At 55.6% G+C, this 57,671-nt stretch carries 32 protein-coding genes (1 of these 32 running past the window's edge); 8 read left to right on the forward strand and 24 right to left on the reverse strand.

The features are described 5' to 3' along the window. The 3 genes from B1748_RS17055 to B1748_RS17065 form a co-directional block, all read right to left on the reverse strand. A partial coding sequence (locus tag B1748_RS17055; protein WP_143810316.1) for a hypothetical protein occupies positions 1-663 on the reverse strand: 663 nt, incomplete at its 3' end. 289 nt (positions 664-952) lie between these two features. Further along, positions 953-1,945: a Gfo/Idh/MocA family protein gene (locus B1748_RS17060; RefSeq protein ID WP_087569145.1), complete on the reverse strand. Its 993-nt coding sequence runs from the start codon at positions 1,943-1,945 to the stop codon at positions 953-955. A 346-nt stretch (positions 1,946-2,291) separates the two neighbouring features. Then, positions 2,292-6,122 (reverse strand): TIM-barrel domain-containing protein, encoded by a 3,831-nt coding sequence (locus B1748_RS17065; RefSeq protein WP_256975730.1) that lies wholly within the window; start codon positions 6,120-6,122, stop codon positions 2,292-2,294. A 269-nt stretch (positions 6,123-6,391) separates the two neighbouring features. Here B1748_RS17065 and B1748_RS17070 point away from each other — a divergent pair, with 269 nt between their 5' ends. The 3 genes from B1748_RS17070 to B1748_RS17080 all read left to right on the forward strand — a co-directional run bounded on the left by B1748_RS17070 (position 6,392) and on the right by B1748_RS17080 (position 9,322). Then, positions 6,392-7,309, forward strand: coding sequence for a helix-turn-helix transcriptional regulator (locus B1748_RS17070; protein WP_179215635.1), 918 nt, complete (start codon positions 6,392-6,394; stop codon positions 7,307-7,309). Between the two features lie 88 nt (positions 7,310-7,397). Next, entirely contained in the window at positions 7,398-8,459 is a 1,062-nt protein-coding gene (locus B1748_RS17075; RefSeq protein ID WP_087569147.1) for a Gfo/Idh/MocA family protein, read from the forward strand. Continuing rightward, positions 8,456-9,322, forward strand: coding sequence for a Gfo/Idh/MocA family oxidoreductase (locus B1748_RS17080; RefSeq protein WP_087569148.1), 867 nt, complete (start codon positions 8,456-8,458; stop codon positions 9,320-9,322). Before B1748_RS17075 ends, B1748_RS17080 begins: the two co-directional genes overlap by 4 nt. 54 nt (positions 9,323-9,376) lie before the next feature. On the opposite strand, the gene B1748_RS17085 is transcribed toward B1748_RS17080, so the two are convergent. The 7 genes from B1748_RS17085 to B1748_RS36865 form a co-directional block, all read right to left on the reverse strand. Then, positions 9,377-10,711, reverse strand: a complete 1,335-nt coding sequence (locus B1748_RS17085) for an extracellular solute-binding protein (RefSeq protein ID WP_087569149.1) — start codon at positions 10,709-10,711, stop codon at positions 9,377-9,379. Next, positions 10,704-12,332, reverse strand: a complete 1,629-nt coding sequence (locus B1748_RS17090; RefSeq protein WP_087569150.1) for a response regulator — start codon at positions 12,330-12,332, stop codon at positions 10,704-10,706. The genes B1748_RS17085 and B1748_RS17090 overlap by 8 nt, the downstream gene beginning before the upstream one ends. Next, positions 12,322-14,151: a cache domain-containing sensor histidine kinase gene (locus B1748_RS17095; RefSeq protein ID WP_087569151.1), complete on the reverse strand. Its 1,830-nt coding sequence runs from the start codon at positions 14,149-14,151 to the stop codon at positions 12,322-12,324. Before B1748_RS17095 ends, B1748_RS17090 begins: the two co-directional genes overlap by 11 nt. 752 nt (positions 14,152-14,903) lie before the next feature. Next, positions 14,904-15,302, reverse strand: a complete 399-nt coding sequence (locus B1748_RS17100; RefSeq protein ID WP_087569152.1) for a RidA family protein — start codon at positions 15,300-15,302, stop codon at positions 14,904-14,906. Positions 15,303-15,890: 588 nt separating this feature from the next. Next, a complete protein-coding gene (locus B1748_RS17105) occupies positions 15,891-18,284 on the reverse strand; it encodes a glycosyl hydrolase family 95 catalytic domain-containing protein (protein WP_087569153.1) in 2,394 nt (797 codons plus the stop codon). Positions 18,285-18,614: 330 nt separating this feature from the next. Further along, positions 18,615-19,649, reverse strand: a complete 1,035-nt coding sequence (locus B1748_RS17110) for a Cfr family 23S rRNA (adenine(2503)-C(8))-methyltransferase (protein WP_087569154.1) — start codon at positions 19,647-19,649, stop codon at positions 18,615-18,617. Between the two features lie 119 nt (positions 19,650-19,768). Then, positions 19,769-19,930, reverse strand: coding sequence for a hypothetical protein (locus B1748_RS36865; protein WP_179215636.1), 162 nt, complete (start codon positions 19,928-19,930; stop codon positions 19,769-19,771). A gap of 191 nt (positions 19,931-20,121) precedes the next feature. On the opposite strand from B1748_RS36865, the gene B1748_RS17115 reads away from it, so the two are divergent. Further along, on the forward strand, positions 20,122-20,715 hold the full coding sequence (locus B1748_RS17115) for a YdeI/OmpD-associated family protein (RefSeq protein ID WP_087569155.1): 594 nt from the start codon (positions 20,122-20,124) through the stop codon (positions 20,713-20,715). A gap of 171 nt (positions 20,716-20,886) precedes the next feature. Here B1748_RS17115 and B1748_RS17120 read toward each other — a convergent pair whose 3' ends face one another. The 7 genes from B1748_RS17120 to B1748_RS17150 form a co-directional block, all read right to left on the reverse strand. Next, positions 20,887-22,497: an extracellular solute-binding protein gene (locus B1748_RS17120; protein ID WP_087569194.1), complete on the reverse strand. Its 1,611-nt coding sequence runs from the start codon at positions 22,495-22,497 to the stop codon at positions 20,887-20,889. A gap of 57 nt (positions 22,498-22,554) precedes the next feature. Next, positions 22,555-24,864 carry a helix-turn-helix domain-containing protein gene (locus tag B1748_RS17125; RefSeq protein WP_087569156.1) on the reverse strand — a complete coding sequence of 770 codons (2,310 nt, stop codon included), beginning with the start codon at positions 24,862-24,864 and terminating at the stop codon, positions 22,555-22,557. A 192-nt stretch (positions 24,865-25,056) separates the two neighbouring features. After that, positions 25,057-27,393, reverse strand: a complete 2,337-nt coding sequence (locus tag B1748_RS17130) for a glycoside hydrolase family 95 protein (protein ID WP_087569157.1) — start codon at positions 27,391-27,393, stop codon at positions 25,057-25,059. Positions 27,394-27,579: 186 nt separating this feature from the next. Beyond that, positions 27,580-28,704 carry an alpha/beta hydrolase family protein gene (locus B1748_RS17135; RefSeq protein WP_087569158.1) on the reverse strand — a complete coding sequence of 375 codons (1,125 nt, stop codon included), beginning with the start codon at positions 28,702-28,704 and terminating at the stop codon, positions 27,580-27,582. Positions 28,705-28,870: 166 nt separating this feature from the next. After that, a complete protein-coding gene (locus B1748_RS17140; RefSeq protein ID WP_087569159.1) occupies positions 28,871-29,875 on the reverse strand; it encodes an iron-hydroxamate ABC transporter substrate-binding protein in 1,005 nt (334 codons plus the stop codon). A gap of 200 nt (positions 29,876-30,075) precedes the next feature. Next, positions 30,076-31,689 (reverse strand): glycosyl hydrolase family 18 protein, encoded by a 1,614-nt coding sequence (locus B1748_RS17145; RefSeq protein ID WP_087569160.1) that lies wholly within the window; start codon positions 31,687-31,689, stop codon positions 30,076-30,078. 98 nt (positions 31,690-31,787) lie between these two features. After that, positions 31,788-33,377: a sensor histidine kinase gene (locus B1748_RS17150; protein WP_179215637.1), complete on the reverse strand. Its 1,590-nt coding sequence runs from the start codon at positions 33,375-33,377 to the stop codon at positions 31,788-31,790. 260 nt (positions 33,378-33,637) lie between these two features. Between B1748_RS17150 and B1748_RS17155 the strand changes: the two genes are divergently transcribed. From B1748_RS17155 to B1748_RS17165, 3 genes are read left to right on the forward strand one after another with little or no spacing between them, the layout of a single operon-like run. Continuing rightward, positions 33,638-34,690, forward strand: coding sequence for an HD domain-containing phosphohydrolase (locus B1748_RS17155; protein WP_087569162.1), 1,053 nt, complete (start codon positions 33,638-33,640; stop codon positions 34,688-34,690). A 4-nt stretch (positions 34,691-34,694) separates the two neighbouring features. After that, complete coding sequence (locus B1748_RS17160) at positions 34,695-36,530, forward strand: hybrid sensor histidine kinase/response regulator (RefSeq protein WP_087569163.1); 1,836 nt, start codon at positions 34,695-34,697, stop codon at positions 36,528-36,530. Beyond that, the gene (locus B1748_RS17165) at positions 36,523-36,897 is read left to right on the forward strand and encodes a response regulator (protein ID WP_087569164.1); all 375 of its coding nucleotides are present in this window, start codon (positions 36,523-36,525) and stop codon (positions 36,895-36,897) included. The genes B1748_RS17160 and B1748_RS17165 overlap by 8 nt, the downstream gene beginning before the upstream one ends. An 803-nt stretch (positions 36,898-37,700) precedes the next feature. Here B1748_RS17165 and B1748_RS17170 read toward each other — a convergent pair. From B1748_RS17170 to B1748_RS17180, 3 genes are all read right to left on the reverse strand, one after another. Beyond that, complete coding sequence (locus B1748_RS17170) at positions 37,701-42,488, reverse strand: FecR domain-containing protein (protein WP_087569165.1); 4,788 nt, start codon at positions 42,486-42,488, stop codon at positions 37,701-37,703. Between the two features lie 3 nt (positions 42,489-42,491). Then, the gene (locus tag B1748_RS17175) at positions 42,492-44,165 is read right to left on the reverse strand and encodes an NHL domain-containing protein (protein ID WP_087569166.1); all 1,674 of its coding nucleotides are present in this window, start codon (positions 44,163-44,165) and stop codon (positions 42,492-42,494) included. A gap of 237 nt (positions 44,166-44,402) precedes the next feature. Further along, complete coding sequence (locus B1748_RS17180) at positions 44,403-46,196, reverse strand: adenylate/guanylate cyclase domain-containing protein (RefSeq protein ID WP_087569167.1); 1,794 nt, start codon at positions 46,194-46,196, stop codon at positions 44,403-44,405. A 248-nt stretch (positions 46,197-46,444) separates the two neighbouring features. On the opposite strand from B1748_RS17180, the gene B1748_RS17185 reads away from it, so the two are divergent. Then, on the forward strand, positions 46,445-47,584 hold the full coding sequence (locus B1748_RS17185) for an HD domain-containing phosphohydrolase (RefSeq protein WP_179215638.1): 1,140 nt from the start codon (positions 46,445-46,447) through the stop codon (positions 47,582-47,584). A gap of 112 nt (positions 47,585-47,696) precedes the next feature. On the opposite strand, the gene B1748_RS17190 is transcribed toward B1748_RS17185, so the two are convergent. The 4 genes from B1748_RS17190 to B1748_RS17205 all read right to left on the reverse strand — a co-directional run. Continuing rightward, on the reverse strand, positions 47,697-53,228 hold the full coding sequence (locus B1748_RS17190; protein WP_087569168.1) for a X2-like carbohydrate binding domain-containing protein: 5,532 nt from the start codon (positions 53,226-53,228) through the stop codon (positions 47,697-47,699). 83 nt (positions 53,229-53,311) lie between these two features. Further along, on the reverse strand, positions 53,312-54,991 hold the full coding sequence (locus B1748_RS17195) for an alpha-1,3-galactosidase-related protein (RefSeq protein WP_087569169.1): 1,680 nt from the start codon (positions 54,989-54,991) through the stop codon (positions 53,312-53,314). 73 nt (positions 54,992-55,064) lie between these two features. Next, positions 55,065-56,738: an extracellular solute-binding protein gene (locus tag B1748_RS17200; RefSeq protein WP_087569170.1), complete on the reverse strand. Its 1,674-nt coding sequence runs from the start codon at positions 56,736-56,738 to the stop codon at positions 55,065-55,067. 131 nt (positions 56,739-56,869) lie between these two features. Continuing rightward, positions 56,870-57,671: the 3' portion of a carbohydrate ABC transporter permease gene (locus tag B1748_RS17205; RefSeq protein WP_087569171.1), read on the reverse strand. 107 nt of this gene lie beyond the right edge of the window; the window shows 802 of its 909 coding nt (coding positions 108-909); its start codon lies off the right edge, out of view; the stop codon is at positions 56,870-56,872.

Genomic DNA, 57,671 nt, shown 5'->3' on the forward strand with positions numbered 1-57,671 from the left:
CGGGGGCGGGCAGATGTGTTTGAAAAAGCGAGTACAATAGGACGCGGACGGGTGGGGGCGGGCAGATGTGTATGAAAAAGCGAGTACAATGGGACGTGAACGGGTGGGGGCGAGCAAATGTGTTTGAAAAAGCGAGTACAATGGGGCGTGAACGGGTGGGGGCGAGCAGATGTGTTTGAAAAAGCGAGTACAATAGGACGCGGACGGGTGCAACCGCCGGCCACCAACAGCATTATAGCGGATTTCTCCGCTATAATTCCCGCTAACCGCCGACTTCGGCACATTAAAGCGGATTTCTCCGCCATATTTCCCGCCAACCGCCGACTTCGGCACATTATAGCGGATTTCTCCGCCATATTTCCCGCCAACCGCCGACTTCGGCACATTATAGCGGATTTCTCCGCTATAATTCCCGCTAACCGCCGACTTCGGCACATTAAAGCGGATTTCTCCGCCATATTTCCCGCCAACCGCCGACTTCGGCACATTATAGCGGATTTCTCCGCCATATTTCCCGCCAACCGCCGACTTCGGCACATTATAGCGGATTTCTCCGCTATAATTCCCGCTAACCGCCGACTTCGGCACATTAAAGCGGATTTCTCCGCCATATTTCCCGCCAACCGCCGACTTCGGCACATTATAGCGGATTTCTCCGCCCATATTTCCCGCCTACCTCCCACTTCGCAACTTTATAGCGGATTTCTCCGCTATATTTCCCGTCGACCACCAACTTCGCAACTTTATAGCGGATTTCTCCGCTATAATTCCCGCTAACCGCCGACTTCGGCACATTATAGCGGATTTCTCCGCTATAATCTTTGCCGACCGCTCTGCCCCTGGCAACAACTAAAAAAGCCGCGTCTCAAGCGGCAAGTTGTCTCCGCTTGAAACGTGGCTTGGGGCCCCGGACATACAGAGGCGCAAGCATGGTTTGTTTTTCTATTAAAAGTTACTGGTTATCCGCAGGGTACGTGAGTCCCCATTGCTTGCGCATCCGGTCCATCGTGCCCATGATGGAGACCGTCTCGTCAAGCGGCATGACTTCGCTCTCCGTCCGGCCGGAGCGCAAAGCTTCCATGGCGGCTTCGGCTTCATGCTTGTAGCCGTTGTACGTGCGATCGTCCTGGAAATGCACGGGTTCCTCTCCGCGGACGTGAAGGCTTGCCGACTTGCCGAAGAGAAAGCTTGGGATGTGGATGTAACCCTTCGTTCCGTAGAGGCACGCTTCGTTCGTCAGTTGCAGACGTACCGCGCCGTTCAGCACGGCCGTACGGCCTCCTTCGTATTCGAACAACGCCGAAAACTTCTCGTCTACGCCCGTCTCGCCGATCACCGCGCTGCTATGGATCGCGCTCGGCTGCTCGCCGAATACAAAAGAAGCAAAGGAAACGGGATAGATGCCTGCATCCAGCAGCGCGCCGCCGCCGATCTCCTTGTTCAGCAGCCTGCCCCCCGGATTCCACCCCGCGTCGAAGCCGAAGTCTGCTTTCAGCAGTTGGACCTCGCCGATCAGCCCTTGCTGCAGCCACTCGCGCACTTGCACGATCGGAGGCAGGAAGCGCGTCCACATCGCTTCCATGACGAATAGACCTTTGTCGCGTCCCGCGCGTACGATTTCTTCCGCTTCCGCGGCATTCATCGTGAACGGCTTTTCGCACAGCACCGCTTTGCCTGCTTCCAGGCAAGCCAGTACCTGCTCCTTGTGCAGCGGGTGAATCGTGCCGACGTAAACAATCTCGACGTCCGCGTCGTTAAAAAACTCCTCGTAGCTGCCGTAGGCGCGCTCGAAGCCGTGTTTCTCGGCAAACGCTTGCGCCTTGTCAAGCGACCTCGCGGCTACCGCCGTCAACTCGGCTCCCTCCGCCAGCTTTAAGTCGTTCGCAAACTTCGACGAGATCCCGCCGCAGCCCAGAATGCCCCATTTGACCGGTTTCGTGCTCATATGTTGTTGCTCCTCTCTCATCGCTATGGGATTGGTACTGCTTTCCATTCTACCATTGTTGGCTCCGGGATGGAAAAGCTAGTTTTGCAGAGCGCCGGGTTAGCTGAACCAAGCAGCTCTTCATAGCGGCATCAGAATACGATTTCCGCAGCGCTAGCCGCACTGACGCCCCAAACTCAAACTCCCACGAACCAATCGTCCAGGCGCCCCAACTGTCCCGACCGAATCAAATGCCCCTGGTCAACCCTCCCCACAGCCGCTCCTCGCGCGCCAAAAAGCCAGCGCCCGGCAGGCGCTGGCTTTAACGGAATTGCCTCGATTTCGGAGAAATGACCCGTCTCTCCTTCTATTGTTTCGTCAACCGCACGTCGTCCACATGGAGCACCGTGCCTCCCGGCGAGTTGATATAGAAGCCGACGTCCACCACGCCGCTCGTAACGGGGATATTATCGATGCTGATATATTCCCACTCGCCCGTATTCGGAATGTTAACGTAGATCGCCGATCCGCCATGGCTCGTAATCTCCGCTCTCGCCGTCGTAGGGGTCGCATATTGCATGCGAACCCAAGCCTCCAGCTTGTAGTTCGCGTTGTTTACCGGCACGTTCACCACTTGGTGAATGCTCTGCTGATACGCGCTTGCGGAGTAGAAGTACGCCCTCGCGTCCCTGTGCCAAGCCGATGTCGGAGGATGCGTGCCCGATCCGCTGTCGACGCCGAAGGCCAGCGCCTGTCCGCTCGGATGCCATTCTGTCCAGGCCGAGCTATATCCGACCCGTTCGAAGCTGCCGTTATCGAGCAGATTCAGCTCCGACTGCGGCGTTCCCGGCGAGCTCGGGGATAGCAGAATCCGATCGAGATTAACGTTGCCGCTGTCAGCCGCGTCATACTTGAAGGCGATCGTATTCTCTCCCGCGTTCAAGGTCAGCGACTGCGAAACATCCTGCCATGCGCTCCAACTCGCGCCCGGGCTTGGCAGACTGGCCTGCGCTACGTCGACGCCGTTGACGTAAGTGCTGAGCGTCTTCGTGCTGCCCGTGCCGTTCGCATAACGGAGCGCCACTTGGTAGCTGCCGGCGGATGGGACATTAACTTTAAACGTTGCCGTCGCCCCCACTGCCGTCATACTATCCACGAAAGACGTGCCGCTATGGAACCCATGGTTTTTGTTGGTCGCCGCTCCGCCGGACAGGGCGGCTCCCTCCGCTTCGTACTTGCCGACGGACGGGTAGAACGGCACCGAGATATAGTCCAGATTGACGTATCCGGTGTCTCCTGCATCCGCATAATAGCGGTACGTAATGGCGTTGCGTCCCGCCGCCAGCGGAACGGTTTCCGTCGCCGTCCCCCAAGTGCTCCAGCTCGCCAGGTTCGCGAGGCTTGTCCCCTTCACGCGCTTGCCGTTGACAAAGATGCTCAGCGATTTCGCCGAACCATTGCCGTTGGCATAACGGAGATCGACCGCGTAGTCGCCTGCCGCTTTGACGTCGGCGTAAAACGTAACGGACGCGCCGTCGTTCTCGATTTTGTCCACGAAGCCTGTGCCGGAATAGCCGGCGTGATTGTTGTTGACGGCAGCCTGCGCAGCCGGCGTGGCGCCCGACAACGAAGCTTGCTCCGCTTCCAGCTTCATGGCCGTAGCGGCCGGCGTGCCCGTGCCCGAGACGACGATGTTTTTGGCGGAGCCGCTTCCGGCCGCGACCTTGACGTACGTCACTTCGCCGTAGATATCGCGCCCCGTCGTCCAGCCTTCGCCGGATGCCGCGCGCAGCGCCGCCAGATCGCCGTAAGAGGTCATCGCTGACCCGCCAAGCGTTACGCCCGTGCCGGCTTTGCCATGGATCTTTACGATGTAGTTTTGCAGAGCCGGCGTAAACGTGCCCGTTTTGGCGCCTACCGAGAAGCTGACCCCGCTGCCGCCGTTATCCTGCGCCGCCAACGTCTGCTTAAAGATTTCTCCGCTTTCGTAATCGTAGCTGCCGCCGTCGTCATCATAATACGTGAAGCTGGTTGCGGCCGTATCCGGGAAAACATCGACATCGACGGTCGTAACCGCGCTTTGGCCGATATAATCTTGGGGCTCCTGCGTCGGAATAATGGCGCCTTTTTTGATGAAGAGCGGGATATCCGACCAGTCGTCCGCGTTCAGCGCGTACTGAATCGTTTGACCGCCCGCATACGTTTTGCCCGTAAAATAATCCGTCCACGTGCCCGCCGGCAGATAGATCGGCTTGACCGTCTGGCCCTTGTCCACGACCGGAGCAGCCAGCAGCCAGTCGCCGAACATCCAGCCGTCGACGTAGTTGCTGACCGCCGGATCGTTTGGATAATCGAACAGCAGCGGGCGAACCAGACCGTTGCCCGTCTCGTAAGCTTCCCGCTCATAGGCGTACATGTACGGGATCAACGAATAACGCAGCTTGATCGCCGCCTTCGACGCTTCCTCCGCCGTAGGGCCATAAAACCATGGCTGCCGCTGATGGTACAGATTGCCGTGAACGCGGAACACCGGCGTAAGCGCCGCGAACTGCATCCATCTCGCATAGAGCTCGGGGCTCGGATTGCTGTCGTTCGGGTTAAAGCCTCCCGTATCCATGCCCCACTTCGGCTGTCCCATGTTTACCGACGAGAGCATGACCGTGCGCTGCTCCTTCATGCCGGATGCCCAGCCGACCTTCTCGCCCATCTCGAACTGTCCTCCGATGTCGCCGGACCACAGCGTCGTCGCGTACCGCTGGGCGCCGGGATAGAACGTCCGCGCCGTCTGCCAGACGCGGGCCTGGTCGTTGGTGTAAGCGCGCTGCCCCTCGTACATCGCTTGGGACAGATGGGTCGTCGAGAAGTTGCCGAACCACCATTGGGCCGAGCCCGAGGCGATCTTGTCCGTCTCGTCGTTCCACCAGCCCACGATCCCCTTGTCGTAGGCGTCCTCGGAGTGATCCCAGTACCAGGCGCGCATGCCCGCGTTGTAAGGATCGATGCTTCGCACCTTCACGGGGATAAAATAATCGTTGTATTCGCCATGTCCCGGATACCAATATCCCGCCGCGTTGGCGTCGTTGTATTGCGTCGTCCGGTTGCCGCCGCTGTCCTCCGTCACGATTCTCGGCTTCGTAATGCCGATCAGCTTGATCCCCTTGGCATCCATCGCCGTCTTTAGCGCCGTCGTGCCGGCGCTCGGGAAGTTGGCGGTATTCCAGGCAAACTCGCCGTAATTGCTTGCGCCGTATTGTTTCCAGTCGTAGTCGAGTCCGTAAGCGTCGAGCGGAATGTCCTTCGCGCGGTACGTATCGATCATCGAGGTCATCTCCGTCTGGTTGGTATCCCATTCGAAGTTCATAAAGCCAAGCGACCACTTGGGCAGCATGGGAGACTTGCCCGTAATTTCGCCGACGCTGGCCATAATCTCCTCCGGGGAGCCAACCATGGCGTAATATTCGACGTCGGTCTTGAAGTAGCGGCGTCCTTCGTCCGGCGTGCCGCCGTAATAAAATTCCAGCTTGCCCGTCGTGTCGGAGTATGGATAACCGCCGTCGCTGTCGACGAGCAGGCCGTATCCGGCCGTCGACCACATGAGCGGACCGCCGGAATCCCCTTGGTTGCCGGCGTGCGCCGGATGGGTGCTGGAGTTGCGAAGCAGATCAGGAGCCGATTCGTTGGCGTTGTAGCTGCGAATGCCATAGATGTTGTCGCCGGAGTTCCGCATAAACCGGACGCCGTCGTAGAAGACGCCTCCGCCCGATGGCTCCCACAGCAGCGTCGTGCCGTCGGCCTTCTTGATCGTGACGCGCGCCGGCGTCTTTGCGATTTCGACCCGAATCTCGGAGGTCACGATCGTAATGGGGTTGCCCGACGTATTAATCGTCGCCCCGACCGCGCTCCAGGTTTTGCCCGGATCGATCATAGGCGTATCGGGGCTTGGCGATACATCGTTCGGCCGGTACGACACCTTTACGATGTCGTTCTTGAGCACGTCGATAATGAGCTTGTCGTCGTTCGGTTCCGCGCCGTTGTCGATCGTCAACGTAACCGTGTCTCCCGATACGGAGGCTCCCGTTACATTCCCTAGCGCCCCTACGTAAGCAAGCGTCGTGCCCGGACGAGCGATACCCATCAGCGAAAAGACCATCGAGAGCAAAACGACGTAAGCAATTGTACGAGACTCTACCCTTAACACATGACATGCCACCTTCCACAATGGATTTAGACCCATGCCCATGTTCGGCTGCCGCACGAATCTATCTCTAGCATAATGGAAGCGCTATCCTATTAAAATTCCATATTATTCCGATTCGGTATCTTTTGTTATGCTCATTGCCTCTATCTGCCGGGGCCCGATCAACGTTCCTCTGGGCACTGTTTCGACAGATTTGCCGAAACTATGATACGATGACCAACATAGAGAATATTTGCAACGCCACTGAAGTTATTTCGGAGGACGCCATGATGAACGACAAGCGAAAGCTGCCGAATTCGGCCCCGGACAAGCAGATCAAATTTCATTTTGACAACCAATACATTCATGACCCCAAGCATTACGGACCCATTACCCTGTATCAAATCGGCGATCTGAGCTGCGCGTCAGGCTATGAAGTCGGCGAGCATCGTCAATATTGCTATGAGATCAGCTATATCGTCTCCGGCAAAGGCGTATTTACGACCGACGACACCAGCTATCCCGTTCAGGAGGGCGACTTGATCGTACATGTGCCCGGCCAGCGGCATAACGTTATAGCGGATCGGGAGGATCCATTCCGCTATTATTACGCGGGCTTCGAGTTTCGTCAGGAGCAGACCGACGGCGAGTTTCTTCATATCTCGCGTCTGTTTCAGCAGGTCAAACATCCTGTTGTCGCCGGAAGCCGGGCTGCGGCCCCCGTGTTCACCGGGCTGCTCCAGGAAGTTCTGAACTTGTCGGACTTCTCGCCCCTCATGATCGAAACGTACCTGAAGCAGCTGATCGTGCTGGCTTACCGGGGCTTCTACGAGGACCTGGCTTCCCATTACGCGCCGACCGCCAGTTCGGACGCCGTGCGGGACCTCGTCTACAGAGTCATCCATTACATCGATCTGCATCTGCTGGAGCTGACGGAGCTGTCCTCGCTCGCGAACGAGCTTTGTTACAGCTATGCGCATATTTCCCATATTTTCTCCAAAGAGACGGGACTTAGCGTCAAACAATATTACGATCAAAAGCGCTTCGAGCAAGCGACTGTCTGGCTCAGGCAAAGCCGTTATTCGATAACCGAGATTGCCGCCAATCTGCACTACCAGTCCATCCACTCATTCAGCAAAGCGTTCCGCCGCCACTTTGGCATGTCCCCCACGGAATACCAGGCAATTGCCTCCCACCTAAAAAAATGACCAATCATTCCGACAAATGAAAGCAAATCCAACTCCTCGCGTCCTTGCTATGATAGGGACGAATAAACATATAGGAGCTGATGCGCCAATGAAACCCATGAAAGTCGCCGTAATCGGCAGCGGTCAAATCGCAACCTCAAGACATATTCCCGCTTATACGCGAAGCAAGCAGGCTGAAATCAAATACATCGTTGACCCGATTCTCGAGCGGGCACAAGCTGCCGCAGAGCAATTCGGCATCCCGATAGCGACGGCCAGTCTGGACGATGTGCTAAGCGATCCGGAGGTGACGGCCGTTTCCGTTTGCACGCCAAACCATACTCATGCCCCCGTCTCCATCGCCGCCCTTGAGGCTGGCAAGCACGTCCTCTGCGAGAAGCCGGCCGCGCTTTCGTACGCCGAAGCTTTGCGCATGAAGGAGGCTGCGGACCGGACCGGCAATATCCTGAACATCGGAGTCGTCAACCGCTTTAACAGCGCCGTCAACCACGTCAAACAGCTCATTGACGCAGGGGAGCTCGGCAAGCTGTACCATGTGTATTGCTCCTTCAGGGCGCATCGCTCCATCCCCGGACTCGGCGGACCGTTTACGACCAAAAGCATGTCCGGCGGAGGCGTGCTGATCGACTGGGGCATCCATTTTCTCGATCTCATCTTCTATTGTCTCGGCGAAGACACCAAAGCGCTAAGCGTCTCGGGCGCGGTACACGGCGAACTCGGCAGGCAGATGGAGAATTACGCCTTCACTTCAATGTGGGCCGGACCGCCAAATTACGAAGGAACCTACGATGTCGAGGACTTTGCGGCCGGCATGATCCGCACAAGCGGTCCCAGCTTGACTTTCAACGGGGCTTGGGCGCAAAACATTGCCGAATCGGCGATGTACGTGGAATTTCTCGGGGACAAGGGCGGTATCAAGCTGGAGTACGGCGGCGATTTCACCTTGTATACGTCGCGAGGCGGCATGCTGCTGGAGACGGCTGCGACCTTCAGCAAGGTCGATGCGTTCGACGAGGAGATTGAGGCCTTCCTGTCGTCTGCCGCTGGCGGCGTTAAAAACAGGGCCAACATCGACAATACGCTGACGACCGCTCAGGTCATTGATGCGCTGTACGCCTCGTCTGAGCAGGGCAAGGAAATCGTGCTATGACCAAAAAAATCGGATTAATCGACTATTTCCTTGACGAATGGCATGCCAACAACTATCCCGCCTGGCTGCGCGAAAGCGCCGCAGAGCAAGGACTGGACTGGGATGTCGCGTACGCATGGGCAGATACGGACAAGCCCGGCGGACTCCATACGGACGACTGGTGCATCGCTCACCATGTACAACGGGCAGGCAGCCTCGCGGAGCTTGTGGAACGCTCGGACGCCCTGATCGTCCTGTCTCCTGACCATCCGGAGCATCATCTCCGCCTGTCCGAGCTGGCGCTGCAATCCGGCAAACCCGTCTATATCGACAAGACGTTCGCGCCCGACCTGGCTACTGCTGCAAAGCTGTTCGAGATGGCCGCGGCCGGGGGCACGCCGATATTCTCCACCTCGGCGCTGCGCTACTCCGAGCAACTCGTCGCGTTGCCCGCCGGAATCAATGCCGACTCGATCAGCCATCTGTCCGTGACCGGTCCGGGCGCTTTCCAGAACTACGCCGTGCACCAGATGGAGATGATCGTCGCGCTTCTCGGCACCGCCGTCACGCGCGTCAAAAGTTTGTCCGCGCCGAACGGTGGCCGCCAGCTGCTTATCGAGTTCGAAGGGGGCCGCCAGGCGTCGTTTCTCCAAATCAATAACGCTCCGTTCCAGCTCCTGCTTCAGCCCAAAGGAGAGGCGGAAGGTTATATCGTGCCGGAATGCACCGGCTTCTTCCCCGAACTGATGAAGCAGATGCTCCTCTTCTTCGAGAGCGGAGTACCTCCAGTCCCGCGGGAACAGACGCTGGCCGTCATGGCGCTGCTCGATGCAGGCCGCTTGGCCCTTGATCGACGGGACGAATGGATATCCGTTGCGCGATGATATAGAGAATATATGCACGATCTCGGGGACGCGGCAACCGTCTGCGAGATCGTGCTACTCCAACAGCAGTTCGTCAATTTTCCGCGCCGCCCTGTCGGTAGCCTCTTCCGCCGTCATCTCGCCGGCCAGGACGCGCTCCACCATTCGTGCGAATTCCTCGTCGATAGCGGTCCAATTCGGGACGGGAGGACGCGGTCTTGCTTGCCCCAATTGCTCCAGATAAGGAGCCAGCAGCGGATTCGTCACGTTATTCTCGATTCCCTGTATGGTCGGGATTAGACCCGTCTCCGCCATAATCCGCTGCGGTTCCTCCGAAGTCATCCATCTTATGAACTCCCATGCCTCCTGCTTATGCGAGGACTGCTCGAACATGACGAGATTCTCCCCGCCGATAACGGAAATGCCTCCCGATCCCGATTCCAATCCCGGGAACAAACCAATAACGACATCGTCCAGCAGCTCCTTGTTCGGCCCCGTTGCATTGACGGTATGGAACCAGTGCGCGTCGTCGATCATGAGCAATTGTCCCTTCAGAATGCCGTCCCACGTGCCGGGCACCTCTCCCAAAATGGAGCGGCTCATAATGCCGCGGTCCATCCAGTCCTTCATTCGGTTAAGCGCCGCGCGGCTTGCTTCGCCGTTAAGATAGCCGCTTGCCTTGGTGTACTCCGGATTTGTCATTTCTCCGCCAAGGGACCAAAAGTAAGGCAGCATGCCCCAGCCGCCCGAGCAGCAGACGCCGATGCCGTACGCGTCCGACCGAACGGCGCGAAGCCGCGCCGCCGCCGCCGCCAGTTCCTCGAACGTGGAGGGAGGCGCACTCAAACCCGCCGCCTCCAGGAGTTTCTTATTGTAGAGAGCCGCGCGCGTATTGGCGTTGACGGGCAGGCCGTAATAACCCCCTTTGTACACATTCGTCTGAATAAGGACGCCGATAAACGTATCTTTGATCGCGTCGAAGCCCGGCATGCCGGACAGCTCCTCGAGCGCTTCCTTTTTGGCGAATTCGGGCACCCATACGATGTCCATGCGCATGACGTCCGGCTGCTTGTTGTCCGCTACCGCGAACAGCAGCGTATCCTTGAATTGATCCGTTTGGTCTTTGCGCACGGCGTTAATCCGAATATGGGGATATTGTTTCTCGAACAACGGCAGAACCTTCTCCAGGAACACTTCCTGCTCCAGATCGCTATAGGTGTGCCAGTATTCCAGCTCGACGGCATATCTCGAGGTATCGCCCTCAGGCTCCTGCTCCGCGAGCTCCCCCGGCGCAAGCGAAGGTCTCATGCATCCGGCCAGCGTTACTGTTGCCAGTATGAACAGCATCATGGGCACATAAACGGCCCAGCTTCGGGAAGGCTTCCTCGCAGTCCGTGCGTCATCATTCATTTAGACCATCCTCCCCGGGCCATGTCGCCTCCTTGGTTCTCCCCTGCTCGCACTGTTCGCGGAATTCCAGCGGCGTGCAGTTCAGCTCCCGCTTGAACAGCTTCAGGAAGTGCTTGGGACTGTTAAAGCCCGATTCCGCGCCGACATCAATGACCTTCATGCTTGTTTGCTCCAGCAGATGTTTTGCGTAGTGAAGCCGCAGGGAAATCACGAAGTCGATGAAGTTCATGCCGGTTCGCTGCTTGAACTGCTCGCTGAAATAATTTTTGCTCATGTGCACATAATCGGCCACATCCTGCAAAGATATATCTCTGCGATAATGCTCCTGAATATAGGATAACGCGAGCTGAATGACATGCGCGCCGCCGGCGTCGACCGCGACAGTTGGACGATTGTCCGGCTTCCAGAACCGGGACAGCTCCTCCCGCACGGCGCGAATCAGGGAATCCAGACCGGACGATTGCTCCAGACTCCCCAGCCTCCTCATCATCATGCCCATATCCTCCTCCGTCTTCACGCGGAATCGATGCGACCACATAATCATAAGCAAGCTTCTGGCGTGCGCGACGATCTCATCGCGGCCATAACGCCGCGCTTTCCATAACGCGACCATCTCCGCCAACGCCGCCTCGCTGCCGGGTTGATCCGAAAACGCATAAGCCTTCGAGAACTTCTCCCGCAGCCGTTCGAAGCCGGCATCGGGACCGGGAATTTGCCGCCGCTCTTCCCCTCCGGAAGGAATTTGGCCGAGATAACATCGCCCCCTCCCCTCAAAAAAAGCGTTCCCGAGCGCCTTTCGCGCCCATCCGTATGCGTCCTGGGCAGACTGCAATCGGTGTACGACAGGACTGACGCCGACCGTGAATTCTCCCATGCCGTCCTCCTCCGCGAGCAGTCGATGGTAACGCGTAATATCCGAGAAAGCGCTCCCGCTATGATCCGCAAGCAGCGTCACCAGCTCGCCCTCTCCGGACAGAAACGAGTGGCCATGGGGGCACCATTCGTTGAGCTTGTTCTTCGCAGACTCAAGCGAGACGATATGCCGCAAAGCCTCACCGCCCGCGGACTCCAGTCGCCAGACGGCCAGCACGATATGGCCGATTGCCCATTCCGGCTTCCATTCGAAATCCTTGCCGATGCCTCCCAAAAAAGCTTTCAGCTCTTCCTCGAACCGATGCTTTCTGCTTTTCTCCTCCTCTTCCCGCAGTCTCAGCTCCTTCTCGCTGCCGGCAAGGTCCCGCGCCAATCGATCCTTGCATGTCCGGACGACGCGCAGCAGATCCTCCGGTTCCATCGTCGGCTTTAGCAAATAGTCCACCACGACGCCGAGCTTTACCGCCTCCACCGCATAAGCGAAATCGCTGTAGCTGCTCACCAGCACCACCTTCAGCTCCGGACGGAGCTCCTTGGCAAGGCGGATGAGTTCCAGTCCGTCCATGAGCGGCATTTTGATATCCGTTATCAGAATATGGATCTCTTCCGACCGAATGAGCGCCAGCGCCGCTTCTCCGTTCGCCGCTTCGCCGGCCAGCCTGACGCCCTCCTGCTCCCATTCGACGCAGGACGCCAGGCCGAAGCGGATCATCGGCTCGTCGTCCACGATCAGCGCGTTATATACCAATTGCCATCTCCTCCTCCATAAACAGCCTGACCGTTACGATGGTCCCGCCGCCCGGCGGACTGACGATCTCCACGCCGCTTCGTTCGCCATAATACAGCTGCACCGTCTCATGCACGTGATTGAGGCCGATCCCGAACATGCCGGATTTGGCCTCCCCCGTCCTGCCCAGCAACAAGCCCGGCAGACGGTCCGGCGGAACGCCTGCTCCATCGTCTTCGATTCGTAGAATTAATCCTGGCTCCAGCGTATTGGCCGTCTGCTCGATGGTAACCGTCACCGTCCCGCCGTCCTCCTTGGGCGCGAGCCCGTGGAAAATCGCATTTTCCACGATTGGCTGCAAAAGCATCCGCGGAATGGACACGTCCATCAGCGCTTCCTCGCATCTGACATCCAGATGGATACGGAAGTCGTATCGAAACCGCTGGATGACCATATATTTGTCCAGCAGCTCCAGCTCATCCCGAATCGTATAGAACACCCCTTGCTTCTCCATGCTTGCTTCCATTAGCCGAACCAGCGATGAGATGCCGTCATACGCGCCTTCCTTCCGCCCGAACTTGATCATCCAGCGGATGGTGGCCAGCGTGTTATATAGAAAATGCGGATTAATTTGATGTCGCAGCGCCCGCATCTCGGCTTCCCTCTTCTTTCCTTCCACCTCATTTACCTGCTCGATCAACGCCTCGATCTGGCCTACCATCTGGTTGAAGCGGCGGCTTAATTGCCCGATTTCGTCCTGGGACGAGACCGCAGAGAGCGCTTTGAAGTTGCTTCGCTCGATCTCTTTCATTTGCCTCATTAATGATTTAAGGGGCGAAGTAATGCGCTTCGAGAACAAATAACCCGTTACGGAGGCCAGCGCCAGCAAAAGGGTGGCGAACAGCCAGATCTGCTGCTGAATGCGCGCGATATCCCCGATCATCTCGCCCACGGGAACGATGCCGACGATAGTCCAGTCGTTCTTTAGTTTGCGTGTCACCGCATATTGGCGAACACCGTCCAGCTCCAGCTCGAACTCCGACTCCTCTGCCCCGATACGCGGCAGCCGTTCGCCTAACCCCGTTGTCTCAAGCGTGTCGCTCCAGCGCTCCGGCTCCGAAGCGATGACAACCTTTCCGGCTCCGTCAACGACAAAGAAGTCGCCCGTCTTCCCAAGCCGGATCCGATCGATTGCTTGCAGGATAAGCTGGCCGTCGACGTTGACCAAAATCGCTCCCGCCGGCTCGCGCGTGGCGAGGTTATGCAGCGGCTTAACGAATGTCAACACCAGTCTCGTGTTCTCCCCTCCTCCGCTGAAAGGGTCGAATTGGAGCGGCAGCCACAGCTCGTCTTGCCTGCCCCCAAGAATATCGTTGTACCAATCCCGCTCCGTCAGCGTATACCGCATGACCTTCGACGCGTTGAACAGTCCGCTGCCCCAGCTGACGCCCTGCTCCCGGAGCAGGTAGATGCTGTGTACGAACGAACTCGTATACATGATGTTGTTGAGAATATCGTTAACGGCGTTTTTGTGATCGAACTTCTGGTCGACCGACAGCCCGCCCTTCGCTTCCTCCTGAATAACGCCCTGAATCCGCGCGTCGCGAAAAATCTGCTGCCCCATGTCGCTGCCGACGGTCAGAATAAGCGACAGGTAGTCGGCGGACTGCTTGGCGGATTGTTTGGTGGAAGCACTTACATTTCGCAAAATAACTTCGGAAGAAAACCAAAAATAAAGAGAGCTGATCATCGCAATCGCGAAGGTAAGCAGCATGAGCAGCAGGAGGATGAGCTTCGTGGACAAGCTTCGGCCAAGTCGGTTGCGAATAAAGGATATCACGGCGGCCCCCCTCCATATTGTTCAAGGTTTCTTTATTATAAACCGGAGCCGGAGCCGCTGCACGAGAAAAAAATGGAGCCGCCGGCGTACACGGGCTGGCGATTGGCTCGCGGGTAAACGTGCTTGGCGGCGCTCGGAGTCGCTTATGCTCTGCAGCCCGAAAAAACTGGGTTACAGAGTAAGTCGTAGGTAACTTTGGACTTTGCAGCCCTTTGAAGCCCGAGATAGTCAGGCTACAGCTTCGCTCGAGGTAACTTTGGGCTCTGTAGCCCGAAAAAATCGGGCTACGGCTTCGCTCAGAGCTACTTTTGGCTCTGCAGCCCGAGAAAGTCGGGCTATAGCTTCGCTCAAGGTAACTTTAGCTTCTGCAGCCCGAAAAAATCGGGTTACAGCTTCGCTCAAGGTAACTTTGGGCTCTGTAGCCCGAAAAAATCGGGCTACGGCTTCGCTCAAGGTAACTTTGGGCTCTGTAGCCCGAGAAAGTCGGGCTACAGCTTCGCTCAAGGTAACTTTGGGCTCTGTAGCCCGAAAAAATCGGGCTACAGCTTCGCTCCATTGTGTACAGACAAAGTGTGGCATGTTGCCGCTTTCGCTAGTCAATCTCCGAGGCGCCGTAAAAGCGAACGTGTCGGTAGAAAATAAAGGATTAGACTGGGTGTCTTTATGCGGATTCTCGATTCAACGAAAAAACGGCAGCTGAACGAGTCGTCAGTTGCCGTCATGGGAAAATCATTATGATGAAGTAACCTGCACTATACTTTAGCAGCCCATACTTCAATTTCTATTTTTAACTCTGGCAGTCCTAATTCAGTAATATATCCAATCGTCATTGCCGGATAATCACAACTAAACATTTTCCCCCACTCTTCATAGAGGTAATCCCAATCAATTTTTTTAGTTGCCCATATGTTTACTTTGATTATGTTTTCAGATGTTAGTTCCTCAGAAACTAACAATTTCCGGATATTATCAAAAGTATTTTTTACTTGTTCGTTCAGGCCCTCCGGAATCTCCCCATTTTTATCCACCCCAATTTGACCGGAAGTTACAAATAACTCTGAATTTCTGGGGATTTTGGTTATATGCGTATAGTTACCAACGGGGTCATACATACCTGCTGGGTTTTTTCTGGATATAAACGATTTGTCCATGTTTAATTACCTCGCATTCTATAAGAGATTCACTGCCGTAGTTAACGTCCATTTTTGGGCAGACTTCACCCGTAAAATGAATTCTAGAAAAAAACGGCAGTCGAATATCCATATCCAAAAGATATAAACATTAAAGATTTTTTCTTCATGGATTGGATACTCCTTTCTTAATAGACGTGAAGTAATATAATACATAAATATAATAGTTTTTATTAAAATAAGATTCAACTATCCTCCCCGCTTAATGATGCATCGTCAGTCTATCACTTTATTTTCAGTCTAGAACTTTATTTTCTTCTGACAGAACGAACTCAGCAGCCGCTTTTGCGCAGCATTCGGCCCCCAAAAAACACAACGGACACCAGCTGCGTTAATTGCACATTTTCACACAAGGTACTGTGTACAATGGCTAATTAACGACCGTTATGTCTGTTGCAATGGATTAGCCAATCGAGCTCCATATGTCCGTTGGCTCCATGTCCGAACAAGGAGAAACGCTAACGGACTAGCGATGTCACACCACTCGCATCAAATCGACCAACTGCCCGCCGCCATCTGCACCGCGAGCTGGAGCTGCGCGCAGTGCGGCTAGCTGCCCGCAGGGGTTAACCGCAGCCGTTCGCCCGGCGACGTTGCGATTTCTAACACCTCTCCTGCCTGAGGTGCCAGAAGCTCCTCCCTCCGACCCTCGCGAACGAGAAGCACCGCTTGCCACGGGCTATACACTCGCAGCACGGAGCCGGCTTCGCTGATAATCTCGACCTCTCGCACCGTCCCGCCTTCGAAGGAAGCACTCACCAGAAAGCCGCCTACCGCGCGGAGCGTCCGAAACGCTGCCCCCTTCTCTGCTGGCCAGTTGGGAAAAAGACGCATGATGCCGTTGTAACTCTGCAGCAGACATTCATTGATGACGGCAGGCAGCGCGAAATTCTCGAACCAAATGCCCATTGGCTGCATGTAGTCAAATGGGGTCGTATCCGAATAACGGCCTCCCGATTCCAAAAGCTTGTCGGTGCACGTACCGTTCGGCAGCAGGCAATATCGGATTTGCCGCTTGAACCGCTCCAGGTCGAGCTTTCCGAGCCGCGCTCCCGCTAAATTCAGAAAGACGAGCTCGTTGCCGCCTTCATTCCGGTGGTTCAAATAGGAGTTTACCGCGATCTCGTATAGTTCAGGCGGCGAATGCAGGCCATGCTCCTCCCCCGGAAAGACGGTCGCCACTCCGTTCGGCACGTTGTAGACGACTTCGGGATTCTCGCCCGGCACGGAGACGAACACGGTACCGCGCCGCGACTCCGCCGTCGGATTGTCCGGGAACCTCTCCAGAATCTCGCCAATCAGACCAAGCAGTTCTCCCTCCTCCGCTTCTCGTCCGAGCGTGGAACAAGCCTCCCTGAACGCGCGAAATAGAAACCTCGTAAGCGTCAAATCCACTATGCAGTCGTAATTCCGGCGAAAACCCGGCGTCAGTTCGTACAGCTCCGGCACGACCGTGGGAAAAATGTGAAAGCGGTCATCGCCCCAAGCCTCGCCGCTCGCTTCCGGCCTGAGCATATAATCCGCCATGAACAACGCCGCTTCCTTTATCGGCGTAAAAGCTCGTTCCTCCAGGAAGACGCGATCCATCGTATACAAATAATGCCACCACAAGCTTTGCACCGTCCAAGGCGTCTCGCACACCTCCCAGCCCCAATGCGGGACGGGATACGGCATAATGTCCATCTCGACGGGATAGGCGGAGTGGGGAAAATAAGCGCCACGCAAGCCGTAATACTCCCGCGCCCACTTTCGGCTGACGGGCAGCACGTGGTCAACCATGTTCGCGTACGCCAAATGTTTGTCTGCGTGATTGCTCGAGAAGGCCACCCAGAACGGCTGCTGCGTATTGTAGTTCATATGGTAGTCCCCGTGCCACTCCGCGCCGATTTTGCCGTAGCTCCAGTTCGCGAACAGTCCGGGGCAGTCCGCCTCCGCCTTCACGGAGCACTGGAGGAAATACAGGTTGCGGTACCAAGTCTCTTCCAGCAGCTCATCCTCTAGCTCCACTCCCGAGCGCGACCAATAGGAATCCCATACGACATCCGATGCCGCCAGGGTCTCGCGAAACGCGCCGAAATCGGGATCACTCAGCCGCAAGAAAGAATCCCCCGCGTCATCGCCGACCTCCCTCAGAATTCCCTCTTCCAACCGGATCCGAACATCGAAGCTTTCTCCCGCCCCCAGCGCAAGCTCCAACTGCTTGCCGTCAGTCCAGGCCTCTACATCCGAAGAAAACCGGGCCGACAACCGAAACGCCCGGGACTTGTCTTTCATGTCCTCGGCAGCTTCCAATGAGCGCGGCAGCTTCTGCCGGAACGACAGCCCTCGAACAGTTGAGTCGACCGTCTCTTCCGGGCTCGGCAGCTCCGCCGGCGTCTCGGGATCGGGTATAAGCTTAACCCGGTTAAACAGATTGGCATGAGGAGCGCTTCCGTCCTCATTCCGAAGCGTCGCCAGAAGTTCGTCCTCCCGTTGGTCGACAAATAGCTGCAGCGTAGCAATGCCGTTATGCGTCAGAAAGTCGATCTCGCACAAGCCATTATCGACCGACAGACGATGGCCCAATACCTCGACCTCTCTCCTGTCGAAACCGAGCAGCAGCGAGCCGCATGGCATGGGACGCGGGTACGGCTTCGCGTAATTCGCTCCCGCCATCGTTACGTAATCCCGATACCATGGCTCGTCGCTAAGCGACGCATAGTGCTCCGGAATGTTCTTAATCCGGGCAAACAGCTCGCCAAACGTGCCGATCTCTTCCTTGTGCTCCTCCGCTATGCGGATATTCCATACGTTGTTATGGCCAAAGTGTATGACAACCGCGTCCGGCCGAGTTGTCACGACCGCTCCAAGGCCGCCGTTGCCGAGCAGCGCCCCCTCAAAAAAATTCGCAGCCGGTCCTTTAAATACGATGGCATGCTTCCGTGCCCGTTCTCTGTTGACCATGATTCCGTCTCCTCCTGAATTAGCCACGATGTAATGACAACGCTTACTATATTGCACATCATAGCTCGAAAAGAGAGGTTCCGGGTAGGTACACTTCCTCCTTTTCGCGTACGATCGTCCCGAATTTCAGGGACCAATATGCACGCCGCGCGTACGTTCACCGGTACCAAAGGCGCGATGCCGCGCAATACCGCCGGAAAAAGCGTACGTTGCTTGCCGATACGCGGCTCGGCCTGTTCAGTGCTTGGCTGACTCGACGACTGCATGCGTTAAGACAAAAAGCGGGCTACAAATAACGTCGCCCGCCCGTCGCAATTCTCCCACGCAAATTTATTGTTCCGAACCGTACAACTGGCCGCAACCCGCATTAATGTCTGAGCCGAACTGGGTTCTCACGGTCACCCGCATCCCTCTGCTCCTCAGAACTCGTACGAATGCCTCGATGCTCGCTCTCTCGGACTGACTATACCGCTCACCGGTCCCGTCCGTGGCATTGTAAGGAATTAAATTTACGTGATATAGATGTTCCCGCAAGCCTCTTCCCATAAGAAGCCCGGCGATCTCCTCCGCATGCTCCCGAGAATCATTGACCCCTTTAAGCAAAATGTACGCCACATAAACCTTCCGTCCCGTTTGCCGGACATGAAGCTCCAGCTCTTCCAGCACTTCGTGCAGCGGGAAACGGTTATTGATCGGCATTAACGCGCTTCTCTGATCCGGGAACGGAGAATGCAGCGAGAAGGTTAGATTCACTTGAGGGAACTCCTCCCTTAACCGGCGCATAGCCGGCACGATGCCGATCGTGGACACCGTGATCCGCCGCTGGCCAAGAGCGAACAATTGCGGATCCGTCATAATCGACAATGCCTCGAACAGATATGGATTGGCTAATGCCTCCCCCATGCCCATGAACGAAACGCTGTCCAGCACATGCCCCTGCATAAGAAAATACAACAGCTGGTCGGTAATCTCGTCCGCCGTCAAATTTCGTTTCAGTCCCATCGTTCCGGTCGCGCAAAACGAGCAGCCGAACCCGCAGCCGCATTGAGAGGAGATGCAATACGAGTCCCAGCCCCTTTCGTAGCTCAGCCTTACGGCTTCTACCCGTTCGCCGTCCTCCAGCCCGAACAGCAGCCGATTCGCCTGCTTCGACGTTATCTCCGCCGCTGGCTTAAGTCCGCACACCTCATTACCCAGCTCCATCATCAGTTCGTCCCGCAATCCCTTTGGCAATATGCCCATGTTATTGTATTCGCGTACTCCCTGCTTGAATATCGCATCCGTAATTTGTTTATACCGATAATCGGGTTGTCCCGTTTTCTTGATAATATCGCTTATTCGTTCGTATCTATTCCTCTTTTTCATCGCTTTCTCCCTTTGGCCCCGGAGGAAAGCAACACCAAAAAGAAGCGCCGGCAAGCCGGTGCTTCAAGCGCTTTTTATCAACCAAAACGATCGTGAAACTACGCCTCCCGGCGCATTAGTCACCGATAGGCGGATTCCGTCAAGGTAGGATAAAGCTCCGGCGGCCGTAAAATGTGAACCATGCCCGCTGACTTGTCGTCTTGCCCGTCGAATGGCAGGTTCACGTAATCATCTACAACTTCCGGCATCACTTCATCCTCCTTCTGCCCTGCGGCACTCATGTAACAAGTACCCTAACACGGAACCGGTCTGCCGGTCAAGCTTACTCCCCCGCGCAGGAGGCAGGCTTGCAGGCATGTTGTTGACACGACACCAAAAGGCGTCCTACAATCAAAACGGCACCAAGCAGCATTTAAACCGACTATTAAAAGAGGATATAAATTGACAACTAAACGATAAGGAGTGTTTCCCTTTGACAACTAATCAAACCAATCCCAAGGTGGACGGATTTCTAAGAAAAGCGAAAACATGGAAAGCCGAATTTGAGGAGTTGAGGAAAATCGTTCTCGATTGCGGGCTGACCGAGGATTTTAAGTGGATGCATCCTTGTTACACCCATGAAGGCAAAAACATCGTGTTGATACACGGGTTCAAAGAATACTGCGCCCTTCTGTTCCACAAAGGCGCCTTGCTTAAGGACGATCATGGCATTCTGATCCAGCAGACGGAGAACGTGCAAGCCGCCCGTCAGATCCGTTTTACCAGCCTGCAGCAAATCGAGGAGATGCAGTTGATCTTGAAGGCATATGTCGATGAAGCCGTCGAGATAGAAAAATCCGGCAGGCAAGTAGAGATGAAACAGCATGCCGAATACGTCATTCCCGAGGAATTGGAAAATAAATTCGCGGAAATCCCCGACTTGAAAACGGCCTTCGAAGCATTGACGCCTGGACGGCAGAGAGCGTACATCTTCTACTTCTCCGAACCCAAACAATCCAAAACCCGGGAGTCCAGAATCGAAAAGTACTTGCCGCAAATACTAGATGGAAAGGGACTAAAGGATTAACAGGTTAGCTGGCAAGACCGTTAGCGCCATCCCCTTCATCAGGGAGCAGATCGCCTCGGCATCCGCTCCTATTTCCTGTTGAAGCACGTTGGGGGGACCAATCAAAAATCCAAACGCCCCAGCAACGCGCCTTCCGCCCATCGCCTAACTCGCTTACCTTGCCTACCTTGCCTACCTCGTCGCCCCGTCATACGCCTTCTGCATAATTTCCACGTACCGATCCGCATTCAACTCCCGAAGACCGTTCACGTAAGCATCCCAATCCTCGTTCAAATGTTTGTTGCCGGTAATGAACTGCAGCGAGCTTTCTTCCACATAATTGCGGATGTTCATCTGCAGGAAATTAATTTCGTCGGCTACCTCCGGCTGAATCCACAGCGACTCCACCGCCAGCATCTGCTCCGGCTCGTGTCCGTCGTACAGCTTCGTCGCCTCCATGAGCCTGCGCTCGTAGCCGTCCGGCGCGTAGATATCCGTGCCCTGCACCCAGCTGTCGCGATATTCCCTGGGCATGTAGAAGTGGCCCATTCCGCTCCAGCCGGAATTGTTGCTCTTCTTTCCGCTATCCACCGGTATGCGCGCGAATTGCGGCTTCAGCTCCGGATTTAGCGCCTGCTCTCCCGGCTTCGGCCGTCTCCAGTCGACGCCTTCTTTGCCCGTCTCGGCGAAGGCCTGCCCTTCCGGCGTATACATATAATCCACCATACGAATGAGGGCGATCTGCGCTTCTTCGCTTGCCTTGTTCGTAATGACGAACTTGGCGCCCGGCGAGACGCCGATATTGACATGGGTGGCAAACGACGCATGCGGCCCCGCCAGCGGAGGCAGCGGATTATAGTCCTTCCCGCGCGTATTGCCCGGACCCGTATTGACGAAGATATCGGGATGCATCGCCGTACCCGCGCCCAGAATCGTCGCGTCCGCGTTTTCTCCGATTTGCTTGTAGGCGACGGCGTTTTGCGTAAAAGCTCCGGGATCGATCAGCCCTTCGTCGTAAAGCGACTTGATGTAGGCCAAACCCTCCCGCCATTCCGGTGTATCCGCCGCCATGCTCACCCGGCCGTTCCGAAGCTGAAGATAGGTGCTGTCGTCGTCGTAGATAAATCCGTTCATCAAGAACGGCATGATTCGCACCCCGAAGTCTTCGGTGGAGCCGCTTAGCGGAATTTCATCCGCCTTTCCGTTCCCGTTGGGATCCATCGTTTTAAATGCCCGCAGCACGTCTCTGAATTGCTCCGTCGTCCGCGGCATATCCAGATCGAGGGCATCCAGCCAGGACGTGTTGATCCACATTTTGTTCGGAAAGGAGCAATGGTAACACTCGCTGTATGCGACCAAACCGTAGATGTTGCCGTCAGGAGCCGTGTTGAAAGCGCGCAGCGTCTCGTTCTCCTCCATAGCGGCCTTTATATTCGGCGCGTATTCGTCAATAAGATCGTTGAGCGGAAGAAATACGCCCTGTTGCCCATAACGGAGCACATCCGCCTGAGAGAACTGATCCACATACGTTGTCAAAATGTAGGCGTCGGGATAATCGCCGCCGGCAAGCGAGATTTGACGTTTCTCCTTGGCGCCCGCCGATGCGACGGCGTTCCATTCGAACTTGACGTTGAACCTGGACTCCAGCTCTCTCGTGAAGTCGTTCGTCTCCAGATCGCCCGACGGCTCCTGCTGGGCGAATACGCGAATAGCGACGGGAGCGGCATCGTTGGCGTCGTCGATGGCGATGTCCGGCTCCGACGTGCACGCGCCAAGAACCAGCGCGAGCGCCAGAAGCGCCATCGCGGAAGCAAGCTTTATTCGAATACTGCTGCGGGCTGCTCTCACGCCACTCTCCCCCTAACCGTCCAATGCGGATTGTCTGAACACGCTCGGCGACACGCCCGTCACGCGCTTGAACGCCCTGCGGAACGAATGCGAGCTGTTGTAGCCTACCTTCGCGGCGATCTCGTCGACGGTCAATGCCTCGTGCTTCAGTAATATCGATGCATGCTCCATTCTAACGTTCTCCAGATAATCCGACAAATTGACGCCGGTCACTTCCTTGAATAGCTGCGAAATGTATTTCTCCGGCCGTTCCACTTGCTCTGCAACCCGGTATAACGTCAGCGCGGAATCGCCGTAGGCCGATTGGACATACGCCTTAATCGCCTCGATCGTGCGCATATGGCTGTCGTTTTTCCGGCTGCGCACCACTTCGCACAGCGTCTCCATGACGCCGTCCAGCTCCTCCTGTATAACCTCCAGCGGCTCGGAAGGCTGAATGGCAATAATCCGGTTCTTCGTCTCTTCGAACGATTCGGCCTCCATAAATACCTTTTGGTCAAGCAGCTTCAGGAACGTACCTTTCATCTCTCCTGCCAGTTGCCCCTTCATCTCGTAAGAAAGCTCCCGCTGATCCGTATTCTGGGACACGATAGAAGCCAGGATGCGCCTGGCCTCATCCAACTCTCCGGCGCGCACCGTGCCGATCAGGCGAAGCTCCAGCTCCAGCGGATAATGGTAGGTCGCGCTCTCATGCCGCGTATCCTCAAACCAGGTCAGCTCCTTGCGGTTCTGGTGAACGGCCACATCCAGCGTTCCCTTGGCTTGCTCGTAGGATTGGCTCACCTCCGTAATCGTCTGGAACAGCCCGCCCAGCACGACCGTTACGGAGATGCGGAGCTCCTCGAACGCACGACGGGACACGCTCTCCAGCGTCTTTGTCACCTCCTCCTTGCCGAGGCCCGACGCCCCCTCCAGATCCGGGAACGCGAACAGGAAGACGATCTTATCCGAGCCCGTGTCAGTCATGCGGACGGAGCTGCCGGAGTCGATAAGCGCCTGCTTCAGGATCAGCCTGGCGGCGTTAAGCTCGTTCAGCACCTCGACGTTGTCGAGCAACGGGTAGCCGTTAACCTGCAAAATGCCGACATACCCGACGTCGCCGGTGAGCCCCGCGTTCGACTGGACGGCCGCGGCGATAATCTCGTCGCGCGTCTGGAATTCGCCCGCAAGCAGCCGCTTGAAAAACGCATCGCGCACGAGAGGCGCCTGACGGATGACCTCCGACTCCAGCCGCTTGTGCTGCGTCAGCATTTGCGCGATATTGCCGTGCAGGAAGTCGAACTCGTTGCGGTGGGCCCCTTCCTCCTGCCCCGGTCCGAACTGCTCCTTCATCACGCCGATAATGCGAATGATGGGCGCGCTGTTCCGGTACGACAGCAGCAGACCAACGATGAGGCCGACGAACAAGGCGATGCCTGTCACCGTCCAGGAGATGAATTTAATTTGGTTGGCGCTCTCCATCAGCGCAGCCTTCGGAATACCCGCGCGGTACACCCAGCCCGTCGTATCCGACTTGATCGTAATGACGAGGTCGTCTTCATAAAATTGGCTCAGCTTCCCGCCATCGAAGTCCCTGTCCTTGGCGAGCGCAGTTACCTGCTCCTCGTCCGCCCCGCGCAGTCCCACCGTATGCCCGTTTCCGTCAGCGATATGGATCCAGCCCCCGTAACGATCCGTAAGGCCGGACAGCGGGTCGGTGATCATCTTCTGATCGATCAGGACGACGACAACCGCCGGCGAAGCTCCGCTGAAGCTGTCCAGAGGAAGCGACTGCATATAGGTTACAACCGAAGTTTCGGTCTTGTTCTCCATGAACGGCCGAAGCGCCATAATTTCGCTGCGGTGGGTCGTTTCCAGCACGCCGCTTTTCCACTCCTCGAACGGCATGCCGGGGTAATGGTAGTTTTCATAATAATGCTCCGGGCGGAAGTAAGCCGAGCCCGGCGTCAACACGACGTCGTAATTGCTTAAGTACACGTAGAATTGCTTCAAAAAGTCGTTCGTCTGTCCGAACGTCAGGACGTCCTTCATCATCTTCCAGATGCCGTATACGTTGGATTGGCTGCCCGTGCCGTTCTCGTTCATCAGAATTCCGAGATCCTGGTTGATGGCAAGCTGCCGCGTGAACCCCTCCACCTCGGCCATTCGGCGCTCCAGCAACTCTTTGCTTTTTTGCAGCTGCGTCACGCCGTTCTCGATGGAGACGGATTCCGTGACGCTAATGGCCGTCTGATACGACATATATCCCGCGATGCTAGGTATGATCAGGATGATGAGATAGGATACAAGGAACCTCCTGAATACTCTGGAATACCTTGGCAAGACGACTCCCCCTCCCGATGACCATGTACTTGAGAGCGCTATCATAACCGATTGGCGGATTTCCCGCAAGCCTCCGGCCGGCTTCTCCCATTATCTCCTATCCCGCCCCCTCGGGCAAAAGAAAAGCAACTGTCGTGTCGGCAACAGTTGCTTTCCCACGCTGACGTTTCTTCTAACGAAGACCGTCTTACCCTACATCCGCCGCAACATTGTTGCTTGAAGCTCGCCGTCCAGCTTATACGCGCGATCCGTCTCCACTTCCAGCGTCGCCGTCCGTCCGCCCGAGCAGACAACCAGCGTGCCGCTTGCGCCCGGCCGGATTGTCGCCTCCGCCAAACGTCCTTCCTCCCAGCGCATGTTTACGATCGTATTCCCTCTGGCGCGAAGTCCTTCCGCCTTGCCCGATGGCCAATTGACAGGCAGCGCTGGCAGCAGCTCGATGGCGCCGGCATGGCTTTGGAGCAGCATCTCGCCGATCGCCGACGTGCCGCCGAAGTTGCCGTCGGCCACGAATATTTGGGTCTCCGCCCCCGCGATTCCGGGCTTGGAATACGTAAGCAGATTATCGAAGCACAGCTGGCCGATCAGGTACGTCAGCTGCTTATGCGCGCTATCGCCATCGCCGAGCCTTGCGAAGCTGGCCGCGAACTGAGCGAGCGTAAACTCCACGTCCTCGAGCCCTTCGCGTCCCATTCGGCGTTGCAGCGTCGTCCTTGCCGCTTCGCTCAGCTCCGGCGTCCCTTGCGGCGTAATTTGCGCCCCCGGGTACAATCCGTACAAATGCGACAGATGGCGATGATCCGGCTGCGCTTCGCCGAAGTCCTCCAGCCACTCCCGCAACTGCCCATTGCTGCCAACCTGCAACGGAGGGAGTTGCTCCATAGCCGACTTCAGTCTCGCCCGCAGCTCCTCGTCAACCGCAAGCGTCGCGGATGCATTCACGCAAAAGTCGAACAAATCCCGAACCAGCATCATATCCATTGTTGCCCCCATGGACAGCGCGTATTCCGGACCTTCCGTCCGCCCGTTTGGATAGAAGCTGTTCTCCGGCGAATTGGACGGCCCTGTGACAAGCCAGCCATGCTCCGGGTGCACGACCATATAGTCCAGGAAAAACAGCGCCGCTTCCTTTAAAACCGGGTACGCCGTCTCTTTCAGAAATACCCGGTCGAGTCCGAACTCGTAATGCTCCTTTAGCTGCATCGCAATCCACAGGCCGCCCGTGACATTCATGCCCCAGTTCAATCCCCAGCCCGGCGAAGAGAAACCCCATGCATTCGTGAACACATGCGCGACCCAGCCCTCGCTGCCATAGAAGGTTTGCGCCGACGAACGTCCCGCCTCGGCCAGCTTCGCCACGAACCTCGTCAACGGCACTTGGCATTCCGCCAGATTCGCTGCCTCCGTCGGATAATAATTCATCTCCGTATTTACGTCGAGATGATAATCGCAACTCCACGCCATCCGATTCGCCTCGCCGTCATTCCATAACCCCTGCAGGTTCAGCGGCAGCGGCGAATTTTCGCGTGACCCCGCGATGGTCAAGTACCGTCCATACTGATAAAACAGAGCATATAGAGCAGGGTCGTCTCCCTCCCCGCTCCGAAGCAAGCGAAGCCGCTCGTCAGTCGGCAGCGCGGATCGGCCGCTATCGCCTTCGCCGAGGTCCAGGCTTACCCGCGCGAACAACTTGCCGTAATCCGCAATATGCTCCGCTCTCAGCGCCTCATAGCTTTGACCTGCTGCAAGCTCTATCGCTTGCATGCTTTCGGCTTCCCAATCGGAATCCGTCTTCCCGTAGTCGGTCGAAACAGCCACATAAATAATGGCCTCGCCGGCGCCCTCGATGCGAAGCCCGTTACCCTCGCAGGCAATCGCGCCTCCCTTCGCCGCCACATGCACGATGCCGCTGGCGAAGACGCCGCAGGTGCCGTCGCTATGAATATCCTCCGTCGCTTGGCTGCGAAAGCGGATATATCCCGCGGCGTCGGCGCCGATCGAGAACAAAGGCGTCCGACCGCTCAAAGCAAGCCGGAACAACAACCCGCCCGTCTCATCCGTCGTGAGGCGCGTGACAAGAACATCGGCGGCATGCGTGGCGAAAGCCTCGCGTCTGCAGGGCGTTCCGTTACGGCTGTAGGCATGAGAAACGATGGCCTTCTCCAAATCCAGTTCCCTGGAGAAACCATCCGCCCCTCCCCCCTCATCGAACAGAATCTCCAAATCCGCCAGCGTCAGATGCGTCCCGAAGTTGCCTTTCGACGGCTCCAGCGTCGCTCTTGCCAGACGTTCGCCGGCCTCATAGTCTCCCGCGAAAAACCGTTCGCGCATTTCGGCCAGAGTCGCCTTTCCCCCTGTCGCGCTCTGCGGCTCCTCGGCACGGCCCGACCAGTATGTGGCCTCCGTCAGGCTCCAGATTTCCTTATCCGCACCGCCTTGAATGACGGCTCCCAGTCTTCCGTTCCCTATCGGCAATCCCTGCTGCCAACCGGCGGCAGGACTCGTATATTGCAGCTTCATGTCTCCCATATCGCACCATCCTGTCTATACTCTATGTTAGCGCTTTCCACAAGAAAAATGGTACCGAGAATGACTCCTTCCCGTAAAGGTACAATTCCGGTTCCAATGGTACGATTCTCCACCTGTTCGACTGAAATCCCTTGCGGGGCGTGGCATCCAGCCTTCACATCCCACAATGTCGCCCTGGCGGAAATTTCAATTCGCTTTTCTATTTTTATCCGCAAAATCCATAAAGCAATGCCAGTCGTATTCCTTCAAGTCATGTTCGCCTGTACGCAGATGATAACCAAGCTTCTCGCCGTGTATCGGCGTCTCCGGCTGCGGGAATGAATGCGTGCCAAGCCCTGCAGCGCTTAATAATTGATACGCCGGCTCGGCAAGCTTCAAGGAAAGAAATTCGGACCGCGGATCTGCCCAAGTATCTTCTGTTGCACTGGATATATAAACACAGCGAGGAGCGATTAATGAGAGCAGCATGTGCTGATCTACCGGAAGCTCATTCTCTCTGTCATTATATGTTTTGTAATTTTCCGCAAACCAATGGGGGAATCGTGTATTAATATGATAAATCGTTTCTCCTGTTTTCCCTCTGGAAATAGCGGCGCCCGTGCTGCCGGAATTATTGCTTACGATCATGGCGAATCTTTCATCCAACGCGCCAGCCCATAGAGCAGTTTTCCCGCCTCTGGAATGACCGACCACAGCAACCCGATTCGCATCGAGATCCGTATCCGTGACCAGGTAATCCATAACCCGGCTGGCTCCCCAAGCCCATGCCGCAATTGTTCCCCATGCATCGGAAGGACGCGGCGCATCCGGCGTACCCGGTGCTTCGAAGATGCCATGAACGCCATTGCGAAAGCCATCATGCTCATCCGGGTCCACATCCTTCACATGGAATACGGCTGCCGCATACCCTCTGTCAACAATAGCCTTCGCAGGCCAAAACTCATCCTGTTCCTCTTGATCGAGGTCCAAATAATCATTATCTCTATTGTTGATCAGCAGAAATACAGGTGCCGGCTTATCGGTCTCGATGGCGTTTGGCACAAATAACAGCAGAGGAATGACGCCCTTGCCGTACGAACCTGTAAACGTAATATCCACTTTCTTGCGGGTGGCTTTGCCTCCCATATAATCTTTTTCCTCTGCCACATGAAATCTTACCGATAGTGGCTGAGGCTCTCTGCCATACACATGGGTCCGAAATAGCTCCAAAATCTCTGGGCGCCTTTTCCGTATCCAATCTGCTGCGGTTGTCACTTGATTGCCATCATTGCACACCAATAAATCAGGCAAAGTCGCTAATCTATTGTCCATGATTAATCCCTCCTCATCATGCACATGGTACCAAGGAAGCTCCGTAGATGCCAGCCCTTCAGTAAATATCGATCCAATTTAGAGTGAATGTTAAAAAACGACAGGATGCCGCCCCTACCGTAAAGGGCGACATTCTGTCGTTTTGGTGCTATAGCGGGAGATTCCCCTACTTCACAATACTTTCCAGAATATGGTCGATCATCTGGTTGTTCGCGATCGGCCCCGTGTACAACCAGCTCGTGTCGGCTCCGAATTCGTGAATGTTGCCGTTTTTCACGGCCGGAATACCCTGCCATACCGGATCCTTCAGCGCCTCGGCACCGTCGCCGTCGCTATTAATAAGGAAGATATGGTCCGCGTCAAGCTGCGCCAGCTTCTCTAGCGAAATCGAGTTCCAACTGAACTCCGATGCGTCGGCAATCTCTTTTACCGTGGCCGGCACTTCCAAGCCAAGCTCCCCATACAGAACGGCTCCGCTGGATTGCGTGTCGCTCACCACGAAGAAGTTGTTCCCTGTCAGCCACAGTGCTGCCGCGGACTGGCCTGCCGCCTTGCTCTGGATTGTTGCTTTGGCCTCCGCCGCCTTCGTCTCATAATCGGCGAGCACTTGCTTCGCCTGCTCCGTCTTGCCCAGCACTTCGCCGACTTTCAGCAGCGCTTGGCGCCAGTCGCCATTTACTTCGTCGCCCAGCGTGAAGGTTGGAGCGATCTGCGAGTATTGTTCGTATTTGCCGCCTTCCACCGTGCTCGCCATCCCCGTAATGATCAGATCCGGATCGAACGACAACACGGCTTCGTAAGGGAGATCGAACGGTATAGCAGGAATGTCGGCCAGATACTCTTGCAAGTAAGCTTGCGTTCCTCTTGTAACTGACCACTGCGCTACGGGCTTCACGTCCAGCGCGACAAGGTAGTCTTCCAGGTAAGAGGCGATGATGCGTTTAGGCTCGACAGGAATGGTTACCTCATGCCCTAATCCGTCCGTCAGCTTGAACTCTGTCGGTTGATCCGAAGCTGTTGGCGCATTTGTTGCTGTATTTGTTGCGGTCGGCTCTGCGCCGGTATCCGCCCCGTTATCGTTATTCGCCGAGCCGCATGCCGCCAGCAGCAAGGAGAGCAATAGAATCCCGGCTAGTGTACTTGTTGATCGTTTTGTTTTTCTAACGTTCATGTTGCAAATTCCCCTTCGTTAAACATGTCTCGGTATGTATTCGTCTCCTATCCGAGCTTATTAATGATAACAATTATCATTATCGTTGTCAAACATTCTTTTCATAGTTATACAAACTTTCTTTTGAGCAAGGCTGGCGGACGCAAAAACAGCCTGCCCGTTTACGAGCAAGCCGTTACTGCCTTTGTTTCGGTGATCATCTAGTTTGCATGTTGGCCGACCAGCGCCCAATCAGCCGCCGTGTAATTGCCCATATGCCACAACGATACGCCCTTCAGCCCGTAGTACTTGGCGAGCCATATCTTTTTGGAGATGCTTTGCGCGTCCTCGTAATAGACCAAATGACTGCCCCGCTCATCCGTAAATTCCGCTTTCTTTAGCAAGTGCGGCGTAGACCAGGTCGTCTTCACGCCAGGCATGGCGAGCCGTTTTTCAACATCCGCGATCCTCGGCTTGTACACGGGTCCGGTAACGCCATTTGGCGCCGTAATCCACTGATTGGCCTGCTTGGACACGCCCAGCACCAGCTTTTCCTTCGGTATTGCCTTCAGCGCCGTCACGACCGTGTCATTGACCAGCGGAAGCGGCGCCGATGGCAGCTTGCTCTCAGCGTGTGTAAAGTCGTACGCCATCAGCACCACCGTATCCGCCAGCTTGCCGATCGCCCCCAGATCGTAACCGCTATAATAATGAATCGGCGGAACTGCGACCGACAAGGTTAACGTGCCTAATTGCTCCTTCAATTCCTTCAAAAATGACGTAAAATCCGCCGCGCTTCCCGCTTCTCTTAACCCTTCGAAGTCAATTTGAACGCCGGTGAAGGAGTAGGCCGGATTACTTAAAGTCGCTAACAAGGAATCGATAAACGCTCCTCTCGCCGGTTCGTCCTTCAGGAAGTCCTTGAGATCCGAGCCTGCGTAGAATACCATTAATTCCTTCGACGCTCCCGCTTTACCGGCCGCCTCCACTACTTCTCCGAAGCCGTTCGGCACTTTATAATCCCCCGAAGCGGTGTTCAGCTTGGCCAAGCCAGCCCCGTCATACTGCAAGCTGGACCAGCCCAAAATGACGTTCGACAGCTTGTCCATATGTCCGAGGGCCGGATAAGATTCTATCGCGTAATAGCCCGTAAAATCGATTTTCTGCCCTGCGATCCGGCTGTCCAGCAAGCGATAAATGACCGCCGCGGCCTGCTTGCGAATGAGCGGCTCCTTCGGCTTAAAACCGGCAGAGTCGCCTTCCATAATTCCCAGACGCGACGCGTAATAGACATAGGGCTGCATATCGGCATCAATGGACGCAACGTCTTTAAATGCACGGGTATCCCGTTCCTTCATCCATTCCGACGACAGCCATGCCTCTCTTTGCTCAATAGGAAGCTTCTCCAGCTGCGACACGCCGATCAGCATCGCGACCTCTTGTCTAGTAATGGTTTGGGACGGAAGAAATCGTCCCTCGGAATCTAGCAAGCTCTCAAGCCAGGCTCTATCGAATGCGGCGGCAATATAAGACGCGGACCAACGGTCCTTGGCCACATCCGCGGGTATACTCCCGATTGGCTGTCCGCTTTCGACTTGCTCTGCTACAACGAGCAGCTTCACAAATGCCTCCCGCGACAAATCCATTCTTGGCCTGTATGTCAAATCCTCGTAACCGTTAATGACGCCCAGCGCAGCCAACGTATAGATCGGATCCAACGCGTAGTCGTTCTCTTCGTCTTTAAACGGCTTCAGTTGGACATCGTAGGCCATTGCGGGGCTCGCGAATAACATCATCGCTATCATCGTTAACAACAGCGTTACTCTCAATTTCATTTCCAGTATCTCCTCCCCGGCGGCTTCATAGAGAAGCCACCAAGAGGTTAGACGCTGATTGGAGGCGGATAGTTGCTCTTACACATGGTTTCGCACCCCTATGATTTCTGTGTGCTTGCCGGCACCCAACACTTAAACGTGCTGCCCTTGCCCGGCTCGCTGGTTACCGTAACGTGTCCGCCCATCATGGCAAGGTAACGATGGCTGATGGCGAGGCCGAGGCCCGTGCCGCCGTACTTGCGGGTCGTCGAGGCGTCGGCTTGCGTAAATGGCTGGAACAGCTTCTTCTGCTGCTCCTCGCTCATGCCGATCCCGGAATCGGCGATGATAAAGGCAAATCCCGCCTGTCCGTCCGATTTCTCCGAACAAACCTCGAATCTTACGTTGCCCTTACGCGTGAACTTGCCTGCGTTGCTGAGCAGATTAAGCAAAATTTGACGCAGCTTCGTAATGTCCGTCTCGAATTCGCCACTCGCGGCGACCGTCTCAAGCACATTGCCGTTGTTCTCGATAAGCGGCTGGATCGTCGCCGCCACTTCCTGCATCAGATCCCCGATCTCTACCTTCTCGTAATACATCTCGACCTTGCCCGCTTCAATCTTGGAAATATCCAAAATATCATTAATCAGCATCAGCAGATGGGTGCCTGCTTTCCGAATCTTGTCGAGATCGTCAACGAACGTTTCCGCTCCCATCTCGTCTGCTTCTTCCTTCAGCATCTCGCTATAACCAATAATAGCGTTTAACGGCGTCCGCAGCTCATGGCTCATATTGGCCAGAAATTGGCTTTTGATCTGATTGGCTTGGATCGCTTCGTCCCGTGCATGCGACAGCTCCATCGTCCGCTCCTTGACCAGGCTCTCCAGATGGTCGTTAAGCTCGCGCAGCTCCTCATTCATCTTGAGGATCTCCGCCGACTTGTCCTCGATCTCCGAATCCTTATAGGTGAACTTGTTGGAGATGAAGATCCCGATTAATGAAAGCCCCAACGTAAACAACGTGCCGCCCGCAATGAAATACGCCAGCCACTTCTGATCGAGAACAAGGCCGGAGCTCTCGCGCCCGCTCATCCCGTCCAGCGGGAACGACGCAGCGACCATGCCCACATAATGCATGCCGGCGACCGCTGCTCCCATAATCATGCCGCTGCCGACTTTTTTGAACCAATACTCGCGATTCTGCGTCCCTTCCCTCCGAAAATAAAACGAAAGCCACAGCGCCGTAATCGCCGCGATCAGCGCGATCAACACCGACAATCCGACGTACAACGGCTCGTACACAATATCAATCAGCATGGCTTCCATGCCGATATAATGCATGGCGACGATGCCCGCCGCCAGCAGCACGCCGCCCGACACGATACGCTTGATCCCGGGCTGTGTCCGTCCCACAATATGCAGAGCAACAAACGATGCCGCGATTGCGACGATGACCGACAACACTACGGTAGGCATATGGTAGGCGATCGGAACCGGCAGCGAGAACGCCAGCATGCCGACAAAGTGCATCGACCAGATCCCGCTGCCCATCGCACACGCGCCGAACGACAGCCACAGCCATCTTCGCGGTCCGAACGTTGTACTGATCCTATTGACCAAATCCAGCACGGTATAGGAAGCCGCGATCGCTACTATATAGGAGAACAACACAAGCAGCATGTCGTAAGTGCCGTGGTTATGGTGTTGCATCGAGTTCCCTCTTCCCGTTCCTAGTATCCCTGGCAGATAAATCCTTACTCTCATTCGACACAGAGCGAATTATTTCCTCCTAAAGTTCCACAGGTCATCCTCTATATCGCTTGTCATGACTTTTAACCTATGTCGAAAGCACAAGAATCTGGTCGTAAAATATCGAATTTACATTTATAATAGTGAGAGAATGGCAAGATTAGGATGGACAGACGGGAATCCTCTCCATTCCCCTATTACATAAGCAAATGAGGCCTACCATGGACGAGTGGAAGCAAAATGCCAAATTCCTGATCGTAGACGATCAAGAATTCAATATCAGCCTGCTGCACCGCATTCTGACTCGTGCGGGATATACAAATCTCGTGACAACTACAAATCCGCTGCAACTGGAGGCCTTGTATCGGGAGCACCGCCCTGATATCGTGCTGCTCGATCTTCATATGCCGGAGATGGACGGTTTTACCGCTATTCGATGTCTGCGTAACTGGAACGAAGGCGAATATTTGCCTATTCTGGTACTGACAGCCGACGTGACGCCCGAGGCGAAGAAACGGGCGTTGCATGAGGGTGCGAACGACTTCATCTCCAAGCCGTTTGATCGGACGGAAGTTGTGCTGCGCATTCAGAACTTCCTGGCCACACGTTTCTATCATCTGAAGCTGCAAGAGCGAAACCAGGATTTGGAGCAACGCGTACGTGAGCGAACACGTGAGCTCGAGCTCGCTCAAGCGGAAATTCTCGACGTGCTTGGCCGGACGGCGGAGTACCGCGACGATGAGACGGGCCAGCATACGAAACGGGTCGGAGACTTGTCGGCTCGTATCGCTCTGGGGCTGGGACTTTCTCCCGATGAAGCTGCACTGATCGGCAGGGCCGCGCCGCTCCATGACATTGGCAAGATCGGCATTCCGGATGATATTCTGCTTAAACCCGGCCGCTTCACTTCCGAGGAGTTCGCCAGGATGAAGGAGCATGCCGATATTGGATCCAGCATCCTGCAAGGGAGCGTCTTCCCCGTTCTTCAGGCAGCCGGCACGATCGCATTAACGCACCATGAAAAGTGGAACGGAAGCGGCTATCCAAACGGATTAAGCGGCGAGGACATTCCGCTCTACGGGCGAATCGTGGCAATCGCCGACTTCTACGACGCCCTCACGCATGAGCGACCGTACAAACGGGCATGGACAAGAGAGGAAGCCATCTCGGAAATTATAGCGCAGTCCGGGCAGCATTTTGATCCGCGCGTGGTTGAAGTATTCCTTGACATCATCGGAAGCGAAGCGCCGTTTAATATTGCCAGGGGGGATTAGGTGGATGAAAGAACGGAACGGGGTTAGCGATAATAGGAATGAGATAGATGTACTCCGCAAAGAGCTGGAGCTCGAGCGGCAAGCACGGCAGGAAGCCGAGCGGATCTCGGAGGAGAAGTCGCACGCGATCCATGATCTCAACCAGGAGCTTCATCAATTGAACGAACAGCTGGAAGTGCTCGTTCAAGAGCGAACGATGGAGTTGTCCCAAGCGCGCGATGCAGCCGTCGAAGCGAACAAGATCAAAAGCCAGTTCCTCGCCAACATGAGCCACGAGCTTCGTACGCCGCTTAACGCCATCATCGGCTACAGCGAGATGCTGGGGGAAGAAGCCGAAGAAATGGGAGAAGCCGCCTTCTCGGACGATCTGCACAAAATACATAAAGCGGGGCAGCATTTGCTCACGCTGATTAATAGCATATTGGACCTATCCAAGATTGAGGCCGGCAAAGTAGAGCTTTATCTCGAAACCGTCGACCTTCATTCTCTCATCGCCGAACTGGTTGCGACCGTGGATCCTCTGATGGCGGCCAACCGCAACCATTTGCTGCTGGAGGGGCTGGACGATTGTCCGGATTCGATCCGCTCGGACGCGACCAAGCTGAAGCAAATTTTGCTCAACCTGCTCAGCAACGCTGCCAAATTCACATCGGACGGCACGGTTACCTTATCCCTCGCCAGCGAGCAGGAGCTTGACGTGCCTGGCATAGCCTTCCGGGTGCAAGACAACGGGATTGGCATGACTCCGGAGCAAGCGGAAAGCGTATTCCTTGCGTTTAAGCAGGCCGATGCCTCCACGACCCGCAAATTCGGCGGAACGGGGCTGGGACTTGCCATCAGCCAAAATTTGTGCACCATGCTGGGGGGCAAAATCTCCGTCGAAAGCGAGCTCGGAGAGGGTTCGACGTTTAAGGTCTGGCTGCCTCTGCAAAGTAATGGCGAGTCAACGGCCGGGGTGTCTTTGGCGTCGGATATTTCCATGCTGACTATACCCCAACCGGAGGTTCCGGCTGGATATGCCAGTGAGACTAGCGATGAGGGCTCCGGCTTAACGAATCTCGTCGCTGCCAATGGAGTCGGCACCGTCCTCGTCATCGACGACGATCCCGCAATGCTCGGATTAATGCAGCGTTATCTCGGTCAGGAGGAATGGACCGTTACGCTTGCTCAATCCGGCCGGGAAGGCTTGCGTCTGGCTAAACAGCTGAAGCCTGATGTCATTTCGCTGGATGTGCTTATGCCTGGCGTTGATGGCTGGAACGTGCTCACCATGCTCAAAAACGATCCCGAACTGGCGCATATTCCCGTCGTCATGATTTCAATGATGGACGAGCAGCGACTCGCTTACGCCATGGGTGCCGCGGAATACGTAACGAAGCCCGTACAGAGGGATCGGCTCATCGGTATTATCGAGAAGTATGTGCAGGAACGACAGTCCCATTCGGTGCTGGTCATAGAAGACGACGCGATCACCTCCGACATGATGACAAAGATGTTAAGCAAGGAAGGCTATAACGTGATCCAGGCCGATAACGGCCATCATGCGCTTAGCCTGCTGGAGCAGGATGCGCCGCATCTCATTCTGCTTGATCTCATGATGCCCGAAATGGACGGGTTCGAATTTTTGACGGTGCTGCGGCAGCACGACGCATGGCGGGACATCCCGGTCGTGGTCGTTACGGCCAAGTCGATTACAGATGAGGATCGCGAGCGGCTAAGCGGCTATGCCAAAAACATACTCAGCAAGAGTCAATTGGAGCGCGAATCGCTGTTGACCGAAATTCGAAGACTCATTGAGCTATCCGGCGGGTCTGTAAAGGGGGTTGTGGAGGATGGCTAGAATTCTCCTTGTGGAGGACAACGAGATGAACCGGGATATGCTGTCGCGCCGGCTCATCCGCAAAGGTTTTACCGTTGACATGGCTGTTGACGGCCGGCAAGGCGTCGAGCTTGCTTCGGCGATCCAGCCGGACCTCATCCTGATGGACCTCAGCCTGCCGGTCATGGACGGCTGGGATGCCACTCGCGCGCTCAAGTCAGATCCCGGCACAAGGAACATCCCCGTCATCGCGCTTACGGCCCATGCCATGACGAGCGACCGTACCCGAGCCTTCGAGGCAGGCTGCGACGACTTTGATACCAAGCCGGTGGAATGGATGCGGCTGCTTGGCAAGATCGAGGCGCTGCTTTCTTCTTCGCGGGCTTAGACGTTCGCGGGCTTCAAGGCCCATGCGCCGCAATTAAGAAAAACCGTCAGGATAGATCATCCTGACGGTCCTTTTTGTGCGCTAGCGCCAGAAAGAAGCAACGTCGTCACCCTGTCTGTTCGGCCTCTCGAATAAGAGGAAAAACTCCCTCTAATACCCTCGTCTCCGCCCTTGCTTGCTTTTTAGAGGGAAACCCTATCTCTAATTCTGGCCGAATCACTGTTTTCGGGTCGAACCACCCCGATTAAAGGGCTGTTTCCCCTCTAAGCGGAGGCGATTTTCCGATTTTCCAGATTAAAGGGAGATTTCCCCTCTTTTTTCCGATACGATATACGGTGGGCCTCTTGGAGATGAGCGGCCTTAAGCTTTGCAAAGCCCTATGCAACAAAGAGTGAACAATACGGGCTTATTGACCAAACTAAACAGGTGTGCGGAACTGAGCGACGTTATTCTCGCCAAATCAACGGTTTCGGGTAACCTTGCGGAACTGAGCGTGCTTATTCCAACCGAATCGCGCTCCATCTCCCTTGTCATCAACCAATAAAGTCTCTGAGTTCCGTAAGCCCTGCCTTTCCCCCTCCATACGATGAAATAAGGGCTCTGAGTTCCGTCCCTCGCTATCGCACACGTACGCACGCCGTAGCGACAACGACTGAACTCGCGCTCCACTCAGATTTCCGACAAGCTCGGGAACTTATAAATTCTATTGTGGTAAATAAAACCGCCGGACGAATCGCCCTGGCGGTTTTATTTGCTGTGGCGTTCGCGTACTATGACAGCGAAGCCCGTTTATGCGCTACGAATTACACGTTTGTGTCGATTTGATAATACTGCAGGGTGTTCAGTGCTTGCGTCAGGCTGGTGTAGGGTTTGCTCTGATTCGAAGTGCGCAGATAACCCCACATCCCCTCGCCGGATTGAAGGATTGCTGCCGGCGTGATACCTATGAACGCCAGTACACGCTCGAATTTTTGTTGAACCTGTTTATATTGGTGAGCTTCTAAAGCCGGGTCCAGAGCTTGATTGAGACTTTCTAGCATCTCGGCCAGCATGGTCTTGTAAACCGTGATGGAGGAGTCGTATCCGCCATACGGCTCACCGCCTGCAAATAGACTTAATACTTTTCCGCCGTTGTCAAACAAACGAATATGGCCTGTATTGCTGTACAAGCTCATATTTTCAATGACAGCTCCCTCGGAAAGGTAGATATCCCGATAAGAAGGCGGCATCCCCTCATAGCCATTCCCTTGGGTGTGATTGTACAAATCAACTGTTCTGTAAGTTCCAGCCAATTTCAAGACACCCGGTCCGTCCACGGTTATATATGACACTTCCGCTGTCGTTGACGGCCACAGCTCCAGTCTCGCTTCATTCGAATCTTCAACTTTAATGCGGACAGGGCCTGCCAAACCGTTCAAGATCAGTCCTCCGTTAGCGGCGTAACCTACGTCAAGAATTGCGATCTCTGGAGTCCCTTCTTGTTGCCCGCCGCCAAAGAGCACGCCGTCGCCCAACACTAACGAGCCATTGGGGATATCGACAGTCAGTTCTCCAGCAATGTCGACATTTTGTAAAGTGTATGTTCCGCTGCCGCTTCCCCGAATAGTCAAGGACCCTACCGTTACCGGCTGCTCAGGATCGGTTGGACCTAACATTTTGTTCTCATTGCCGTATACGAATTGCGTTACATACCAATTATCGTTCCACTCCGCCTGGACAGGCTCTTCGATCGTAAAGGACAGATCCGCTACGTCTTCGTATAATCCAACGGCCCCGCTCTCCCAATCTTCCCCATACTTGAAGCCCCCATGGACGGTTGCGCTAGCCTCTCCCGGATGGAAGGCGGTCATGTCCCAATTGGACATTTCCTCACACCCATACGGCATTGCAATGCATGACAATGAGGTATAGATCGGATAATAACGCTCAATTACTTCATCTCCGATCGTCTGACGGATCGTAATGCCGCGGGCCTGTTCGAACCAATCCGGCCAATCGAACGACTCGGGACCTTCCGGCCACTCTCCCTCTCCTTCATTGCCTTGTACTGGCATAGGAATAAAACCGCTATATACAAAACGCAATGGCTGCCCATACGGCGTATCCTCAATCGCGAGATGCGCCTCTTCCTCGAAGTCGGGCGAAATGTTCGGCAGCTCGTTCCAGTCCCTCAGCCAGTCTCTGATGTTCAGCAGGGAGTCGAGATTGGTCACTCCGTCAACGAAAATATGGGCCTCCAGTAAGTACAAATACGACAGTTGACGGTCCAACTCGAATCCCGCCGCTTCGAGCGCCTGCTTGAATTCGGACAAATCGTCGCTTTCATTAGAGTTATTACCCGCGTCAATAATATCCTGCTTAATCCGTTCAATTTGATCCTTCGCAACTTGGACCGAATATGTCGCTTCCAGCAGCTCGCCAAGTCCGATGTCGAGCAATACGCCCTGCAGATCCAGTTCAACTCCTGGGGCGTTAATCTGAAGCCGTGCCATCACTTTGGCATCAGGGGCAATACGCAGCGAAGCAGCCTCAGCGTTCGCCGTAACAATTACATCTTCTTGGTACACGCCGCTCAACAGCACTTCGCCGCCGCCGGATATCTGCAAGCTGCCGGCGCTCGCCGCCTCTTCCAGACGAATAGCAGCTCCGTCGGAATCTCGCAATTCAATCATGCCGTCATGCTGCGCGGAGCTGGCAAAGCCTGCGCCCGCCGCTCCCGGCGGATCCTCGTCCGGCTCCGTCACTACAACCAATGGCCTAACCCCGCCGCCTGTCGCAAAATTTCCCGAAATGCCGTCAATATACGTATTTCCCGTTACCGTGACCGAATCCTCCAGCACGACGCTGCCAGCTGGCAAATCAATAACCAGGTCCCCCGCAATGGACAGATTACGTAACCAATAGGTTCCGCTGCCGTCTCCGGCAAGATTCAGATTGCCCGGTACCTCCAGCAATCTGGATGATGGACCGAACGTCCGGTCACCCGCGCCATTAACTGCTTGCGTAACTTCCCCACCAGTCAGGTCTATATCGCCGCTAAGCCAATCCGCAGGCGACAGCACAAACGAATGGATGACATCTTCGAATCGTCCGTTTGCTGTCAGCCTCAAGGTGTAGCTACCTGCGCCTGCTTCCTCAAAGAGGGAGCCGTCCAGCTCAAGACGACCTGCGTTGAGCGTCGCCAGACCGAAGTCTTGTCCTTCTACCGCATTTACGGCAACCGTGCGCAGCGGATCGCCTTCTGTCGATGATTCATGGTAAATACGAACCTCGTCTACTCGATCAGCCCATTCCTGATAGTCCAGATTTTCTCCGTCAAAAGTGAAGGACAGGATCGGCATCTCGACATAAAGCTCGCCTCCCGTCTCCAACACCGGGCCCGGTTCTTTCAGCTCCAGCACCTCGGCAATCGCTGCCGACGCCAGCTCCCATGTAGCGAAACCGGCGCCGCCCTGCTGATTATTGCGCCTTGCCAGCAATTGCTCGGCATGCCACAGATACGCGCTCGCATATTCCTCTTCTTGAAGGAAGGCAAGGACAGCCTCGGCATCCGCTGCATGGTTCAGACGGCTGAGCTTTGCATTGTCCAGAATGCCCGGAGCTACCTCAACCCCTGGACCCGGCACGATATGACCGACTTTGTTTGATGTATCGTTAAGCGAAAATTCGTTTGCGTTAATGGCTAACGTTCCGGTAAAGAGGGCGGTGGAATCTACCGTCATCGTTACATTCGGCACATTGACTTGCACCGTGCCTGTAAATTGTCCTTTCAGGACAATCGATGCGGCATTCCCCTCAATAATGATATCTCCGTTGTAGCTGCCTTCGAGCACGATCGTTCCGGAGCCCGTAATGCGAACCGTGCCGTTGCTGGCCTCCCCCTGCAAAATAACGCGAGCGTCATTGCCGTCCTGTACCTCGATGGCGCCTTCATGAAACGCGGAACTGTCGAAGGTGTTCGACGCCACATCCACAATCGTCGTTGTGCCCACTACCGAGACCGAATCCAGCAGCACGACGCTGCCGTTCGGAACCGTGACGGACAAGTTGCCCTCAATCCTCATATTGCGAAGCGTATAGACGCCGGTCGCCGTGTCGTCACCGACAATCGTCAGATTGCCTTCAACCGTTACTAAACCTTCAACAGGTCCGTAAACGGCGTCCGCACTCCCGCTAACCGCTTGCTCCAGCGGACCCGTTATCTCTCCCGGCTGATTAAGCACCGGAGGCGTAGGGGTCGGCGCTGGAGTGCTCGGAGGATCGGATGGTGTTGTCGCTGGTGTTGGCGTTGGCGTGCCTGCCGCCTCCTCCAGCTTTTTCTTCGCCTCCAGGAAAGCTTTGAGCTTTTCTTCCTCCAGTTTCTTGAGGTACTCTTCCTCCGCTTTCCTCTTCTGCTCCTCCAGTATCTTTTGATTGGCCTCCTGTTTTTGGCGCGCCTGCTCCGCCAGCTTGGCCAGCAGTTCCTGCTGCTTCTTCTGCTGCTCCGCCAAAGCCTGTTCCTGCTGCTGCTTTAACCGATCCCGCTGCTGCTTCAATTGCTCGGCCAGACGCTGCTGTTCTTTCTCCTTGTCCGTCAGCACGGGCTCCTTTGCATTGTCGAGATCGATTTTTTTGTCGAGGCTGCGATTGGCTTCCTCCACCAGCTTCCGAATGGCGTCCGCGTCGACCTTATTCTGCTTGATCGCTTCTTTAACCGCGTTCGCCACAAAATGTTCGAGATTTTGGCGGAAGCGTTCCAGATCTTCAATCGACTTAATATTTAAGCCGTCCGGATCAAGACTATTGTTGGGGCCAAGTCCTTGGCGCAATCGCTCCAGAAGCTCTTCATTCTCCTTGTCGATCGCCGCCTTGTTCCTGATAATCGCCTCAATGACGCCGGGTCCGGCACCCTGCACAAACTGCTCCAGATTGACGAATACAACCTCATCCTTCTCGGACTGCTTCTTCTCGTCGAAATACGTATTCAACATCTGGCTCGGATAGATGGTAGACGGCCTATCGTCATTCTTGCCGTTGTTTTTCGAGAATACCTGTCCGACCCCCGAAGCGATCATGAACATCGATTCTCCGGTTAGCGGATCGACCGTCACAAACAGGTTGGTGCCGCGCACGCCCATGACCGCCGTCGGCGTCTCGACCTCGAATTCATCCTCGGTAGAGACAAGCGTGCTTGCCTTTACCCACATACTGCCCGTCCACAGCGTAAAATTGGATTTTTTCTTGCCGCTCGCATCGCGCAGCTCGGATATGTACAGCGAAGAGCCGCCGCCTAACGTCGCTTCGTCCGAGCGATCCTGCACCCTGATCGTCACGCTCGATTTATCGCCCGTTTTCAGATGATCTCCGGCATTAAGCGGCATATCCTTGTACGCCTTAAAATATTTTTTGCCCCCTGCTTTCTTGACCTCGACGGTGCCCGATACGGACACGATGCTCGCAATGCGAACAGAAGCCGCCGCAGCGCGCTCGCCTATCGGGGCCAGCGCCACGCTCGCCAGCAAGGTAAGAAACAGGACGACTGCAACAAAGGAGACGCCCCTTCCAAAGGAATTCCTTACGCCGGCATGGACTGATCGTTCGCTTAAACGCATAACCTACAGCTCCTCTCCATCTGTTATCGGACTGCGAATGATGACCGTACGCGACGCGGCATGCCATTGCACATCCAATTCTATCAATTCGCTAATATAGCGGACCGGAATATAAGAGACGCCGTTCTGGACGAACGGAGCGGCATCCAGCATGACCGTCTCCGCTTCTCCGCCATTCCTGCGAACCTCGGCTTCCTTGCTGTCCAGCTGGAGCGTGATATCCAGTTGCCCCTTCCGCAGCAGCACCTCGCGGGTATCCGGCTTATAGTCGACCTCGTAGCCAAGCGATTCGGTGACCGCCCGCACCGGGGCGAATGTTCTGCCGGCCAACAGTTTGGAAGGCGTCTTGAGCTCCTCCGCTGCCGCGCCGGTCACGATCCGTACCGACGTATCGCCCTCCCGCCGCTCCGGCAGACGAAGAAGCGATATGGAACGAATGCGGTTATTGTAGCTGTCCGCCGCCAGCAGCTCGCCGCCCGGAGCAAGCGCCACCGCGGAAGGCGCCTGCAGAGCATGGCTGCTCTCGATGCCGTCCAGCCAGCCGCGCACCGAGTCGCCCGCTCCCGCGATCGTGGATACTTTGCCTTCATATAAATAACGTATCGCGTGATTCAACGAGTCGGCGATGAGCAGCCCGCCCTCTGGCGTAACCGCAAGACCTCGCGGAAAGCTAAAGCGCGCATTGGCCGCCGCTCCGTCTGCATACCCTGCGGTCGCATAGATACTTCCCGCCTCGAAATCCGGCGTGCCGTCCGGTTTGCCTCCGGCCACCGTGGATACCGTGTTGCTCGCGAAATCGATATAACGGATCAATTGATTGCCCGTATCGCTGACATACAGATTGCCTTTGGCATCCAGCGCCAAGCCGGAAGGCTCGTTAAACAGTGCCTGCGCCAGCTTGCCGTCGCGATAGCCGCCGCTCTGAACCAAGAGCCCCGGAATAATCTCGCGTCCCGCTGTCGGCGACTCGTTTAACGTCGTTACGTTGCCGTCCGGCGCGATGCGGCGAATGAGATGATTAAGCGAATCCGCGACGTATACGTTGCCGCGATCGTCAACGGCCACCGCCTGCGGGTAGTAGAAACCCGCATCCTTGCCGCGGCCGTCCGCATCGCCGATCTCGCCGTTGCCCGCCAGCGTCGTCAGACGGCCTCCGGGCGAAAGCTTGCGGATCGCATGATTGCCGGCATCGGCAATATACAGATTGCCAGAGGCATCCGCCGCCAGCCCGACCGGCTCGTTAAGAGCCGATTCTCCGGGGAGCCCATCGTTATATCCCCCGATTGGCCGATACAGCTCGTTCGTCAGAAATTTCAGTCCGGCTGCGGTGCTGATCTTGCCGCCCGTCAACTTCCTTATCTGATGGTTGTCCGTGTCGGCTATGTATACCGTCCCGTCCGGCAGCACGGCCACGCCTTGCGGGGCTCGCAAAGAAGCGATATCCGCAGCGGCGTCCCCGTCGCCCGGCTCTCCCGAGCCTGCCAACGTGCCGACCTGAAGCAACAGCTGCCCTTCCTCGCCTCGCACTCCGTCCTTAATGCCGAACGGCTGCTGTCCCGCCGCAGACGCAGCAGCAGGAGCCGTCGACAGCCCCCAGGCCAGCGCGACCCCAAGCAACGCCGTTCCCCACTTTCGCGACATACGGCTAATGTTCTCTGCCCTATCTCTCATATGCATTTCTCACAACCTCCAGACTCTTATCTACTATCCTTAATGAAAACTATCGCGAAATAAACAGGATGACATCTATCTAGGGCGTGTCTGAATACTCTTGAGCGGGTTTTCAGACACGACCTAATTGTACAACAAATTTCGACGTTATTTTCGAAAAATATCTTTAAGCATTCCCGAATTATACCACCAACGCGTTACCCCTGACTGTAACCCCGATTACAATATTGAAGCTTCAAAAGATTATTGGGCAGACTTCAAATCTACCACCTCATAAAGCTTGACGGGCACGCTTTTGCCTTTCATCATCCGCTCGCCGATGCAGTTGTACACGAAGCTCCCCTTCGTTCGCTCGTACGTCTCCTCCGATACCAGAATCTGGTTGGGCTGCGTATTGGACTCGATTCGCGCGGCGATGTTGACGTTGTCGCCAATCGCCGTATAATCAACCCGCAGGAAGGAGCCGATATTGCCCACTACGACCATCCCGGTATTGACGCCGATGCCGACGCTCACCGTGATGCCATGCTTCTCCTCGATCATGCGCCGCACTTCCTTCATCGACTCCTGGATATCCCATGCCGTCCTCACGGCGCGATACTCATGATCCGGCACATCAAGCGGAGCATTAAAAATAACCATCGCGGCGTCGCCGATAAACTTGTCAATCGTCCCCTTGTTGTCGAGCGCCTTGCGCGTAATCATATCGAACATCGTGTTCAGGAAGTCGAGCACCTGCTCCGGCGGCAGCTTCTCCGACAATGTCGTAAATCCGCGAATGTCGAGGAACAGAATCGAAAGCTCCTTGTTAATGCCGCCCAGCTTGATCTCCTGGTCGCTGCGGGCGATTTCGCGGACCAGATCCGGCGAGAGGTAACGCCCGAATTGCTTCGTAATAAAGTTTTTTTGCTTGTTCTCGAGGAACGACTTCAAGGTAATATTGACCAGGTAACTTAGCAGCAGCACGACCAGCGGCTCCACGGCGTTAAAGTGCCAATCCAGCCATTGGAAGGAGGCGTATTGCGCGGCCAGCAGAGCTAGCGCCGTTCCTGCGGCCAACAGGCTTCCCGTCATCGTGCGGAAACGCCACGCCACCAGCGGCATAAGCGCAAACATCAGGAGCGAGATCAGCGAAATCCAAAGGCCGTGCAATTCCCGGATCGTCTCGCCTTGAAGCAGCTGGTGCAAAATATTGCCGTGCACGTACACCAGCTTCATCTCACTCTCCACCGTTGTCGCGCCCGTATCGTAGCCGACCGCCGTAAAGCCGACCAGCACCAGCATGTCGTCGAAATTTTCCGCAGGGAAGTTGCCGTTATACACATCGACAAACGGCACCGTCCAGAAATCACCAGACACCATGTTGTAATCGATCAAAATTTCATCTCTTGCATTCATATCAAGGAAAGGCCCGACATCGGCTTCGGCCATGCGGGCCATCTGCAGCGCCAGCGACGGCATCGGCCCGTCGTCCGGCTGTCCGAGCTGCAGCAGCGTGCGGCGTATAACGCCATCCTTGTCCAGCCGCGCGTTAATATGCGCCCGATCCGTATGCTCGGCGAACATCGGAATGGGATGCACCCATTCCTCGGGTTGCAGCAGCGACTTGTCGGATGCCCCCTCCAGCGAACGCGAGAATTCACTCTCCGTATTGGCGTAGGATGGCAAAATAATGCCGTCATGCCGTTCCAGAGCTTCGGCGAACGCCGCATCCGCCTCCGGCACGCTCTCCGATGTAAACAAAATATCGAAGCCCACAGCGGCAGGTTCCGTCTCGGGCGTATACATATGATCGAGCAGCGTTGCATATTTATCTCTCGTCCACGTATTAAAGGCGCCCAGCTCCTGCAGCGTATATTCGTCTATAGCGACGACTATAATACGCTCGTCGGGCATCTGCGACTTCGACTGCGACATATTGTAGCCGAATAATGCCCGGTCGAGGGGCAGCAGAAGCTCCATAAGCATCAGCAGGCACATGACGAGCAGCACCCCCGCATTGCCGATCAGCGCCAGCTTGCGCGCCGTTTTTTTCATAGAAACGCACTCTCCCTGCCATTGTTAATATTCTATCTATCATTGTAAACTAGTTTTACATTTTCCGACATTCCCCAAAGTTAACTTGTTGCAAGCTTTTACACGAACCTACCAAATAGGACATCCTTGTCGAAAGTCCTCGAAATAAAGAAATTTCGCTGCAAATAAACAGGAATTAACCGCGCCGGGGGCGAATGTCTATGGAACAAAAAATGGAACAAAAAGCGGAAGGAATGGGGTGAGCCCTCGTGAACGTGGATAGACGGCCCGCCGGAGCCTTTAAGGAAGAGCTGACCCCTGAGCAATTATTGAAGGTGATCTTCGAATTTACGGCAAAAATCGCAGCCGCCGACCGGCTCGAATCCGTGTTGATTCTTATGGCCGACATGGGTCGCGAAATGATCGTGGCAGACCGCTGCGCTGTCTGGTTGATAGACGAAGAACGCCGGGAGCTGTTTACCGTCGTCGCCCATGGAGGAGGAGAGATCCGCATCCCTTACGGGAGCGGACTGGTCGGAACCGCCATCAGCGAAGATCAACCGATCATTATCGACGACGCCTACGAGGATCCGCGCCACAACTCGGACAACGACAAGCGTACCGGCTATCGCACCAAGGCGATTATGACGATTCCGTTCCGCAATAACGAAGGCCGTGTCATCGGCGCTTATCAGGCCGTGAACAAGCTGACCGAGTCGGGCGTTTTCTCGGACAAGGATATGGAATATCTGTCGCTTGCCGCCTCGTATTCCGGCAAGTCGCTGGAAGCGTTTATGCTGCGTGAGGAAATCGTGGAGACACAGCGGGAAATTATTTTTTCCATGGGGGAGATCGGGGAGAGCCGTTCGAAGGAAACGGGCAGCCATGTCAGGCGCGTAGCCCAATATTCGTATTGGCTGGCGCTCGGCCTCGGCATGAGCGAGAGGGAAGCGGCTCTTTTGCGCGACGCTTCGCCTATGCATGACATCGGCAAGGTCGCCATTCCCGATGCCATCCTGCATAAGCCGGGAGCTCTTACGGACGAAGAATTTGATCAGATCAAAGGGCATACGCTGATCGGCCACCAGTTGCTTCGGCATTCCAAGCGCGAGCTGCTGCGAGCCGCGTCGATTGTGGCGCTGGAGCATCACGAGAAGTGGGACGGAAGCGGTTATCCGCAGAGGCTTAGGGGCGAGGAGATTCATATCTACGGACGCATTACCGCCGTAGCCGATGTCTTCGATGCTTTGGGCAGCGCCAGAGCGTACAAGCAGGCTTGGGAGCTGGATCGCATTCTGGCGTTGTTCGAGGCGGAACGCGGCCGCCACTTCGACCCGCGGGTCGTCGACTCGCTTATCGCCCAGTTGCCGCGCATACTGGAGATTCGGGATCAAGAGGCGGAGGCGTAGCCTAAAAAGGGGCGGGTCAAGATGACCGCCCCTTTCGCTTTTGCTATAAAGTTCGGAAAATCTCCGATGATCAGGGAAGCTTCTCGATTCCTCCCGCCATCTCTCCCTGTGCCTACCCGGCCCATTGCTCGCCGTCATCAGTCTGATCGTAAGAATGATGGACCGAAGCTTCTACAATGTCGCGATAGGCCCAGTGCGCGGCTTTAACATCCTTCCACGGGGACAGCGCCACTCCATTCAATGGACCTCTGCCCAGCACGCGGTTGACGATGGTCGCCGCTTCGGCGCGCGTCAGCGCATGGTTCGGCCTAAAGGTTCCGTCCTCGTAACCCCGCATAATGCCCGCGCCTTGCACCGCCAAAATGGAATCCTTGGCCCAGCCGCCGGATACATCGGCAAAACCCGCTCCCGCAGCCGCCGAATCATCGATCAGCCCGGCAACCAGCTTCGCCATTTCCGCGCGGGTAATCGATTGGTTCGGTCCGAAGGAACCGTCCGGGTAACCCCGCATCAAGCCCATCCGGGTCACGGCCGATATGGCTTCCTTCGCCCAGCTTGCCTTGCTCGCATCGCTGTAAGTTTTATCCTCGGCTACGGCTTCCGAATCGATCACTCTGGATAAAATCGTCGCCATCTCCGCGCGGGTGATCGTTCGGTCCGGCCTGAACGTTCCGTCCTCGTACCCTTTCATATACGCCTCATGTTCGTAGGTTCCCGCAAGGCCCGGCACTTGTACAAGGGCAAATAAGCTGAAGCGGTCGACAACAAATTGCAAACCTTTGTCGCCCTGGTTGTTATAAGGAACCATAATGCCTTTCAACAGTTGTTTCGTGCCGTCGCTATGTTCGATGTAGACGCCTAAGTCACGCAGCTCCGCTTCCGTTACATCCAGGTCCTTGAGCGGCAGTACAACCGTAACATCGCGTCCCTGCAAGTTCGTTTCGATCGTTATCGGCCTGCCCAGCACGGAAACCTCTTGACCGCCCGATACGATCGTTACGACTGCTTCTTTGTTCGCGCGATTCTCGATCTCTTGTTTCTTCCCGGCTTCTTTTACAGGAACCAGTTCGAAATAAAGATCTTCGTCAAAATCTTGCAAGGATTCGCTCGGTACAAACACTTTCGCATTCCCCGTCGCAATGCCGAGATCGAGCTTGGCGTCCGCAAGCAGCTTGCCGGCTTCCTTCGGTACCGTTACCTTGGTCTTGGACACTTCGTCCTTCTCGTCCGGTATTACGATCGTCAGCGATCGTGCGCCTGCCCCCATATTGCCTATCGCCTCACGAGCCTGCTCCGCCGTCAACACAACCTCGTCCGACTTCGTGCCGTCCGCATGCGTTGTTCTCGTAATGACCACGTTCGCCAGAACGCCGTCACCGCCGTCCGTCGCTTCCACACTGCCCGTTATTTGCTCCGTCTTCGGAACATTCGGCGTCGGTTGCGTACCCGTACCCGGATTCGTCGTAGTCGTTCCGGCATGAACGTTAAACGTCAAACCGTCAACCAGCATCGCGTCGCCCGATTTTTTTACAGCCTTGAAGGTATGCTGGCCGCCAGCAAGCCCGGAAATGCTGTACACCGTCTGACCGGTTAACCGGCTTGCGTGATGCGCGTCCGCCGTTTCCCGGAATACGCCGTCTACGAAAATATCGATCTCGCCCTGCTCCGGCCCCTTAGGCATAATGAAGGATAAGCCAGTGCCTGTAAACGTATATTCGACGGAATCGCCATTCGTCTCCGTGTAGTGGATGTCATCGAAATGATCGCCCTTGAAGGAAAACGCCAGCGCGGTCTGGCCGTTCGGCAGCGTCGCCAGGTATTCCTTCTTGATCGTCACCTCATCGCCACCCAGCGTATAATCGGTTCCTTTCGCCAGGACAGTTCCGCCGACGGTAATGCCGATCAGATTGCTGCCGTCGACGGCAAGCGTCGTCGTAACGTCGGAAGCCGCCGACTTATCGACAATTGCCGTATCCGGACCAAGCAGATCCGCCGCTTTCACCTTAAATTGATCCAGCAGCATGTAAAAGCCCGACTTCTTGACGGCCTTAATCGTATGCGTGCCGCGCGTCAAGCCGTTAATGCCGTACACCGTCTGAAGCGCTTGCTTGGTATCGTTGTACGTGCTGATCGTTTGCATGAACTCGCCGTCGATATAGATATCCATATCGCCCTGCGACGGATCCTTCTCCGTAATCAGCTCGATGCCGGTTCCTTCGAACGTAAATTCCAAATAATCGTTGTCCTTCTCGGTAAAGTGTACATCGTCTTTGTAATCGCCGATTCCCCTGTTCCGGTTATGCTGCCAAGCGCCTTTGTACGAAATGCCCGTGTCGTCGTCGTTAATGTCGACGTAGCGCCCTCTCAGCGTGTCGCTTACCGCCACCGCCAGAGTTTGAGCGGCACCTTCGGTAAAGGTTAACGTCAGATTGGCCATTCCCGTCGGCTGCTGGGCCAAATATCCCTTCGCAATCGTCAATTGGTTGCCCGACAGCGTGTAATCCGTTCCTTCTTGCAGAGCCGCCGCGCCGTTCGCCACGCCCTCCAGGCTGTTGCCGTTAAACGCGATCGTCGTTGTCACATTCGCCTGCGCCGAAGCCTTTTTATCGAAGCTTCTTGCGGACGGCGTAATCGCGCTGTTCTTAGGCGTAGAATCGCTGATCGTAATGGACAGAGTCTGCGATTCGCCATGATCGAAGGAGAAGCTCAGATTCACTGCGCCTACCGGCCGGCTCGCCAAATATTCCTTTTTGATCGTCACCAGCTCATCCGCCACGGTGTAATCGGTGCCGGATTGAAGCGCAATCTCGCCGTTCGTGATGCCGACAAGCGTATTGCCCGCAAGCTCCATCGTTGTTGCGACATCCGCTTGCGCATCCGCCTTCTTGTCAAAGCTGCCAGACGTTGGGCTGATTGTGCTGTTCGCCGCCGAAGAATCGCGAACGGCAATGGACAACGTCTGCGTGGCGCCGCCGTCGAAGGTCAGCAGCAGATTCGTCGTACCGAGCGGCCTTGCGCCCAAATATTCCTTCTTAATCGTAATCCGATCATCCTCGACCGTAAAATCCGTGCCCGCCGCCAGCTCTGTCGTGCCCAGCTTAATGCCGCTCAAACTTCTTTCCGTCGCTTCGGTTACCTCGACATCCGCTTGCTGCCCAGTCGCCTTGTCGAACTCGGCTTCCGTCTCGCTGATCAAATCCGGGGTGATGACTCTCAGCTTGTCGAGCAGCATGAAAATGCCGGATTTCTTAACCGCCTTAAGCGTATGCGTACCGTCTTCGAGTCCCGTGATTGCGTATACGGGCTTTTGAGCCTGCCGCCCCAGGTTATACGTGCTGACCGTCTGCTTGAATTCGCCATCGACATAGAAATCGATGTCGCCCTGCGAAGGATCCAGCTCCGTAATGTATTCGATTCCCGTTCCGATAAACGTATACTCCAGATAGTCCTGGTCGTTCTTCTCGGCAAAATGGACATCATCCATATAATCGCCCAGTCCCCGGTTGTAACTCCGGTTCCAGAAGCCGGTATATTGAATAGCCGGATCGTCGTTGTTGAGAGAGATCGAACCGCCTGCTGATGTGTCTCTCACGACTAACGTTACCTTCTGCTGCGAGCCGCCGTCGAAATCAAAGGCCAGCTGATAGGTTCCGGTTCCGGCCGGCAACGCAGCCAGCGCGGTCTTGCTGAGCACAAGCCCCGTATCCGATGCCGTGTAGTCCGTGCCGTCCGTCAGCGCGTAGCCATTAAGCGTCACGCCTGTCAATGTATTGCCGTTCGGCGACAGCGTCAACGCCACGTCGGACTGCCCGGCAAGATCGAAGCTGACCGCGCCGGGAGTGACTCTGCTGTCTCTTACCGTCGTGTCGCTTATCGTAACGACCAAGCTTTGCGCCGAACCTCCGCTGAAGTTAAACGTCAAGCTCGTCGCGCCGACCGTTCTGGACGCAAGATACTCCTTCTTGATCGTAACCACGCTGCCGTCAACCGTATAGTCGGTACCTTCTTGCAGCGTATAGCCGCCGTTCATTATGGAACTCAGCGTATTGCCGTTCAGCGTCAGCGTCGTCCCGACATCCTCGCGCTCCGACTCGTTTTTGTCGAAGCTGGCCGTAGTCGGGCTGATCGTACTGTCCGCCGCTTCGGAGTCGCTTACATCGATGACCAGATTCTGCTCGTCAGCCGTCATTTCCTTGCCGCCGTTTCGCGTCCATTCGCCGGTATATGTCATGCCGGTATCATCGTCATTGACGCGGATCGTCCCGTTTTTCGCCGTTACCTTCAGCAAACGCGATGCATGCGGGGCCAGGTCGACGGAGCTGAAGCCCGTTGCGAAATCGCCAAGCTCCTCGCGGCTCCACGAATCGCGAACGGAAGCCGATCCATTTAGGCCGATATCGCTCCAATTTACCGTTACCGTCGCCGCTTCGTCAGCCAGGTTAAACAAGCCGACGCTGTAGGTACCGTCTCCATTGTTCGCATACCATACCTGCTGCTTCGTTTCGGTCGACACGGGGCGTCCCGGACGTCCAGCCTGATTAACCGCGATCACCTCTTCGTTGGTGAGCAGCTCCAGGCCGTAATCGTCCAAGCGGGTCATGTCGTTGCCGATATACAGCTGCGCCGACGACAGACTCCAGAACGTCATGGCCGTTTTGCGCTCGTCCGGCGTAATGCCGTCCATCGCCCCGTTGCCGATGTTAAGCGAGTCGAAGTCGTTCCAGCCGCCCGGACCGGCATGGCGCCAAAACTTCTCCGCGATTGGGAACAGCCGCGTGATGCTCGGCCACGCGGTGAGCCCTCCGTCGCCGCAATAACATTCGATATCCCAGTCGACGCGCCAGCCGTTGGAATACTTTTTCCAATGATCGATGTACTTGATGTCGACCGCCCAGGACAGCTCCAGCCAGATGTCGTGCGGCTCCAGCGCCTGATACCAGGCTTTGACGTCGTCGCGGGAATCCAGCGACAGGTCGGAGATGCCCGAGCCCGGCGTCACGCTGTCGAACTTCAGAAAGTCGACGCCCCATTCGGCGTACAGGTCCGCAATGGAGTTGATGTACTTCTGGGCGCAGTCGTTCGAAAAATCGATTTTGTAGCCGAAGCCCCAATAATCGGAACCCCGCGTCGGATCGCCGATATCTCTCATCGAACATCCAGGCGCGTTATAGATCGGCAAATCCTGCTCGTACGCTTCCGGAGACAACCCGGGAATGCCGTACAGCCCGAACTTCTGCCCGTTGGCATGAACGTAATCGATCAAATCCTGCAGTCCGTCCGGGAACAGGGTCGTGCTCGGAATCGGCCGGCCGTAGCCGTCCATTGCCCCATTCCAGCCCGCATCCACGTTGATGTATTCGTAGCCGTAAGGCTGCAGCTTCTCCTTCATCGCGTCGGATTGCGCTTTGATCTGCTCCGCGGTAATCCACTGGCCGTGGTCGTACACCTGCATGCTGTAGCTGCTCCAGCCCATATACGGTTTGGCCGCTATTTCCTTCGACGCCGCCTCCACGGTCGCCGTCTCGCCCGGTATGAAAAGTCCCAACTGAGCCGCCAACACGATAAACGCCAATACGGCGATTCGCGCCTTCCTCATCCCGCCCGCCAATCGAACGCTCATCTGCTTGCCCTTCGTTCCAAACATCGTTTTCCGCCTTTCGTCGATATATTGTCAAAGCAATGGGGTTACTCCCCTCCTCTGTCCAACTTCTCTCAAGATGCCGATTGTCAGGAATAACGATTGTTCATGATCGATACATTGTCGCAAGCGGCCAGCCGGATCGCCGTTCCGAATTTGCGGCGTTCCTCCCCACCTGCGATCAGATTGTTCGCGAAAATCAAACGCTCCGTGCTGCTTGCGTCCAGTAAGGGGGCATCCCGCATGTCGAAACGGTTGTCTTCGATCTCGATACGGGAATGCACATACCGGCCTTCCTCCGTCGCCGTATTCTCGGGAGACACGGAGATGACGGCCGCATCCGCATGCCCGCATTCGATGAACGTATTGCCCCGGATGGCCAGATCCTTTACGATGCCGGACTCGTACCAGCTTCCGGCGTCGCATGCGACATGCACGGCGCACATGGTTATTCTCTCGAAGAGATTTCCCTCGATGAGCGACCGCCTGCGTGTCGTCAGCAGAACTCCGCGAGTCGGAATGCGGGCCATTCGGTTGCCCACGATTTCCACTTCCGGCGTCCAGGTTACATTTTCTATGACATCGCCGATGCGCAATTGCTCCGGCACGCTTCTGTCGAGTTTAATCCGCATGATGCGCGGATCTACGAGCTCCGCTTCGGCCACGACGGCATCCGCGTAGGACGCAAGCGACTCGGATCGAACGAATTCAATCCCGTCCCCTGCGCCGAAAGCGGGAAATCCATACGTTTGCGGATGCATGAACCTGAGCAGCACCTCGTCCGGGGAAGGTTGTCCCACAACGCGCAGATACGTCCCGTGTACGTTGATTACGTCGTCGTGCGCGCCGAAAAATCGGCTGTTCGCCACCCGGATCAGCCCGCGGCAGCCCGACACGTGAATGCAGTCGGCGAAAGCCGCGACGGTGCGCCCCGTCTCTTGCCGCGGGGCGATCTCCAAGCGCTCGAAGAACACATCCTCGCTGAATTGGCAGACCAGTCCCAGCCCGTGCATGAAATGAACGCCCACGTCGCTCCATTCGACCTTGCGGCTCCGAATCACAAGCGCGCCAACCTGGTCGCGGATGCCGTCTCTGGATTGGAAGACGCGCCCGACTGCCGTCGAAGGCAAATGACCCTCGGCGAAGTACAGTCTCAGCCGGCCGGGCTCCCTCTCCTCGACCCGCTTCGCGGCAATGACAAAATTATCGATGCGCCAGGTTGTATTCGTCGGCGGATCGTACTCTTGCATGGGACCGTCCCGGAAACGCCAGCCTTCCCCCTGCCAGATCAGACTGCCGTTCTCAACCTCGTAACGGCTGTCCCTATGGACAACGGTGTCGAGGAAATGGTCGCCGATTCGTTCGACGGTCATTTCCGTCACGGTCGGCCGCTCGTAATCCAGACGCAAATTTCGGATGTGGACTTCCTCGCAGCCGTCGACAACGATCATCGTTTGTTTGCCATGGAATACGAATAACGATCCGTTGCCGTCAAGGGTTACGTTCTTCATGTCCTGCAGATGAATGCCGATCGTCTTGGTCACGTCGGGATTCTCGGCCTCGCTGGCCGTATTGGAAATATAATAAGGCTTCTTGGCGGCATGCTTTGGATACAAATCGTATCTACCTGGGTCGCATGTCAGCACGACGGGACCCGCGATCCTTGCGGTATCCTCAATCGCCTTTCGCATCGCCGTCGTCGCATCCTCTCCCGAATCCGGCTTGATCCCGTAGTCGTTCAGACGAATGACAGTCTGCGTCACATTCATGTTGTGCACCTCACATTAATTTCAAGAACGTCGGACACTCCACCCGGAAGTGCCCGACATCGATCGTCCTCTCTTACCCTTTTACAGACGCATCATAAGTTTTTTGCAAAATTTCAAGATAACGATCGAGCTTCAAGTCTTTCAGGCCTTGCACATAGGCATCCCAATCTTTATTTAAATCCTTGTTGCCCGTAACGAATTGCAGCGCATTTTGTTCGATGTAGTTGCGAATGTTCGTTTGCAGCATGCCTATCTCATCGCTGTCGGCCGGATCTACCCAAAGCGACCAGAACGGGAACAGCTCCTTCGGCTCGTGGCCTTCGTACAACTTCGTTGCTTCATACAGCTTGCGCTCGTAGTTGGCCGGGTCGTTAATGTCCGTGCCTTGCACCCAGCTGTCGCGGTATTCCTTCGGCATATAGAAGTGCGCCATGCCGGACCAGCCTGCGTTTCTCGGTGCCTCGCCCTCCACGCCCGGAATCGTTTTGACCATAGGCGCTACGCCTTCGCCGAGCGCCGTATCTCCAGGCGCCGGGTCTTCCCAATCGATTCCCTTCATGCCGGAACCGCCGTTCGTTTGTCCTTCCGGCGTAAACATGTAATCGGCAAGCTTGATCAAGGCGATCTGGGCTTCTTCGCTGGCTTTGTTCGTGATGGCGAACTTGCCTCCCGGCGATACGCCGCCGTTGTCATGCGTCGCAAACGACACGTTTGGTCCTTGAAGCGGCGGTACCGGATGGTATTTAGGGAAGCGAGGACCCGCCATGTCGATAAAGATGGCCGGATGCATGCCTGCGCCGACGCCCAATATTTCGGCATCCGCGTTTTCGCCGATTTTTTTGAGCGCCTCGGCGTTTTGCGTAAATGCTCCCGGATCGATTAACCCTTCATCGTACAGCGATTTCGCATAAGCGAGTCCGTCTTTCCATTCTGGTTTGATGGCGGCGGATTCCACTTTGCCGCTTGTCATGTTCAAATAGTTTCTGTCGTCATTATAGACGAACGGATTCATCAGGAACGGAAGGACCCGCACGCCAAACTCTTCTGTCGAGCCGCTTAGTCCTACTTCGTCCGGCTTGCCGTTTCCGTTCGGATCTTCCGTTTTAAACGCTTTCAAGACATTTTTAAATTCTTCCGGCGTAGTCGGCATTTCGAGATTCAGCTTCTCCAGCCATTCCGTGTTGATCCACATTTTGCTCGGGTACGAGCAGTGGAAACATTGCGTGTAAGCGACCAGTCCGTAGATGTTGCCGTCGGGAGCCGTATTCAGCGTTCTTAGATCCGCATTGGATTCCATGGCGGCTTTAATGTTCGGAGCATGCTTGTCAATCAGATCGTTTAAAGGAATGATGACGCCCTGCTTGCCGAATTTCAGCAGATCGGCTTGCGAAAATTGATCGACGTAATGCGTCAGCATGTAGGCATCGGGATAATCTCCGCTCGCAAGCGAGATTTGACGCTTTTCCTTCGCGCCGTCGGATGGGATGACTTCGAAGTTGAATTTAATGTTAAACATATCCGAGACATGCTGCGTAAACTTGTTGGTATTGAGATCGATGCCTTGTTCCTGCACGGCAAACACGCTGATCTCCACCGGCTTCGACGGCGTATCTGTTGCCGCACCGGATGAAGCACCGTCCGTCGGCGTGCCGTTCGTTCCGGCGTTTTCGTTTTTGCCCGAGCAGGCGGACAATACCAGCACCAATACGAGTAAGAGCGACATCAAGCTCCAGCTTAATTTTTTCATTTGCATTCTACTCCCCTTTGCGTTCGCAAGTATGATGGAACTTTGTTTCCCCAATCGTTGTCGTAGAGCGTATCTCCTCCATGCCCCGGACGTTACATCGCCCTCACCTCCCTATAGTGCGTGTTCCGCATTTAGCCTTTGATGGAGCCAACAAGCATCCCTTGGACAAAATAGCGCTGCACGAACGGGTAAATAATGAGCACCGGCAGCGTCGCCACCACGATCAGCGAATATTTGAGCAGCTCCGCCAGTTGAGCCCTTTGCACCTGAATGCTGATGTCCATCGCTCCCGCGCTGTTGTTCTGAATGATGATGCTCCTTAGCACAAGCTGGAGCGGAAACAATTTATCCGACTTCAAATAAATGAGCGCGTCGAAATACGCATTCCATTGACCAACGGCGTACATGAGGACCAGCACGGCGATAATCGGCTTCGATAGAGGAAGAACAACGCTGCCAAGGAATCGCCAATCGCTGCATCCGTCGATCTCGCTCGCTTCGGCCAGCTCATCGGGAATCGTGGACTGGAAGAAAGATCGCGCAATGATCACTTGCCACACCCAGATCGCGTTCGGAATAAGCAGGGCCAGCCGGGAATCGATCATGCCGAGCTCCTTTACGACGAGATAAGTCGGGATCAATCCTCCTCCGAACAGCATCGTGAACATCACCAGCATCAGGATGCCTTTGCGGCCAAAAAACGTTTTTCTCGAAAGCGGATAAGCCAGCATGACGGTAAGCGTTACGCTAATGAGCGTCCCCACGGCCATATAAAACAGGGAATTGCCGTAACCCGTCATAATAAGCGGAGTCTTGAATATCGTCTGGAACCCCCTGAACGAAATGTCCACCGGCCAGAGCCACACTGTGCCGGATACGACGGCCGAAGGACTGCTGATCGAGCTGCTGACGATATAGATTAGCGGATACAAT

The sequence above is a fragment of the Paenibacillus sp. MY03 genome, assembly GCF_002165585.1.
GTDB classification, from domain to species: Bacteria; Bacillota; Bacilli; order Paenibacillales; family Paenibacillaceae; genus Pristimantibacillus; species Pristimantibacillus agaridevorans.

Bases quoted from the DNA above. Each gene is read 5' to 3' on its own strand.
- B1748_RS17145 (WP_087569160.1), bottom strand. From the start codon at position 31,689: ATGAAATTGAGAGTAACGCTGTTGTTAACGATGATAGCGATGATGTTA.
- B1748_RS17195 (WP_087569169.1), bottom strand. From the start codon at position 54,991: ATGAATGTGACGCAGACTGTCATTCGTCTGAACGACTACGGGATCAAG.
- B1748_RS17165 (WP_087569164.1), top strand. From the start codon at position 36,523: ATGGCTAGAATTCTCCTTGTGGAGGACAACGAGATGAACCGGGATATG.
- B1748_RS36865 (WP_179215636.1), bottom strand. From the start codon at position 19,930: ATGAGTGCCGCAGGGCAGAAGGAGGATGAAGTGATGCCGGAAGTTGTA.
- B1748_RS17175 (WP_087569166.1), bottom strand. From the start codon at position 44,165: ATGCATATGAGAGATAGGGCAGAGAACATTAGCCGTATGTCGCGAAAG.
- B1748_RS17170 (WP_087569165.1), bottom strand. From the start codon at position 42,488: ATGCGTTTAAGCGAACGATCAGTCCATGCCGGCGTAAGGAATTCCTTT.
- B1748_RS17105 (WP_087569153.1), bottom strand. From the start codon at position 18,284: ATGGTCAACAGAGAACGGGCACGGAAGCATGCCATCGTATTTAAAGGA.
- B1748_RS17135 (WP_087569158.1), bottom strand. From the start codon at position 28,704: ATGGACAATAGATTAGCGACTTTGCCTGATTTATTGGTGTGCAATGAT.
- B1748_RS17160 (WP_087569163.1), top strand. From the start codon at position 34,695: ATGAAAGAACGGAACGGGGTTAGCGATAATAGGAATGAGATAGATGTA.
- B1748_RS17180 (WP_087569167.1), bottom strand. From the start codon at position 46,196: ATGAAAAAAACGGCGCGCAAGCTGGCGCTGATCGGCAATGCGGGGGTG.
- B1748_RS17080 (WP_087569148.1), top strand. From the start codon at position 8,456: ATGACCAAAAAAATCGGATTAATCGACTATTTCCTTGACGAATGGCAT.
- B1748_RS17140 (WP_087569159.1), bottom strand. From the start codon at position 29,875: ATGAACGTTAGAAAAACAAAACGATCAACAAGTACACTAGCCGGGATT.
- B1748_RS17190 (WP_087569168.1), bottom strand. From the start codon at position 53,228: ATGTTTGGAACGAAGGGCAAGCAGATGAGCGTTCGATTGGCGGGCGGG.
- B1748_RS17100 (WP_087569152.1), bottom strand. From the start codon at position 15,302: ATGGACAAATCGTTTATATCCAGAAAAAACCCAGCAGGTATGTATGAC.
- B1748_RS17060 (WP_087569145.1), bottom strand. From the start codon at position 1,945: ATGAGCACGAAACCGGTCAAATGGGGCATTCTGGGCTGCGGCGGGATC.
- B1748_RS17120 (WP_087569194.1), bottom strand. From the start codon at position 22,497: ATGGCGCTTCTGGCGCTCGCGCTGGTTCTTGGCGCGTGCACGTCGGAG.
- B1748_RS17150 (WP_179215637.1), bottom strand. From the start codon at position 33,377: ATGCAACACCATAACCACGGCACTTACGACATGCTGCTTGTGTTGTTC.
- B1748_RS17130 (WP_087569157.1), bottom strand. From the start codon at position 27,393: ATGGGAGACATGAAGCTGCAATATACGAGTCCTGCCGCCGGTTGGCAG.
- B1748_RS17110 (WP_087569154.1), bottom strand. From the start codon at position 19,649: ATGAAAAAGAGGAATAGATACGAACGAATAAGCGATATTATCAAGAAA.
- B1748_RS17155 (WP_087569162.1), top strand. From the start codon at position 33,638: ATGGACGAGTGGAAGCAAAATGCCAAATTCCTGATCGTAGACGATCAA.
- B1748_RS17200 (WP_087569170.1), bottom strand. From the start codon at position 56,738: ATGAAAAAATTAAGCTGGAGCTTGATGTCGCTCTTACTCGTATTGGTG.
- B1748_RS17075 (WP_087569147.1), top strand. From the start codon at position 7,398: ATGAAACCCATGAAAGTCGCCGTAATCGGCAGCGGTCAAATCGCAACC.
- B1748_RS17085 (WP_087569149.1), bottom strand. From the start codon at position 10,711: ATGAATGATGACGCACGGACTGCGAGGAAGCCTTCCCGAAGCTGGGCC.
- B1748_RS17070 (WP_179215635.1), top strand. From the start codon at position 6,392: ATGAACGACAAGCGAAAGCTGCCGAATTCGGCCCCGGACAAGCAGATC.